This window comes from Mycobacterium gastri (assembly GCF_002102175.1).
In the GTDB taxonomy this organism is placed as follows: domain Bacteria; phylum Actinomycetota; class Actinomycetes; order Mycobacteriales; family Mycobacteriaceae; genus Mycobacterium; species Mycobacterium gastri.
The window spans coordinates 1-56,709 of the sequence record NZ_LQOX01000152.1; the positions used below are offsets into that span (position 1 = coordinate 1).

General features: G+C 65.9%; 55 protein-coding genes and 3 pseudogenes (1 of these 58 only partly in view). 25 read left to right on the forward strand and 33 right to left on the reverse strand.

What is annotated here, in order from left to right; all coding sequences use genetic code 11:
- Window positions 1–1,284 (forward strand): annotated as a pseudogene (locus AWC07_RS27855) (PE family protein); the annotation flags it as partial.
- Between the two features lie 164 nt (window positions 1,285–1,448).
- Here AWC07_RS27855 and purM read toward each other — a convergent pair.
- The 3 genes from purM to AWC07_RS25370 form a co-directional block, all read right to left on the reverse strand.
- A complete protein-coding gene (gene purM / locus AWC07_RS25360; protein ID WP_036412833.1) occupies window positions 1,449–2,552 on the reverse strand; it encodes a phosphoribosylformylglycinamidine cyclo-ligase in 1,104 nt (367 codons plus the stop codon).
- Between the two features lie 97 nt (window positions 2,553–2,649).
- Window positions 2,650–4,179: an amidophosphoribosyltransferase gene (purF, locus tag AWC07_RS25365; RefSeq protein ID WP_036412835.1), complete on the reverse strand. Its 1,530-nt coding sequence runs from the start codon at window positions 4,177–4,179 to the stop codon at window positions 2,650–2,652.
- A gap of 142 nt (window positions 4,180–4,321) precedes the next feature.
- A complete protein-coding gene (locus AWC07_RS25370; RefSeq protein ID WP_036412837.1) occupies window positions 4,322–4,714 on the reverse strand; it encodes a sterol carrier family protein in 393 nt (130 codons plus the stop codon).
- Between the two features lie 19 nt (window positions 4,715–4,733).
- Here AWC07_RS25370 and AWC07_RS25375 point away from each other — a divergent pair, with 19 nt between their 5' ends.
- The 3 genes from AWC07_RS25375 (at window position 4,734) to AWC07_RS25385 (ending at window position 9,034) form a co-directional block, all read left to right on the forward strand.
- The gene (locus tag AWC07_RS25375) at window positions 4,734–5,936 is read left to right on the forward strand and encodes an MCE family protein (protein ID WP_036412840.1); all 1,203 of its coding nucleotides are present in this window, start codon (window positions 4,734–4,736) and stop codon (window positions 5,934–5,936) included.
- 25 nt (window positions 5,937–5,961) lie between these two features.
- A complete protein-coding gene (locus AWC07_RS25380; protein ID WP_244187703.1) occupies window positions 5,962–7,224 on the forward strand; it encodes an HAD family hydrolase in 1,263 nt (420 codons plus the stop codon).
- 211 nt (window positions 7,225–7,435) lie between these two features.
- On the forward strand, window positions 7,436–9,034 hold the full coding sequence (locus AWC07_RS25385) for a stealth family protein (protein ID WP_036412844.1): 1,599 nt from the start codon (window positions 7,436–7,438) through the stop codon (window positions 9,032–9,034).
- Here AWC07_RS25385 and cpdA read toward each other — a convergent pair.
- The 6 genes from cpdA to AWC07_RS29450 form a co-directional block, all read right to left on the reverse strand.
- The gene (cpdA, locus tag AWC07_RS25390) at window positions 8,979–9,935 is read right to left on the reverse strand and encodes a 3',5'-cyclic adenosine monophosphate phosphodiesterase CpdA (RefSeq protein ID WP_036412847.1); all 957 of its coding nucleotides are present in this window, start codon (window positions 9,933–9,935) and stop codon (window positions 8,979–8,981) included. The two genes, AWC07_RS25385 and cpdA, sit on opposite strands and share 56 nt — an antisense overlap.
- Before the next feature lie 50 nt (window positions 9,936–9,985).
- Entirely contained in the window at window positions 9,986–10,645 is a 660-nt protein-coding gene (locus tag AWC07_RS25395; protein ID WP_139829883.1) for an Rv0804 family intramembrane glutamic endopeptidase, read from the reverse strand.
- Window positions 10,633–12,909, reverse strand: a complete 2,277-nt coding sequence (gene purL / locus AWC07_RS25400) for a phosphoribosylformylglycinamidine synthase subunit PurL (RefSeq protein ID WP_139829882.1) — start codon at window positions 12,907–12,909, stop codon at window positions 10,633–10,635. The genes AWC07_RS25395 and purL overlap by 13 nt, the downstream gene beginning before the upstream one ends.
- 125 nt (window positions 12,910–13,034) lie before the next feature.
- Window positions 13,035–13,382 (reverse strand): VOC family protein, encoded by a 348-nt coding sequence (locus AWC07_RS25405; protein ID WP_036412852.1) that lies wholly within the window; start codon window positions 13,380–13,382, stop codon window positions 13,035–13,037.
- Window positions 13,383–13,393: 11 nt separating this feature from the next.
- A complete protein-coding gene (locus AWC07_RS25410; protein WP_036412874.1) occupies window positions 13,394–14,671 on the reverse strand; it encodes a M18 family aminopeptidase in 1,278 nt (425 codons plus the stop codon).
- A 351-nt stretch (window positions 14,672–15,022) separates the two neighbouring features.
- Window positions 15,023–15,148: a hypothetical protein gene (locus tag AWC07_RS29450; protein WP_279628915.1), complete on the reverse strand. Its 126-nt coding sequence runs from the start codon at window positions 15,146–15,148 to the stop codon at window positions 15,023–15,025.
- A 189-nt stretch (window positions 15,149–15,337) separates the two neighbouring features.
- Here AWC07_RS29450 and AWC07_RS25415 point away from each other — a divergent pair, with 189 nt between their 5' ends.
- Entirely contained in the window at window positions 15,338–15,841 is a 504-nt protein-coding gene (locus tag AWC07_RS25415; protein ID WP_244187704.1) for a MarR family winged helix-turn-helix transcriptional regulator, read from the forward strand.
- A 48-nt stretch (window positions 15,842–15,889) separates the two neighbouring features.
- On the opposite strand, the gene AWC07_RS25420 is transcribed toward AWC07_RS25415, so the two are convergent.
- On the reverse strand, window positions 15,890–17,761 hold the full coding sequence (locus AWC07_RS25420; RefSeq protein WP_051507966.1) for a PPE family protein: 1,872 nt from the start codon (window positions 17,759–17,761) through the stop codon (window positions 15,890–15,892).
- Between the two features lie 169 nt (window positions 17,762–17,930).
- Between AWC07_RS25420 and AWC07_RS29190 the strand changes: the two genes are divergently transcribed.
- Complete coding sequence (locus AWC07_RS29190; RefSeq protein ID WP_425271275.1) at window positions 17,931–18,065, forward strand: hypothetical protein; 135 nt, start codon at window positions 17,931–17,933, stop codon at window positions 18,063–18,065.
- The gene (locus tag AWC07_RS25430; protein ID WP_036412854.1) at window positions 18,059–18,520 is read left to right on the forward strand and encodes a cupin domain-containing protein; all 462 of its coding nucleotides are present in this window, start codon (window positions 18,059–18,061) and stop codon (window positions 18,518–18,520) included. Before AWC07_RS29190 ends, AWC07_RS25430 begins: the two co-directional genes overlap by 7 nt.
- On the opposite strand, the gene AWC07_RS25435 is transcribed toward AWC07_RS25430, so the two are convergent.
- Window positions 18,497–18,823 carry a putative quinol monooxygenase gene (locus AWC07_RS25435; protein WP_036412856.1) on the reverse strand — a complete coding sequence of 109 codons (327 nt, stop codon included), beginning with the start codon at window positions 18,821–18,823 and terminating at the stop codon, window positions 18,497–18,499. The two genes, AWC07_RS25430 and AWC07_RS25435, sit on opposite strands and share 24 nt — an antisense overlap.
- A gap of 72 nt (window positions 18,824–18,895) precedes the next feature.
- On the opposite strand from AWC07_RS25435, the gene AWC07_RS25440 reads away from it, so the two are divergent.
- Genes AWC07_RS25440 through AWC07_RS25455 form a run of 4 tightly spaced genes read left to right on the forward strand, consistent with a single transcriptional unit; the run spans window position 18,896 to window position 22,018 of the window.
- Window positions 18,896–19,705 carry an Rv0792c family HTH-type transcriptional regulator gene (locus AWC07_RS25440; protein ID WP_036412858.1) on the forward strand — a complete coding sequence of 270 codons (810 nt, stop codon included), beginning with the start codon at window positions 18,896–18,898 and terminating at the stop codon, window positions 19,703–19,705.
- Window positions 19,702–20,727: a TIGR03619 family F420-dependent LLM class oxidoreductase gene (locus AWC07_RS25445; RefSeq protein ID WP_036412860.1), complete on the forward strand. Its 1,026-nt coding sequence runs from the start codon at window positions 19,702–19,704 to the stop codon at window positions 20,725–20,727. The genes AWC07_RS25440 and AWC07_RS25445 overlap by 4 nt, the downstream gene beginning before the upstream one ends.
- Window positions 20,724–21,539: a transglutaminase-like domain-containing protein gene (locus AWC07_RS25450; protein WP_084293499.1), complete on the forward strand. Its 816-nt coding sequence runs from the start codon at window positions 20,724–20,726 to the stop codon at window positions 21,537–21,539. The genes AWC07_RS25445 and AWC07_RS25450 overlap by 4 nt, the downstream gene beginning before the upstream one ends.
- Entirely contained in the window at window positions 21,536–22,018 is a 483-nt protein-coding gene (locus tag AWC07_RS25455; protein ID WP_036412862.1) for a hypothetical protein, read from the forward strand. The genes AWC07_RS25450 and AWC07_RS25455 overlap by 4 nt, the downstream gene beginning before the upstream one ends.
- A gap of 23 nt (window positions 22,019–22,041) precedes the next feature.
- On the opposite strand, the gene AWC07_RS25460 is transcribed toward AWC07_RS25455, so the two are convergent.
- Entirely contained in the window at window positions 22,042–23,628 is a 1,587-nt protein-coding gene (locus AWC07_RS25460; protein ID WP_084293500.1) for an adenylate/guanylate cyclase domain-containing protein, read from the reverse strand.
- A gap of 722 nt (window positions 23,629–24,350) precedes the next feature.
- On the opposite strand from AWC07_RS25460, the gene AWC07_RS25465 reads away from it, so the two are divergent.
- Window positions 24,351–25,112 (forward strand): ABC transporter substrate-binding protein, encoded by a 762-nt coding sequence (locus AWC07_RS25465; protein ID WP_279628917.1) that lies wholly within the window; start codon window positions 24,351–24,353, stop codon window positions 25,110–25,112.
- Window positions 25,113–25,574: 462 nt separating this feature from the next.
- Here the strand turns inward: AWC07_RS25465 and purQ are convergent, their stop codons facing one another.
- From purQ to AWC07_RS25500, 8 genes are all read right to left on the reverse strand, one after another.
- Complete coding sequence (gene purQ, locus AWC07_RS25470; protein WP_036412864.1) at window positions 25,575–26,249, reverse strand: phosphoribosylformylglycinamidine synthase subunit PurQ; 675 nt, start codon at window positions 26,247–26,249, stop codon at window positions 25,575–25,577.
- Window positions 26,246–26,485, reverse strand: a complete 240-nt coding sequence (gene purS, locus AWC07_RS25475; protein ID WP_036411054.1) for a phosphoribosylformylglycinamidine synthase subunit PurS — start codon at window positions 26,483–26,485, stop codon at window positions 26,246–26,248. Before purS ends, purQ begins: the two co-directional genes overlap by 4 nt.
- An 81-nt stretch (window positions 26,486–26,566) precedes the next feature.
- The gene (locus AWC07_RS25480; RefSeq protein ID WP_036411052.1) at window positions 26,567–27,058 is read right to left on the reverse strand and encodes a 6-pyruvoyl trahydropterin synthase family protein; all 492 of its coding nucleotides are present in this window, start codon (window positions 27,056–27,058) and stop codon (window positions 26,567–26,569) included.
- A gap of 36 nt (window positions 27,059–27,094) precedes the next feature.
- The gene (locus tag AWC07_RS25485; protein ID WP_036411051.1) at window positions 27,095–27,535 is read right to left on the reverse strand and encodes a 6-pyruvoyl trahydropterin synthase family protein; all 441 of its coding nucleotides are present in this window, start codon (window positions 27,533–27,535) and stop codon (window positions 27,095–27,097) included.
- Window positions 27,536–27,900: 365 nt separating this feature from the next.
- On the reverse strand, window positions 27,901–28,050 hold the full coding sequence (locus tag AWC07_RS27860) for a hypothetical protein (protein ID WP_167380137.1): 150 nt from the start codon (window positions 28,048–28,050) through the stop codon (window positions 27,901–27,903).
- Between the two features lie 3 nt (window positions 28,051–28,053).
- On the reverse strand, window positions 28,054–28,197 hold the full coding sequence (locus tag AWC07_RS29940) for a hypothetical protein (protein ID WP_425271276.1): 144 nt from the start codon (window positions 28,195–28,197) through the stop codon (window positions 28,054–28,056).
- Between the two features lie 659 nt (window positions 28,198–28,856).
- Window positions 28,857–29,348 carry a 6-pyruvoyl trahydropterin synthase family protein gene (locus AWC07_RS25495; RefSeq protein ID WP_085105281.1) on the reverse strand — a complete coding sequence of 164 codons (492 nt, stop codon included), beginning with the start codon at window positions 29,346–29,348 and terminating at the stop codon, window positions 28,857–28,859.
- A 291-nt stretch (window positions 29,349–29,639) separates the two neighbouring features.
- Complete coding sequence (locus AWC07_RS25500; protein ID WP_036411049.1) at window positions 29,640–30,392, reverse strand: LLM class flavin-dependent oxidoreductase; 753 nt, start codon at window positions 30,390–30,392, stop codon at window positions 29,640–29,642.
- A gap of 264 nt (window positions 30,393–30,656) precedes the next feature.
- On the opposite strand from AWC07_RS25500, the gene AWC07_RS25505 reads away from it, so the two are divergent.
- Window positions 30,657–31,295: an MBL fold metallo-hydrolase gene (locus tag AWC07_RS25505; RefSeq protein WP_036411068.1), complete on the forward strand. Its 639-nt coding sequence runs from the start codon at window positions 30,657–30,659 to the stop codon at window positions 31,293–31,295.
- A gap of 61 nt (window positions 31,296–31,356) precedes the next feature.
- On the opposite strand, the gene AWC07_RS25510 is transcribed toward AWC07_RS25505, so the two are convergent.
- Together AWC07_RS25510 and AWC07_RS25515 are read right to left on the reverse strand one after the other, a co-directional pair.
- Window positions 31,357–33,063, reverse strand: a complete 1,707-nt coding sequence (locus AWC07_RS25510) for an FAD-binding dehydrogenase (protein WP_139829880.1) — start codon at window positions 33,061–33,063, stop codon at window positions 31,357–31,359.
- A gap of 35 nt (window positions 33,064–33,098) precedes the next feature.
- Window positions 33,099–33,803, reverse strand: coding sequence for a DUF2334 domain-containing protein (locus AWC07_RS25515; protein WP_036411047.1), 705 nt, complete (start codon window positions 33,801–33,803; stop codon window positions 33,099–33,101).
- 158 nt (window positions 33,804–33,961) lie between these two features.
- Between AWC07_RS25515 and AWC07_RS25520 the strand changes: the two genes are divergently transcribed.
- The gene (locus tag AWC07_RS25520; protein WP_139829884.1) at window positions 33,962–35,587 is read left to right on the forward strand and encodes a DHA2 family efflux MFS transporter permease subunit; all 1,626 of its coding nucleotides are present in this window, start codon (window positions 33,962–33,964) and stop codon (window positions 35,585–35,587) included.
- 38 nt (window positions 35,588–35,625) lie between these two features.
- Here the strand turns inward: AWC07_RS25520 and AWC07_RS25525 are convergent, their stop codons facing one another.
- Together AWC07_RS25525 and AWC07_RS25530 are read right to left on the reverse strand one after the other, a co-directional pair.
- Window positions 35,626–37,758, reverse strand: a complete 2,133-nt coding sequence (locus tag AWC07_RS25525; RefSeq protein WP_036411046.1) for a S9 family peptidase — start codon at window positions 37,756–37,758, stop codon at window positions 35,626–35,628.
- Window positions 37,755–38,648 (reverse strand): phosphoribosylaminoimidazolesuccinocarboxamide synthase, encoded by an 894-nt coding sequence (locus AWC07_RS25530; RefSeq protein WP_036411064.1) that lies wholly within the window; start codon window positions 38,646–38,648, stop codon window positions 37,755–37,757. The genes AWC07_RS25525 and AWC07_RS25530 overlap by 4 nt, the downstream gene beginning before the upstream one ends.
- 55 nt (window positions 38,649–38,703) lie before the next feature.
- On the opposite strand from AWC07_RS25530, the gene AWC07_RS25535 reads away from it, so the two are divergent.
- Genes AWC07_RS25535 through AWC07_RS25545 form a run of 3 tightly spaced genes read left to right on the forward strand, consistent with a single transcriptional unit; the run spans window position 38,704 to window position 40,016 of the window.
- Entirely contained in the window at window positions 38,704–39,339 is a 636-nt protein-coding gene (locus AWC07_RS25535) for a hypothetical protein (protein WP_036411045.1), read from the forward strand.
- Between the two features lie 12 nt (window positions 39,340–39,351).
- Window positions 39,352–39,588 carry a type II toxin-antitoxin system Phd/YefM family antitoxin gene (locus AWC07_RS25540; RefSeq protein WP_084293401.1) on the forward strand — a complete coding sequence of 79 codons (237 nt, stop codon included), beginning with the start codon at window positions 39,352–39,354 and terminating at the stop codon, window positions 39,586–39,588.
- The gene (locus tag AWC07_RS25545) at window positions 39,585–40,016 is read left to right on the forward strand and encodes a type II toxin-antitoxin system VapC family toxin (protein WP_341865283.1); all 432 of its coding nucleotides are present in this window, start codon (window positions 39,585–39,587) and stop codon (window positions 40,014–40,016) included. Before AWC07_RS25540 ends, AWC07_RS25545 begins: the two co-directional genes overlap by 4 nt.
- Before the next feature lie 6 nt (window positions 40,017–40,022).
- Here the strand turns inward: AWC07_RS25545 and AWC07_RS29455 are convergent, their stop codons facing one another.
- The 3 genes from AWC07_RS29455 to purB all read right to left on the reverse strand — a co-directional run bounded on the left by AWC07_RS29455 (window position 40,023) and on the right by purB (window position 43,009).
- Window positions 40,023–40,148: a hypothetical protein gene (locus AWC07_RS29455; protein ID WP_279628916.1), complete on the reverse strand. Its 126-nt coding sequence runs from the start codon at window positions 40,146–40,148 to the stop codon at window positions 40,023–40,025.
- A 162-nt stretch (window positions 40,149–40,310) separates the two neighbouring features.
- Window positions 40,311–41,576, reverse strand: coding sequence for a cytochrome P450 (locus tag AWC07_RS25550; RefSeq protein ID WP_036411044.1), 1,266 nt, complete (start codon window positions 41,574–41,576; stop codon window positions 40,311–40,313).
- Entirely contained in the window at window positions 41,573–43,009 is a 1,437-nt protein-coding gene (gene purB, locus AWC07_RS25555) for an adenylosuccinate lyase (RefSeq protein ID WP_036411043.1), read from the reverse strand. Before purB ends, AWC07_RS25550 begins: the two co-directional genes overlap by 4 nt.
- Before the next feature lie 66 nt (window positions 43,010–43,075).
- Between purB and AWC07_RS25560 the strand changes: the two are divergent.
- Window positions 43,076–43,810, forward strand: a pseudogene (locus AWC07_RS25560) (DUF429 domain-containing protein); the annotation flags it as partial.
- On the opposite strand, the gene AWC07_RS25565 reads toward AWC07_RS25560, so the two are convergent.
- A complete protein-coding gene (locus AWC07_RS25565) occupies window positions 43,808–44,431 on the reverse strand; it encodes a TetR/AcrR family transcriptional regulator (protein WP_139829885.1) in 624 nt (207 codons plus the stop codon). The pseudogene AWC07_RS25560 and the gene AWC07_RS25565 sit on opposite strands and share 3 nt — an antisense overlap.
- 55 nt (window positions 44,432–44,486) lie before the next feature.
- On the opposite strand from AWC07_RS25565, the gene AWC07_RS25570 reads away from it, so the two are divergent.
- The 3 genes from AWC07_RS25570 to AWC07_RS25580 all read left to right on the forward strand — a co-directional run bounded on the left by AWC07_RS25570 (window position 44,487) and on the right by AWC07_RS25580 (window position 48,710).
- Window positions 44,487–45,398 carry an alpha/beta hydrolase-fold protein gene (locus AWC07_RS25570; RefSeq protein WP_036411042.1) on the forward strand — a complete coding sequence of 304 codons (912 nt, stop codon included), beginning with the start codon at window positions 44,487–44,489 and terminating at the stop codon, window positions 45,396–45,398.
- A gap of 67 nt (window positions 45,399–45,465) precedes the next feature.
- Window positions 45,466–47,013 carry a gamma-glutamyltransferase family protein gene (locus tag AWC07_RS25575; RefSeq protein ID WP_084293404.1) on the forward strand — a complete coding sequence of 516 codons (1,548 nt, stop codon included), beginning with the start codon at window positions 45,466–45,468 and terminating at the stop codon, window positions 47,011–47,013.
- 170 nt (window positions 47,014–47,183) lie between these two features.
- Window positions 47,184–48,710 carry a serine/threonine-protein kinase gene (locus AWC07_RS25580; RefSeq protein WP_036411059.1) on the forward strand — a complete coding sequence of 509 codons (1,527 nt, stop codon included), beginning with the start codon at window positions 47,184–47,186 and terminating at the stop codon, window positions 48,708–48,710.
- A gap of 43 nt (window positions 48,711–48,753) precedes the next feature.
- On the opposite strand, the gene purD is transcribed toward AWC07_RS25580, so the two are convergent.
- Window positions 48,754–50,022 (reverse strand): phosphoribosylamine--glycine ligase, encoded by a 1,269-nt coding sequence (purD, locus tag AWC07_RS25585; RefSeq protein WP_036411040.1) that lies wholly within the window; start codon window positions 50,020–50,022, stop codon window positions 48,754–48,756.
- A 147-nt stretch (window positions 50,023–50,169) separates the two neighbouring features.
- Here purD and AWC07_RS29945 point away from each other — a divergent pair, with 147 nt between their 5' ends.
- The 3 genes from AWC07_RS29945 (at window position 50,170) to AWC07_RS25600 (ending at window position 52,798) form a co-directional block, all read left to right on the forward strand.
- Window positions 50,170–50,313, forward strand: a complete 144-nt coding sequence (locus AWC07_RS29945; protein ID WP_425271277.1) for a helix-turn-helix domain-containing protein — start codon at window positions 50,170–50,172, stop codon at window positions 50,311–50,313.
- A gap of 63 nt (window positions 50,314–50,376) precedes the next feature.
- On the forward strand, window positions 50,377–52,068 hold the full coding sequence (locus tag AWC07_RS25595) for an HsdM family class I SAM-dependent methyltransferase (RefSeq protein WP_279628918.1): 1,692 nt from the start codon (window positions 50,377–50,379) through the stop codon (window positions 52,066–52,068).
- Window positions 52,055–52,798, forward strand: coding sequence for a hypothetical protein (locus AWC07_RS25600; protein WP_208622471.1), 744 nt, complete (start codon window positions 52,055–52,057; stop codon window positions 52,796–52,798). The genes AWC07_RS25595 and AWC07_RS25600 overlap by 14 nt, the downstream gene beginning before the upstream one ends.
- Window positions 52,799–53,210: 412 nt before the next feature.
- Here the strand turns inward: AWC07_RS25600 and AWC07_RS25605 are convergent, their stop codons facing one another.
- Window positions 53,211–53,648: a carboxymuconolactone decarboxylase family protein gene (locus tag AWC07_RS25605; RefSeq protein WP_036411039.1), complete on the reverse strand. Its 438-nt coding sequence runs from the start codon at window positions 53,646–53,648 to the stop codon at window positions 53,211–53,213.
- A 165-nt stretch (window positions 53,649–53,813) separates the two neighbouring features.
- On the opposite strand from AWC07_RS25605, the pseudogene AWC07_RS29950 reads away from it, so the two are divergent.
- Window positions 53,814–54,258, forward strand: a pseudogene (locus AWC07_RS29950) (hypothetical protein).
- Between the two features lie 70 nt (window positions 54,259–54,328).
- Here the strand turns inward: AWC07_RS29950 and AWC07_RS25615 are convergent.
- The 3 genes in view from AWC07_RS25615 to AWC07_RS25625 are tightly spaced (at most 8 nt apart) and all read right to left on the reverse strand, a layout consistent with a single transcriptional unit that may run on beyond the window.
- Window positions 54,329–55,195: an NAD(P)-dependent oxidoreductase gene (locus AWC07_RS25615; RefSeq protein ID WP_036409098.1), complete on the reverse strand. Its 867-nt coding sequence runs from the start codon at window positions 55,193–55,195 to the stop codon at window positions 54,329–54,331.
- On the reverse strand, window positions 55,192–55,584 hold the full coding sequence (locus tag AWC07_RS25620) for an SDR family oxidoreductase (protein WP_036409095.1): 393 nt from the start codon (window positions 55,582–55,584) through the stop codon (window positions 55,192–55,194). Before AWC07_RS25620 ends, AWC07_RS25615 begins: the two co-directional genes overlap by 4 nt.
- Before the next feature lie 8 nt (window positions 55,585–55,592).
- Window positions 55,593–56,709, reverse strand: partial view of an aldehyde dehydrogenase gene (locus tag AWC07_RS25625; protein ID WP_036409091.1) — the 3' portion only. It continues 353 nt past the right edge of the window; 1,117 of the gene's 1,470 nt are visible here — the last part of the coding sequence; the start codon falls outside the window, past its right edge — the gene reads right to left on this strand; it ends in the stop codon at window positions 55,593–55,595.

Genomic DNA, 56,709 nt, shown 5'->3' on the forward strand with positions numbered 1-56,709 from the left:
GCGGGAGGCTGGCTGTATGGCAATGGTGGTGCCGGTGGGCCCGGCGGGGCCGCGGCCGTGGCGGGGGGCTTCGGTGGCAGCGGCGGAGCCGGCGGTGATGCCGGGTTGTTCGGTGTCGGCGGAGCCGGCGGGCGCGGTGGAGCTGGGGCACTCGGCGCAGACGGAGTCAATCCCGGCCTCGCCACACCAACCACGCCTGCGGCTAACGGCAACGACGGCGGCGCCCATGCCGGAGGTGGGCCCGGCTCCGATGGCACGGTCACCGGGCAAGCTGGGGGAAGCGGCGGCACCGGCGGCACCGACAGCACCGCCCCGGGTGCTAATGGTGGTGGTGGCGGGGGTGCAGGTGGAGCGGGCGGTCCCGGGGCACCCGGCGGCGCCGGCGGCGCCGGCGGCACCGGCGACTCCGGCTCCGGTGTTGGTGCTGGTGGCGGAGGGGGCGGGGGAATCGGCGGTAGCGGCGGTAGCGGCGGTTCCGCCGCTTCCGGCAATCCCGGTGGCGGCGTAGGCGGTGGTGCCGGCGGCCCACGCGGTTCCGGCGGCAACGGCGGTGGCGTCGGCGGCGGTGCGGGCGGGTCTGGATCGGGAACCAGCGCCGGTGGTGGTGGCGGCGGGGGGGTCGGTGGTGCTGGTGGTGCCGGCGCGCCCGGCGGCCACGGCGGCGACGGCGGCAACGGCGACGGAGGCGGCGGTGGCGGCGGCGGTGCTGGCGGTGCTGGCGGTATCGGCGCGGCGGGCGGCCACGGCGGAAACGGCGGAAACGGTGTTACTACCGGTAATGGTGGCGGCGGTGGTGCTGGCGGTACCGGTGGTGCCGGAGTGGCCGGCCATGGTGGTGGCGGCGGCGGACAAGGGGGTGCCGGCGGCCGGGGCGGCCTCTTATTCGGTGTCGGCGGTGACGGCGGCGCCGGCGGCGGCGGCGCTAACGCCGGCAACGGTGCGCCCGGTGCCGTCGGCGGCACCGGCGGCAACGGTGGATCCGGGGTTACCGGCGGCGCCGGCGGTGACGGCGGGGCAGGCGGCGACGGCGGCGACGGCGGTGGCGGCGGCAATGGCGGTGCCGGCGGAGCCGCTGGCGCGGGCGGGCTGTTCGGCCGTTCAGGCAGCCCCGGCGCAGGCGGCACCGGCGGCGCAGGCGGCGCAGGCGGCGCCGGCGGCGCAGGCGGCGCCGGCGGGACGGGTGGCGCGAGTGGGGCAGGCGGATCGGCTGTGGCCGGCGATGCGGGCGCACCCGGACACAGCGGCGACCCAGGCGCTGCCGGGCTCAACGGGGCCCCCGGCTAGCCCCCGGCTAGCCCGCGGCTAGCCCGGTCGCCCGCGCCAAGCGCAGTCGGCGGATCTTTCCGCCGTATAGCGCTGGGCAGACCGGCGCAATCACAGCAGGGACTTTCATGCTGTCCGCGGCCGAGTTCGAGGCGGGATCAGCGCAAACAGAATGGGGCCGGTGTCTAAAACCTAGGATGCCGGCCGACTAATGTGGCGCGTGGACCGTCTTTCCCGCCTTTGCGCACGGTTCCCAAAACCCAGCAGCTCAGGTGCCGTGCGGTCAGTATGGCCAACGCACGATCGGTGTCTTCGGGCGCGACGATGGCGACCATACCGACGCCCATGTTGAACGTCTTTTCCATCTCTTCCCGCACTACCCGGCCACGCTGGGCGATCATGGCGAACACCGGTGCGGGTGTCCAGGTGCCGCGGTCGACTTCGGCGACCAGACCGTGTGGAATGACCCGTTCCAGGTTGCCCGCCAGCCCGCCACCGGTGACGTGGCAGAACGTGCGGACGTGCGTTTCGGCGGCGAGCGCCAGACAGTCCTTGGCGTAGATCAGGGTGGGCTCCAGCAATTCTTCGCCCAGGGTCCGACCGAACTCCTCCACGTAACCGGCCAGCTTCATCCGGTCTATCTCCAGCAGGACAGCGCGGGCCAGCGAGTATCCGTTGGAATGCAGACCGGACGACCCCATCGCGATGATGACGTCGCCAGGTTTCACACGCTCGGGGCCCAGCACATTGTCGGCCTCCACCACGCCGACGCCGGTGGCCGAGATGTCGTAGTGATCGGGTTCCATCAAGCCGGGATGTTCAGCGGTCTCGCCACCCAGCAGCGCGCAGCCAGCGCGCACACAGCCCTCCGCGATGCCGCTGACGATCGCGCTCACCCGTTCCGGCACCGTGCGACCAACCGCGATGTAGTCCTGCAGAAACAGCGGCTCGGCACCGCAGACCACCAGGTCATCGACCACCATCGCGACCAGGTCGAGGCCGACGGTGTCGTGCTTGTCCATCGCCTGCGCAACCGCCAGTTTGGTGCCGACACCGTCGGTGGAGGCGGCCAGCACCGGTTCCCGGTAGCCGCCTCGTAGCGCGAACAATCCGGCGAAACCGCCCAGTCCGCCGCGCACCTCGGGTCTGGTGGCTTTGCTTGCCAGCGGCTTGAACAACTCGACGGCGCGGTCACCGGCGTCAATGTCCACCCCCGCCGAGGCGTAGGTGATGCCCTGGTTAGTAAGGCCTGTTAGCGAGCTTTCTGGACTTTGTGGCGGTTCCGTCATCGCGATAAAGGCTACCGGGCGGCACGCATCATCGGTATCGGCGACCGACGCTCTCAGGCCGACCGCCTATCGGAATCGGTTGCGGGGGCGGGCTTGGTCAGCGACCGATCGAAACTTCATCGGCAGCGAGGTCACCCAGGCCGGCTCCGCGTGCCGCGTTGGCAAGCATCTGCTCGATGACGTTCTTGCCCAGCGCGGTCTCGCTGGGCAGTTCGATGGGGTAGACACCATCGAAACAGGCGGTGCACAACCGCGAGGCGGGTTGCTCGGTAGCGGCGACCAGCCCGCGCAGCGAAATGTATCCGAGCGTGTCGGCGTTGATGGCATGCCGGACCGCTTCGAGCATCTCGGCCTCGGCCTCCACGGCGTTGGCGATCAGCTCAGCCGGCGAGGGGAAGTCGATTCCGTAGAAGCACGGCCACTTCACCGGCGGCGACGCGATGCGTACGTGGACTTCCACCGCGCCGGCCTCCCGCAGCATGCGCACCAGCGCGCGCTGGGTGTTGCCTCGCACGATCGAGTCGTCGACGACAATGAGCCGCTTGCCGCGGATCACCTCTTTGAGCGGGTTCAGCTTCAGCCGGATGCCGAGCTGGCGGATGGTCTGTGACGGCTGGATGAATGTGCGCCCAACGTAGGCGTTCTTCATCAACCCCTGCCCATAGGGGATGCCGGACCCCTGCGCGTATCCCACGGCCGCGGGTGTGCCCGATTCCGGCACCCCGATGACCAGGTCGGCGTCAACGGGGCATTCGCGGGCCAGCCGACGACCGATCTCCAGTCGGGTGGCGTGCACGGACCGGCCGGCCAGCGTGCTGTCCGGCCGAGCCAAGTAGACGTATTCGAAGATGCAGCCCTTGGGCGTGGGGTTGGCGAAACGGGTCGATCGCACGCCGTCGGCGTCGATCGCCAGTAATTCGCCCGGTTCGATGTCGCGCACGAAGGACGCGCCGACGATGTCGAGCGCAGCGGTTTCCGAGGCCACCACCCAGCCGCGATCCAGCCGCCCGAGCGACAGCGGCCGCACACCGTGCGGGTCGCGGCAGGCATACAGCGTGTTCTCGTCCATGAACGTCAGACAGAACGCGCCGCGCACGGTCGGCAGCAGTTCCAGTGCCGCCTGCTCCAGGGTGGAATCGGCCGACCCGTGGGCCAGCAGCGCGCCCAAGATGTCGGAGTCGGTTGTCGCCGGAGCGGGGCAGCAGCGGCCGCCGATCAATCCCGCTTCGCGGGCGCGGGCGGCAAGGGCGGCGGTATTGACCAGGTTCCCGTTGTGTCCCAGGGCGACCCCGGTGCCAGCAGCGGTATTACGGAACACCGGTTGCGCATTTTCCCAGGTCGTGTCGCCCGTGGTGGAGTAGCGGCAGTGCCCGATGGCGACGTGGCCCGGCATGGCCGCCAAAGTCTGCTCGTCGAATACCTGGCTGACCAGGCCGAGGTCCTTGAACACCAGCACTTGCGAGCCATCGGCTACCGCAATCCCCGCGGCCTCCTGGCCGCGATGCTGCAATGCGTACAGGCCGTAGTAGGTCAGTTTCGCGACATCTTCCCCCGGGGCCCACACCCCGAATACACCACACTCTTCACGGGGCGAGTTCAGGTCTTGCTCGGGCTGCTGGACGGTCACGGTTAGGCGACTCCCTGGGGCGCGAATGGTGACGTATAGGAAGTCTACGGGTAACCCGGGCATGTCGCCGAATCGACGTGGCGTGTCCAAGTACCGCAAGTCGTGCCGGCACACCGCAGGAGCGGCTTGCTTCCGCCGATGTTCAGATCGCCAGATCCAGCAGCGGCAGCCACGACGAGATCTCACGCGCCCGCGGACCTGACAGGATCAGCCCTCCAGTGGCCGCTGCGTCCTCGACCGTCAATAGCCCGGTGACCAGCAGCAGCCAGGTGCGCGGAGCTGTTTCCACGACATTGGGCGGGGTGCCGCGGGTGTGCCTGGGCCCGGAAACACACTGCACCGCCGCGAACGGCGGGATCCGGACCTCGACGCTGGCGCCGGGAGCCAGTGCGGACAGGGTGCGCGCGGTGAGCCGAACCGCCGTCCCTAGGGCATCCCGGTCGGGTGCCGGACGCGTCTCGTCGCGCAGCCAGTCCGCAACGGCCAACACAGCCTGCCGAGTCTTAATCGGATCGGCTTTACCGCGGGTGGCCATGCTCTAGGGTCTCAGAATCATGGATCCGCGAACGCGGCCACCGTACAAGATCATCGGTCTGCTGGGGCTGATGGTGTTGGCGCTCGTCGGCGCCGGGCTCTACGCCCAGTTTCGCGGGACTTTCATCCCGAAGACCAAGTTGACGATGCTTGCTCCGCGCGCGGGTCTGGTGACCGACCCGGGCGCCAAGGTCACCTACAACGGTGTGCAGATCGGCCGGGTGGCCAGCATATCGGAGGTCACGCGGGACGGCGTTCCGGCGGCCAAGCTGGTATTGGATGTAGATCCGAAGTACATTGACGCGATTCCGGCCAATGTGACCGGCGAGATCAAGGCGACGACGGTCTTCGGCAACAAGTACGTGTCGCTGATGTCACCGAAAAACGCTGATCCACAGCACATCACCCCATCCATGGTGATCGACGCGACGGCGGTGACGACGGAGTTCAACACGCTGTTCCAGACGCTGACGGCCATTGCCGAAAAGGTCGATCCGGTCAAGCTCAACCTGACGCTGGGCGCGGCCGCCCAGGCCCTGAGCGGTCTCGGGGACAAGTTCGGCGCCGCACTGGTCAACGGCAGCGCCATCCTCCACGACGTGAACCCGCGGCTGCCCCGGGTCCGGGCCGACATACAGGGCCTGGCGGCTCTGGGCGACGTCTACGCCAACGCGGCGCCGGACTTGTGGACCGCGCTGGACCAGGCGGTCACCACCGCACGAACCATGAACCACGAGCAAGCCGGCCTTGATGCGGCATTGCTGGCGGCGGTTGGGTTGGGCAACAACGGTTCTGACGTGTTCGGTCGCGGCGGGCCATACCTGGCGCGGGGGGCCGCCGATCTGGTCATCCCCAGCCAACTGCTCGACGAGTACAGCCCCGAAATCTTCTGTACCATCCGCAACTACAACGAAGTCGGGCCCAAAATCCGCGCCGCCCTCGGCTTCACCGGCTACTCGCTGGGGGCCGCTTCCGGCAGCATTACCGGTGCCCCCAGCCCCTACATCTATCCGGAGAACCTGCCGCGGGTCAACGCCCGGGGAGGACCCGGCGGGAAACCGGGGTGCTGGCAACCGATCACTCACGACTTGTGGCCCGCCCCGTTTCTGGTGATGGACGTCGGCGCCAGCGTGGCGCCGTACAACCATGTCGAACTCGGCCAGCCGATGTTCACCGAATATGTCTGGGGACGTCAGTTCGGCGAGTACACCATCAATCCATGACGGACGCCGGAGACGGGAAGAATCGATGAGGCTGTGGCCTTTGCGGCTGCTCGCAGCTGCGCTGGCGCCGCTGCTGGCGCTCATCGGTTGTAGCTACGCCGGCCGGCATTCGGATGTGGGCGCGCACAACTGCCGAACCTTGGCCGCCGACCCGGGTTGGCATGGCGACAACCGCCAACGCATCCACGCGATGATCAACCGGCTGAGCACTTGTGGGAAGGCCGAATCGGTCACCGCCGGTGCTCCTTTGGTGTTGTTCGACTGGGACAACACCATGGTCCGAAACGACGTCGGCAGCGCGACGTTCTATTGGATGATCAACAACTCCAAAATTCGTCAGCCCACCGGTGGCAACTGGTCCACCACCAGCGCGTACCTCACCACTGAAGCGGCAGCGGCGTTGGCCGCCGCGTGCGGCGGCCTCGCGGATCCCGGGCAACCGCTGCCCACCGGCTCCAACATCAGCTGCGCCGACGAGCTGGTGGCCGTTTATACCAGGCACGAAACCCGTTCGGGGGCAGCGGCGTTCACCGGTTACAACCGCCGCCGCATACAACCCGGCGACGCCTGGGCGGCCCAGCTGCTCGCCGGCTGGACCGATGCCGAGATCACCGAATTCGCTGCCGCGGCCAGGAAGCAGAACCTCGACGCCGCCGAGGGATCCGAGCAGACCGTGGGCAGTAGCCGACAGACCGGCTGGGTGCGCTACTACACACAGATGCGAGACCTCGTCGGCACGCTGCAAGCCAACGGGTTCGACGTGCGGATCATCTCCGCGACGGCTGAGCCGGTGGTCCGGGTGTGGGCGGGTGACGTCGGCTTCCCGGGGGACCACGTGATGGGCGTGCGCACCGACCATGACGGTGACGTCCTGACGCCACGGCTGGCGCTGTGCGGCGGCGAACCGTCAATCCCCTTCAACGAGGGCAAGCGGTGCCGGGTCAACGAGCAACTGTTCGGTGTTAAGGGCGTATCTGCTTTCCAGCAGTTGCCGGAGCAGCGTCGGCAGGTGTTCGCCGCCGGCGACTCCGACGGAGACGTGACGTTCATCACCGACGCAACCACCCTGCGCCTTGCCCTCAATCGCAACCAGATCGAGTTGATGTGTCGGGCGTACGCCAATGCCGACGGCAAATGGATGGTCAACCCGACCTTTATCAATCCCCTGCCGATGAGCCCGCCCTACCCGTGCGCAACCCAGGGATTCGACGAGCCCGACGGCGGCCAGGCACCGCTTCGTCAAGCCGACGGCACCGTCGTGCCCGACCAGCAGGACCGGGTCCACTGAAGATCGAACTCAGTGTGACGCAGCCGGAACAGGCAGGTTGCCGGCGCGTATCCGGGCAACGCTAAATCGGCTGTCGCACAAGCGTTGTAGACTTGGATCACCTCGCATTCAATGCGCTTCGCCGGCGGAGACCACGCTCACCCTGCACCGGCGCACAAAGTGTGAGATCCTCTCCGTGCCCCCAACCACTTGTACCTAAGGCGGTGTTCCGATGCCCGAATTCACTTCACGCGATGGCAGCCGATCCGCCAAGTCGGTCCTGGAGCCCATCATCGTTACCCGGCGCGGCAAGATCGCCCGCCTGGAATCTAGCCTCACTCCGCAGGAAGCACAGATCGAGGATCTGGTATTTGTGCGAAAGACGTTGAGCCGGGCTGGTATTCCCTTTCTATTCGTCCGCGACCACAAGAGCAGGCCGATTCTGGCCGTCGACATCCAACTCCGGCCTGCTGTCGGGCAGGCACTTGCTGCGGCGTGTGTTACTGAACCGATGTACGCCAAAACAATGGACGAAAAGGGAATCCCGCCGGTGTTGCTGGCCAATGGCCGGCTCTCCGCAATGGGTGATCCGCGAATTCTCCGGCTGTATCGGCGACGGATTGCGCCGGGCGGATTTCGGTATGGCCCGGCATTCGGCGTCGAGCTTCAATTCTGGGTTTTCGACGAGACGCTGATCCGCTGTCCGGTGGAGAACTCACTCACCCGCAAAGTGTTGCCCCGCAATGAGCTGACCCCGGCGACTGTCAAATTGTACGGGTACAAGTGGCCGACGCTGGAGGGGATGTTCACACCCCATGCCAGCGACGTGACATTCGATATTGATCTGGTGTTCTCCTGGGTCGACGGCAGTGACCCCGACTTCCGGGCTCGGCGCGCAGCGCAAATGTCGGCTTGCGTGGTCGGCGAGGGCGACGACGCCGAAGCGCGCATCCGCCAGATCGACGAATTGAAATACGCGCTGCGATCGGTGAACATGTTCGCCCCGTGGATCCGTCGCATCTTCATTGCGACCGATTCAGCCCCGCCGCGGTGGTTAGCCGAGCATCCCAAGATCACCATTGTCCGTGCCGAGGAGCACTTCACCGATCCTGCCGCGCTGCCGACCTATAACTCGCATGCGGTGGAAAGCCAGCTACACCACATCCCCGGGCTGAGCGAGCATTTCCTGTACTCCAACGACGACATGTTCTTCGGTCGGCCGCTGAAAGCCACCATGTTTTTCTCTCCGGGCGGCGTCACGAGGTTCGTCGAAGCCACCACCCGGATAGGTCTGGGGGCAAACGACCCCACCCGCAGCGGCTTCGAGAACGCAGCCCGGGTGAACCGTCAGCTGCTGTTCGAGCGATTCGGGCAGCTGATTACCCGTCACCTCGAACACACGGCTGTTCCGCTGCGCAAAAGCGTGCTGATCGAGATGGAACGGGAATTTCCCGACGAGTTCGCCCGCACCCAGGCCAGCGCGTTTCGGTCCGGCACCGACATTTCAGTGACCAACTCGCTGTATCACTACTATGCGCTGATGACCGGCCGTGCCGTCCAACAGGAAAAGGCCAAGGTGTTGTACGTCGACACCACCAGCTACGCGGGTCTTGACCTGCTGCCGGAATTGCGGAGGCAACGCAACTACGACTTCTTCTGCCTCAATGACGGCAGTTTTCCCGAGGTCGGGGCGGCCGAGCGGGCGGAACGGGTCGTCGACTTCCTGGAGCGGTACTTCCCGATACCCGCGCCGTGGGAGAACGTGGCGTCGGAAGTCAATCAGCCCGACTTCGCCGCGCCGACGGCGTCAGCACCATTGGAGGGTGGCTGAACAGCAAATCCCGCCGTGACGGCTCGATGAACATCCCGCTTTCGGCGATTTGACGTTTTGCCTGGGCAGGAGAGACAAAGGCGCCCACCGTTTTTCCGCTACCGAGCGGGATCACCGAGTGCACCACGGTGTCTTGGTAGACGTGCACCAGGTTGCATCCCTGCGCGCCGTCCCTGCCGCGGGTTCCCCCCGCGGCAACGGTGAGGTCTTGGGTGTAGCAGGTGGCCGATGCCACCGACACCGGGATCCCGACGAAGGTGGCGTTCGTCGAGTAGTGCAGGTGCCCCGCCAGAATGGACCGCACATCGCTGCCGTCGAGTACTCGGCCCAGGGCAGCCTGGTCCCGGAGTTCCACCGTGACCGCGAGGTCCAGGACACTGGGGATCGGCGGATGGTGCAGTGCCAGGATGGTGCCGTGCGGGGCCGGCGTCGCCAATTGCGTGGCCAGCCAGCTCAATTGGGAGCGTCGCAGTTCGCCGTGATGATATCCGGGTACCGAGGTGTCCAGGGTGATGATCCGCAGGCCGTCGATCATGTGCACCCGGTCCAGCGGTGCCATCGACGGCGCCTCGTCGAGCAGGAAGCTGCGCAGCGCTGCCCGGTCGTCGTGGTTGCCCATCACCCAGATGAGTTCGGCGTCAAGCTCGGCCGCGAACGGTTCGACCACGGCTCGCAGCTTGCGGTACGCCTGCGGCTCACCGGTGTCGGCCAGGTCGCCGGTGAAGACGATGGCATCCGGACACATTCCGGAGTGGGTCAGCTGGTCGAGCAGCTCACCCAGCCGTCCATCGGCGTCTACGTCGCCGTAGAGAGGGTCATCCCCTCCAACCAGATGTGTGTCGCTGATATGCAGGAGAACGTGTTCCGGCCGCGGATGTTCCGCGGCCCTAAGTCTGTGCACCTGAGGTGCCAACCCTCTCGGTCTGGTGATCGCTGGAAAAGCACAGCCCGTCAAGTATAACGGCGTGCCAGCGTGCTCGCAGCGCTCGCTCGCCGGCGCCGCTGCACGGTCAGCGCCGCGACCGCGCCGGCCTCGTTGATCGCCAGGTGCGTCAGGAGCGGCGCCGCCAGGCTGCCGCAACGATCGGCGAGCCATCCGAACACCCACCCCGCCAGGCCGGTGACCAGCACCGTGGGCACCAGCGGCGCACCCGTCGCGCGCGCGTCGGCAATGTGGGAAAGACCGAAGGCACCGGCCTGCAACAGCCGCCCACCCGCCGGGCCGAATGCCTGGGTGCCGGCGGTGGCCAGCGCCGCCCGAAACGCGGCCTCCTCGGCCCACACCGTGCCGACGGGTATGTGCAGTACCAGCCAGCCCGGCGCCGATGCCGGCAACGGCCGCGCCGACATCGACAATCGCACCGCGGGCACCGGTGTCGTTGCCGCAATCGCCGTCGTCGCCGCCGCCGCGGCGGCCGAGCCCAGCCGCAACCCGGCCCACAGCCGCGGCGGACGAAGACCCAGTTGCGCCCGGGTCAGCCACACCAGCAACCACCCCATCCCGGCCTGCAGCGGTAGCCGCCACGCAGTGGACAGCCGTGGAGCCACAAAGCTCCAGCCGACCAGGCCGGCGGCCAAAGACACTGCGCGAAAACGGCTTACCCGAAGAATCGCGGCAGCACCGCCTCGGACGTCTGGCGCAGTTCGGCCAGCGACACCGTGAACAATCCGTGGAACTCGATGACATCCGAGGCCTGATCGACGACACCGATTCGAACCGCGGGCAGGCCGCGCGCCTCGCACATCGCCCGGAACCGGCTCTCTTCGGTGCGCGGCACCGCGACCAACGCCCGGCCCGCCGACTCGGAGAACAGCATCACGAAAGGATCGGCACCTTCGGGAAGTACTATCCGGCAACCGGTTTCACCTGCTAGTGCTGCTTCGACCACGGCCTGGGCAAGCCCGCCTTCGGACAGGTCGTGTGCGGCGGACACCAGGTCGTCACGCGAGGCCGAGCTCAGCACCTCGGCCAGCAGCTTCTCGCGGGCCAGGTCGACACTGGGCGGCAGGCCGCCCAGATGGTCCGCGGTCACCTGGGCCCAGACCGATCCGTCGAACTCGTCGCGGGTGTCGCCCAGCAGCATCAGCGTTTCACCGGGCTCACGACCCAGCGCGGCGGGAAGACGTCGACTCACATCGTCCAAGACACCGAGCACCCCGACCACCGGGGTGGGCATGATCGCCGTGGACCCGGTTTGGTTGTAGAAGCTGACATTGCCGCCGGTCACCGGAATACCCAGGGCCGCACAGCCATCGGCGAGTCCACGGACCGCCTGGGCGAACTGCCACATCACGCCGGGATCTTCGGGCGAACCGAAGTTGAGGCAGTCGGTCACCGCGACCGGCGTGGCGCCGGTGACGGCGACGTTGCGGTACGCCTCGGCCAGCGCGAGTTGGGCGCCGGCGTAGGGGTCGAGCGTGGTGTAGCGCCCCGACGCGTCGGTCGAGACCGCGATGCCGCGGCCGGTCGACTCGTCAATGCGCAGCACGCCACCGTCGGCGTGCTCGGCCAGCACGGTGTTGCCGCGCACGTACCGATCGTACTGCTCGGTGATGAACGCCCGGCTGCACAGGTGCGGACTGCCCAGCAGCGCAAGCAAAGTCGCGTGCAGCTCGGCACCGGTGACCGGGCGCGGCAACTTGGCCGAGGTGTCGGCGTTGAGGGCGTCCTGCGATTCGGGACGGACGACCGGGCGGTGGTAGACCGGCCCCTCGTGGGCCACCGTGTGCGGCGGCACATCGACGACGGTCTCGCCGTGCCAGCTGATCCGCAACCGGTCACCGTCGCTGACTTCGCCGATCACGGTGGCCAGCACCTCCCACTTGCGGCACACCGCCATGAAGGCGTCCACGTTCTCCGGGGCGACCACCGCGCACATGCGTTCCTGCGACTCGCTGCAGAGCACCTCCGCGGACGTCATGTCCTTGGCGCGCAGCGGGACGGCATCGAGACGGATCGCCATACCACCGTCCCCGGCAGAAGCCAATTCCGAAGTGGCACAAGCTAGCCCGGCTCCGCCAAGATCCTGGATGCCGATCACCAGGCCACCCGCGTACAGCTCGAGGCAGCACTCGATGAGCACCTTCTCCATGAAAGGGTCGCCCACCTGAACCGAGGGCAACTTCTTGCGCGCGGCGCCGTCGGTGCCATCAGCACTGAACGTGTCCGACGCCAGCACCGACACCCCGCCGATTCCGTCGAGCCCGGTGCGCGCGCCGAACAGGATGATCTTGTTGCCGGCCCCGGAGGCGAACGCGAGATGCAGGTCCTCCTGGCGTAATACGCCGACGCACAACGCGTTCACCAACGGATTTCCGGCATAACACGGGTCGAAGACGGTCTCGCCACCGATGTTCGGCAGGCCCAGCGAGTTGCCGTAGCCGCCGATACCGCGGACCACGCCGTCGACGACGCGGCGGGTATCGGGGGCATCGACCGCACCGAACCGCAACTGGTCCATCACCGCGACCGGGCGCGCGCCCATGGCCATAATGTCGCGCACGATGCCGCCGACACCGGTGGCCGCGCCCTGGTAGGGCTCGACGTAGGACGGGTGGTTGTGCGATTCCACTTTGAACGTGACGGCCCAGCCGTCGCCAATGTCGACCACGCCGGCGTTCTCACCGATGCCGGCCAGCATCCCGGCGCGCATCTCGTCGGTGGTGGTCTCGCCGAAGTAGCGCAGGTGCACCTTGGAGGACTTGTACGAGCAGTGTTCGCTCCACATCACCGAGTACATGGCCAGCTCGGTGTCGGTGGGCCGACGACCGAGGATCTCGCGGATCCGCTGGTACTCGTCGTCTTTGAGACCCAGCTCGTGGAAGGGTTGCGGTTGGTCGGGGGTGGTGGCGGCATGTTCGACGGTGTCAATCACGTGGATCTGCGCGCTCGTCACGCCAGACAGTCTAGGGCGGGCGATTCTTGTCGCCGAGCGTGACGTCAGCCCGCGATTTGCGGCCAAATTCTCGCAGCCACGTCACGCTGGGCGAGACGCTCGAGTTACCGTCCCGCCACGCAGAACAGGTTTCCCTCAGGGTCGGCCAATACCACCCAGCGGAAGTTCTCGCCGAACTGGTGCCGCTCCACCTCGGCGGCACCGCCGGCCGTCAACCGCGCCACTTCGGCGTCCACATCCTCGGCAGTGAAATCCAGATGCACCCGGTTCTTCCCGGGTGTGGGATCGGGCACCTTCTGAAACCCCAGCCGCGGCCCTTGGTCGCGGGTCACCACGATGAATTCGCTCGGCAGCAACTCGCGGGTGGTACCGCCGAAGTGCTCGGCCCACCAGCCGGCCAGCCGCACCGGGTCGTCACAGTCGAAAGTGACCATCTCCACGCTGAGCGCCATTGCCCAAAACCCTATGCCCCGGGCGACAGAAACGCTTGCAAGGCTGCGGAATAGGCCGCCACGTCGGCAGCGCCCATCAGCTCCCGTGCCGAATGCATCGCAAGCTGGGCAGCACCCACGTCGACGGCGGGGATGCCGGTCCGGGCCGACGCCAGCGGCCCGATGGTCGACCCGCACGGCAGGTCGGCCCGGTGCTCGTACCGCTGCAGCGGCACACCGGCCTGCCGGCAGGCCATGGCGAACGCCGCGGCGGTACGTCCGTCGGTGGCGTATCGCAGATTCGGATGCACCTTGAGCACCGGCCCGGCGTTGACTTCGATGAGGTGGGCCGGCTCGTGCCGGTCGGGGTAATTGGGGTGAGTGGCATGGGCCATGTCGGCGGACGCCAGCAGCGACGCCGGCAGCAGCCGCAGGAAGTCCTCCCGGGTACCGCCGGCGGCCAATACGATCCGTTCCAGCACGATGCCCAGCAGGTTGGACTGCGCGCCGCGGTCCGAGGACGAGCCGACCTCCTCGTGGTCGAAGATCACCAAAACCGGCAGCACATCGCGCGGTTGGGCGGCCAGCAATGCTTCCAGCCCGGCATAGCAACTGGCTTGGTTGTCCAGCCGCGGCGCGCTCAACAGGCCGCTGCCGGCTCCGAGCAGCGCCGCAGGGGTCAGGTCATGGGTCATCAGGTCGGCGGCCAGCACGTCGGATGCGGACACTCCGGCGCGGTCAGCGACGTATTCGACAAAAGCACCGGGCGTCGCACCAACCCCCCAGACCGCGTTGACATGCCGTTGGGGATCCAGCGTCAGCGACTTGCGGTCCTCGGCCAAATGGATGGCCAGCTGTGGCACCCGGAGAATCGGCTCGTCGATGCGGACCAGCCGGTGGCGCACCGCGGAGCCGTCTCGCACCGACAGCCGCCCGCTGATGCCCAGGTCGCGGTCCAACCAGGAATTGAGCCACGCTCCCCCGTACGGCTCCAGCGCCACCACCCGCCAGCCGGCGACCAGCCGGTCCGGGTGCTGCTTGACCCGCAAATTAGGACTGTCGGTGTGCGCGCCGACGATCCGGAACGGCGTCAAGGCGTGATCGCTGTTCCAGGCGACCAGCGAACCGGCCCGGACCGTGAAGTAACCGCCCGGCTGCTGCGGCCAGCGGTCGGTTTCGCCGAGTTCGGTGTATCCGGCGGCCAGCAACCGCCGGGCCGCGGTGGCGCACACGTGAAACGGCGACGGCGAGGCGTCGATGAACTCGCAGAGGCCTCGCGCACTAGCTGTGGGTGTGGGCCCGCCGGACATGCTCACCATCATGGCTGTCGGGCGCTGCCTGGCTCACGCTAGGGTCGGCAGAGTGCCTCGCCTACCCCGAGGCCCGCCCTGCTGACCCGGAGGATCCGCCTGTTCACCTGGAGGCCCGCCCCCCGGCCCGGGCCCGACGTCCTGCGTCGGGGCGGAAGCGGCGGTCCGGGGCCGGCGGAGGCTACCGCGCTACCCAGCGGGCCTGTCGCCAGCGACACGCCAACGGCGCAGAGGACACCGGCCGACATGATGCGTATCTTCGACATTCCGAACACCTTTCGAGGTTGGCCGAAACGAGCCCACTACGATCTTGCGATCGTCGACGCTGAAACGTCCGTGACACACTGCGATTCACAGTGGCGGCGACGACGGCTCCGCGCCCGGCGGCATCGTCGCCCCGACCTGCTCGCCGTTTCCGGCGGCAGCTGCATGCACGCGGTTCAATTCCACCCACAATTTGTCGTCAGCAGTTGACAATAAGAGATGCTAGGTCCACGCTTCTCATGTTGTCAAACATGATTGACATAATCGTTACCGTGAGATCGCCGAGAAGTCGCGGGTGCGGTTGGCCGCCGTCGCGTCGGCCGGCCACATCCGGGCCGCCGCAGTGGCTCCACCGCGTGTGACGACGGCCGTCGGCAAAGCCCATCGCCTATGCTGTCGAACGTGGCGGCCAGACCCAGCACCCGAGCACCGCAGACAGAACTCGGCCTAGCGCTGCGGATTGCCTGGTGGAGCTATTCCCGGCGAATTGATGTCGAGATGGAGGCCGCGGGTTTTCCGGATCTGCAGTTCCCGATGATCTACGTCTTCGCCCTGTATTCCCAGCCGGAGCCCATGACGATCTCCCAGATGGGCCGGCAGTTCAGCGTCAGTCGCCAGGCAGCCAGCAAGGTCGTCGCCGACTTGCGCCGCCGCGGCTACGTGCACGTCACGCCGTCAACCACCGACCAGCGCGAGAAGGTAGTCGAGCTGGCGCCGAAGGCCATCGAGTACGTCACGGCGCGGCTGCGCAAAGCGGCTGCCCTGGACCGGGCGATCCGCAAACGCCTCGGTGACGACGGCCGCGACGAACTGATCAGGCTGCTGGGCGAACTTGGTGCAGTCGCCAGATCGAAGCTGGATTTCGACCCCGGCATGTTCCCGGTCAAAGAGCCGGGCTGGTATTAGCTCCTGCTCGCCCCGGACAAGATCCGCGCCGCCGATGACCCGGCCGGCTCAGCGGTGGAAGAAGCCCGAGTGCCCACTATCGGTGCCGGGGAATTCACTGATGTTTCCGACGCCCGAGTTGCGGATACCGATGTTGAAGAAGCCCGAGTTCTGGAATCCCACGCCATTGTTGACGCCATTGAAGAAGCCCGAACCTCTATCGCTTGAGTTATAGAAGCCCGAGCCGCCGAAGCCGAAGTTGTTGAAGCCCGAACCCAACGGCCCCAAGTTACGCCCACCAGACGACTGCTCCGCGGCGTTGGTGAAGCCTGAGGTATCGTCGCCCTGGTTGAAAAAGCCCGAGGTGCCGGTGCCCAGATTTCCGAAGCCGGAACTCTGGCCGGGCCCGTCGCCCACCTGCCCGATGGCCGTGTTCAGATTGCCGGAATTGAAACCACCGGTGTTGATATTGCCCGAATTACCGAACCCGGTGTTTGTGGCGCCGGCATTGAAGAAGCCGGTGTTGCGCTCACCCGAGTTGAAAAAGCCGGTGTTCCCCAGGCCCGAGTTGAACATGCCCGTATTCTCGTTCGCCGAGTTGAAGAAGCCCGTGGCGTACCGGCCGGAGTTGAACGCACCCGTGGCCTCCCCGGCGGTGTTGCCGAAGCCGGTATCTTGCAGCCCGGTATTCCAGAAACCGGTGACGGTGCCGCCCGTGGTTTGAAAGCCGGTATTGTTTGTCCCCGATATTTCAAAGCCGACGTTGGCAAAGCCCGAATTGAAGAAGCCGACGTTGTTGGTGCCGGAGTTGAAGAAGCCGATGTTTCCGGTGCCCGAATTGCCGAACCCGATGTTGCCGCTGCCCGTGTTGAGCCCACCAATTCCGACCTGATTGTCGCCGGTGAGCCCGAAGCCGATGTTGCCGTTCCCGGTGTTGCCGAAGCCGATATTGCCATTTCCGGTGTTGCCGAAGCCCCAGTTGGAATCCCCGGTATTGCCCGAACCCCGGTTGAAGCTGCCCGTGTTTCCACTACCGATGTTGTTGTGCGCGGGAGTGTTGGTCGGACCCACATTGCCGAAGCCCACGTTCCCATCGCCCTTGTTGCCCCCGCCGACATTGCCTTTGCCGTCATTGCCGAAGCCGACGTTCTGGCTGCCGTTATTGCCCCCGCCGACATTCCCGGTGCCCGAGTTGCCGCCGCCCACGTTGCTGTCACCGCGATTGCCAGCACCCAGGTTGGAACTGCCGGTATTGCCGCTGCCCAGGTTGGAGCTACCGGTGTTGCCGCTGCCCACATTGGAATTGCCGATGTTTCCATTGCCCACGTTGTCGTCACCGTGGTTTCCATTGCCCACGTTGCCGCTCCCGTTGTTGCCGACGCCGATGTTCTGCGGCAAGGAGATGCCCAGTGCGCTGGACAGCGACTGCTGCCAGGACGTCAGCTGCGCCGCCGCCGCCGAGGCACCGGCGTGGTAGCCGGCCATCACGCCCACATCCTGGGCCCACATCTCCTCATAGACGCCTTCGAAGGCCGCAATCGCCGGGAAATTCTGCCCGAACAGGTTCGACAACACCAGCGACACCACCCGAGAGCGATTGGCCGCCACCGCCGCGGGGTGGACGACGGCGGCCTGCGCCGCCTCGAACACCCCGGCGACCGCCCGGGCTCCACCTGCCACCCCGGCGGCCTGCGCCGCTGTTGCGTCAAGCCACGCCGCATACGGGGCCGCCGCGGCCGCCATCGCCGCCGCCGCCGGACCCTGCCACGATCCGGCGGTCAGGCCCGCCGTCACCGCAGAAAACGAGGCCGCCGACAGACTCAGCTCCTCGGCCAGCGCATCCCAGGCACCCGCCGCCGTCAGCAACGGCGCCGGGCCCGCGCCGGCGAACATCAGCGCCGAATTGACTTCCGGCGGCAACAACGCAAAATTTGGCGACATCATGACTCCTCTACTCGCCAGGAGCGGATCCACCAAACTTAGTCTCGTCGCGCGGCGATAATCAGCAAATCTGCAAACCTGTTGCCCGCGTGCCGATCTGGCGTCAACTCGCGACCAGTGCGGCTGCTGGAGGCGTAGCGTCGACAAGAACCGGCGAAAGGACTGGGAGATGCCTGACGATTCCCACGGCGATGTGGTGCTCGGCGCCGGCCCGGCCGGGCAGAATGCCGCGGACCGCTGCAGGTTGTCGGGTCGGCGCGCCGCGGTGGTCGAGAATGAACTGGGAGGGGAGTGCTCATGGTGACCTCGGACGCATTTCACCCGGAATTCCCCAGCGGCGCAACGCCGAGCGTGGCCGCACGCAACCGGGTGCACCACGTCAGATCGTCCGAAATCAGTTCCGACACAGCACAATCGGAGGGGATGCGGCGATTTGCCGCGCTCAGCGGGCGTTCCGTCGGCGCCGAGAAGCTGTGGATGGGCGAGACGCACGTCTCGCCCGAGACGGCGTCGGTCAACCATCATCACGGTGACTCCGAAACCGCAATCTATGTACGAAGTGGCCACCCCGAGTTCGTGTTTCACGATGGCGTCCAGGAAGTGCGCATCTCGGCCCAACCCGGTGATTACATCTTCATCCCGCCGTATCTGCCGCACCGGGAAGAGAACCCGGACCCGACCACGCCCGCGGAGGTGGTCATCGCGCGCAGCACCCAGGAGCCGATCGTGGTCAACCTACCGGGGCTGTATCCGCTCTGAACCGGCCGCCTCGTCGAGTGGGCTGAGCACGGTGACCGCGATCGGCTCACTCAGCAGGGCTGGCAGCTGTTCGCGGTAACTCCGGTAATGCGCGGAGCCCCGGTGCTCGTCGAGCGCGCTGCGGTCGCGATAACGCTCGAACAGCACCAGCTCGGCGCCGTCGGCGCTCTCGTAGAGGTCATAGGCTCGGCACCCGTCTTCAGCGCGGGTGGGCCCGGTCATCCCGGCCAGCAGGGCACGCAGCGCGTCCCTCGATTCCGGGCGGGGGGTGAACCGGGCGATGACCGCGATTGACGACGACATGTGACGACCTTCCGGACAGGGTGTGCCGTCAGCCCTTGACGGCCGACGTAATAAGACGTTTTAATACGTCCTATGACGAGTGTCAAGCTGGACCTGGATGCCGCCGAGTTCCGGATATCGCGCGGCAGTGTGCCGGCGAGCGCTCAGCTTGCCGAGGCACTCAAGACGCAGATCATCAAACAGCGGCTGCCCAGCGGTGGGCGGCTGCCCAGCGAACGGGAGCTGATCGATAAGTCGGGGCTGAGCCGGGTGACGGTGCGGTCCGCGGTGGGGATCCTCGAACGTCAGGGGTGGCTGGTGCGTCGGCAGGGACTGGGCACCTTCGTCTCCGATCCGGTCAGGCAAGAACTCGGTTCGGGGGTGCGCACGATCACCGAGGTGCTGCTGAGCTCCGGTGTCACCCCGCGGGTGGAGGTGTTGTCCCAAAGCGTGTGCCCGCCACCGCAACCGATGGCCGCGGCACTGGCATTGCCGGAGGTCTTGTGTATTCGCCGGCGCTTCAGTGCGGGCGACGAACCCCTGGCGCTGGTCACCGCCTACCTACCGCCGAGTGTGGGCGATGCTGTGGAACCACTGCTATCCGGTGCCCTCGATACCGAAACCACGTACACGATGTGGGAACGACGACTGGGCATCCGGATTGCCAAGGCCACCCACGACATATCGGCGGCCGCCGCATCCGCCGAAGTGGCCGCGGCGTTGGAGCTGCCGGTGGGCGCACCGGTGCTAGTGCTCGACCGCACCAGCTACGGCGAAGACGGCAAAGCGCTCGAGGTGGTGGTGTTCCACTACCGCCCCGATCGGTACCAGTTTTCCGTCACACTGCCGCGAACGCTGCCCGAGCCAGGCGCCGGAATCATCGAAAGGTCGGAATTCACATGAACATTGCCGGATCGCGGGATCCTCACCTGGGGCTCGTTTTAGCGTTGACCGTCAACGGGCTGGCGGTCAGCAGGTACCCCGATATGGTCACCGTCTCGCACGCCGCAGAGCGTTACGGATTCGATTCCATTTGGCTCTGCGATCATTTCCTGACCGTCAGCCCGGACGACTACGTCAAGGACGCCGGCATCGGCGGCCAATCCGGTGAAGCCGGCCGGGACGCACGGCCAACAACGCTGCCCCTGCTGGAAGGCTGGACGGCGTTGACCGCGCTGGCGCGCGACACCACCCGGCTGCGCCTGGGCACCAGTGTGCTGTGCAACTCGTATCGCCATCCCTCGGTGCTGGCCAAAATGGCCGCCACCCTCGACGTGATCTCCGAGGGACGCCTCGATCTGGGGTTGGGCGCAGGCTGGTTTCAGCGCGAGTTCGAGGCCTACGGCATTCCGTTTCCGCCCGTGGGTGACCGAGTCTCGGCACTGGCCGAAGCCCTGGAGGTGATCCGGACGGTCTGGACCGAGCCGAACCCCACCTTTGCCGGCCGGTTCTACACGTTGAACGGCGCGATCTGCGATCCGCCTCCCATCCAGCGGCCCCACCCGCCGTTGTGGATCGGGGGTGAAGGGGACCGCGTGCACCGCATCGCGGCGAAGCTGGCGCAAGGTCTGAACGTGCGGTGGTGGTCACCGCAGCAGGTGGCCCAACGCCGGGGTTTCCTGACCCGGGCCTGCGAGTCGGCCGGCCGTGACCCGGCCAGTCTGCAGCTATCGGTGACGGTGCTGCTGGCGCCGACCGATTCCGCTGCGGGCGAGGCGCGAATTCGCTTGGAGTTCGCCTCTATTCCGGAGTCCGGCCTCATCGTCGGGCACCCGGATCACTGCGCGGAGCGCATCCGCGAGTACCTGGACGGCGGGGTCACCCACTTCCTGTTCACGGTTCCGCGGGTGGTCGAGTCCGACTACCTGCACCTCATCGGTTGCGACATCATCCCGCTGCTCAAATCGGGGGTCACGGCTTCATGACTGTTGCCCGCGATATGGGGCGGTTCCTGGTGTCGACCGACTACATCGATGCCGACCATCCGCTGGTCCGGGCGACGGCAACTGCGCTGGTGCCCGGCGCCGCATCCGATATCGAGCGCGTTGGACGCATCTATCGCTACGTGCGTGATCTGCCCTACGACATCCTTGCCGCATTCCGCTACCTCGCCCGGGGCGAACATCGGGCCAGCGACGTGCTCCGGCATGGCGTCGCGTTTTGCATGGGAAAGGCGAGCGCGTTCGTCGCCCTGTGCCGAGCGGCGGGCGTGCCGGCCCGCATCGCTTTCCAGACGGTGGGCTCGCCGGACAAGGAGTTTCTCTCCCCGGAGGTCCGTGCCCTGTGGGGAGGCAAATCCGGCAGGCCGTTGCCGTGGCACTCCCTCGGCGAAGCCTATCTCGGCAACCGATGGGTCAAGCTGGACGCCACCATCGACGCGACGACGGCGGCGCGGCTGGGCAAACCCTACCGGCGCGATTTCGACGGCATCACCGACATTACGACGGTGGAGGGTCCCATCCTGCGGGAAAACGGCAGCTATGCGGATTACCCCGCCGACGTCGCCCAATGGTACGTACAGGTCGCACGAGTAGTGTTGAATGCCTTGGAGTCCACTGACTTTCACGCTCGAGTCGCCGATGACGATGAACTGTGGGCCGGCCCTCGGTGGGAAGCGGTGGCGCGTCGGTCGCCGGGTTCGAGATGTTCACTCAGCGAATTCTCAACAGATTCTTCGTATCCGGCTACCTCGTCTCCCAGCAGCAACCAAGGTACCGCCGCCAGCATGAGTCCATGACGACTTCGCCACTGGGTGAGCCACTGTCCACGAACCTGGTCGAACACTACTTACGCACCCGCGGAAAGCGGTACTTCCGCGGCCGGCACGACGGTGAGTTCTTCTTCGTTGCAAACGCTTACCCGCGGAGATTGCACGTCCATCTGGAGATCTCGCTCCCGCATCCGGACGTGTTCACCATTCGGGTCGCTCCCGCATACTTTTTCCCCGCCGCCGACCACGCTCGGCTGGCCCGGTTCGCAGACCGGTGGAACACCCGGAATCATGCAGTGACCGCAATCGTGCACGGGTCTTCAGATCCGCAACGCGTCGGTGTGACCGCCTGCAATTCCCAACGCATTCCAGGTCTCGTCCGGTTCAACGAGTTCGCAGATGCCATCGACCGCGCCCTCGACGCCGCGGTGGATCTGTTCGGCGAGTTGACCCCGGTTTCCGGGTCGCCGCAACCCACAGCGCCGTTGCTGCTCAATGCCGGGTGAGGCTCGTAGGTCGCTGAAACTTGTTAATTATTACGGTGATTCGTCTGTTTTCGGTTGGCTCGCGTACAAAGTGCTGTCATCCGCACACGCGGCGCTTGTCTTGGCTTGGCCAGTCGAGTCCGCTTGCCGTGTCCGCGCAGCACTACTTGTCTGCCCAGCTCCCACATCGTCTGTTCACCGGCGTCACTGGCCTGCACAATCTCGGCTGAAGCAAGGATGCCGTGCGGCTCCGATTTGGCCAACTCACACAGCCGAGCAGCGATGTTCACTGGCTCGCCGATGACGGTGTATTCGAATCGTTCGTAAGCACCCACGTTGCCCGCCAAGACTATTCCGGCGGCGACGCCGATACCGGCCTGGCATTCGGGAACCTCGGCGGCGAGCCGGTGTGCAATGGCCCGTGCGGTGGCCAGAGCGTCGGTTTCTGGTGAACAGACACGTGCCGGTGCGCCAAAGACCACCAAAGTACCGTCGCCCTGGAACTTGTTTATCAGTCCGTGGCGGCGGTCGACTTCCTCCACAATGACGGCGAAGAAACAGTTGAGCAGTCGGACAACCTCGGCCGCAGGCCGGGCGGTCACCAAGCGGGTGGAGCCGATAATGTCGACGAAAAGTACCGCCACATGGCGTTCTTCGCCACCGAGTTCGATTTGTTGTCCTTCGGCGGCGGCCGCGACGTCGCGTCCGACATGGCGGCCGAACAGATCGCGGATGCGCTCGCGTTGCCGCAGTCCCTCGACCATTGCATTGAACCCGCGCTGCAGCTCGCCGAGTTCGGTGCCGTCGAACACCTCCAGCTGGCATTCGAGGTCGCCGGCTTCCACGCGTTGCAATGCGGAATGCACATCTCGCACCGACGTTGCGGTGAGCCACGCGGCGATAAGGTTCGACGCCAACCCGAAGACGAAGGCTGCCATCGTCAGCAATAGCACCACCGCGCCGAGTTCGGTGACGTTCATGTTTCTTTCCAACAGCGCGAATGCCACCGCCAGGATGATGGCGATCAACGGGACACCCGAGCCGAACAGCCACGATGCTGTGGCACGGCCCATCACGCCGGGGGAAAGCCGCCGCGCCGGTGGCCCCGCTTCCAGGGCGACGGCAGCCGCGGGCCGAAGCATCAACTCGGCGAAGAAGTAGCAGCTCACCGACAACAAGATGCCGCTGAAGCTAAAGCCGAACACGAGCTTCGGGATGTAGCCGGAGCTCACGCTTCCGTAGAGCAGCGCGAACAAGACGGCGCCGATCGTCCACAGCACTGTCGGAACCAACGCCAGCCGCCATGGTGCCAGGAAGGCGTTGCGTTGATCCGCGGCCGTCAGCGGCCGATCGTCGCTTTTCCAACGCAATTGGTCAAGGATGCGTTTAGTGATCCAAATCCACCCCAGCCCAACGGAAGCGGCGACATAGAGTGGGACGGCCTCTTCCGAAATCCACACGACGTGCGGATCGAACACATCGGGTGCTGGGATCGCCACGGTCACCAGCAGCAACACCACACCGATACCCATCAGATTGGCCATCGTCACGACACCGAGCAACACCGGACGGGTGATGGGCTTGTTGTCGTGCGGCACGATGATGTTGTGGAGCCATGTTCTGGCGGTCATGATGCGCGCTCGTTCCGTTGATGCCGCCGAGGGCCGCAGGTTCGAATCTCCGTGCACCGCAGGCTGAGTCCACGCCCGGCAGCAGGACCGTAGGTGCGGTGCGTGACCCACGTGTCACCAGTGCCGTCTGTCACCGCCTGACGGAATGCCCGGTTCGAACGTCGCAGGGCCGTCATCATCGTTGCTCCAATCATCACCGCCCCATCGGGTTTTTCACCTATCTCGCAGTTGCGTGACAAGCGAGTAAGAGACCTCGCTTCCGATGTGCCCGGGCGAGATACGGGTGGCCAACACAGCACTACGTCCAGCCACTGTGCTGGCACCGTGCCTCGACCTCTCATATACCCCTATCGGGTATATACTATACATGAGCGGCGTCGACCGAAACGCGGTCGCCGAACGCGCTGGGGTGAACGTTCCTGTCATGTCAATGTCAGACTCGCGAAGTTGCCAATCGGTCCTGACGTCGCGCGGTGGAACGTGTGGTTGACGCCACCAACGAACCTCAGCGATGACGTCGACCACGCGGTCAGCAGCATGGCGATCCGCGTAGAGCCACAGAGATCTGGATCAGGCATGAACACGACGTATCCTGCTAGCCAAGGTTGTCGACCGATACGGAGCTGCCGGTGCAGCCGACGGTCGCGAGTCAAAGTCGTTACGGGTATGGAGATACGTTGGTGTCGATTCGGAGGCGACAGCTTGTGGTTGCCGGCGTGGCCGTGGCGGCTGCCGCCGGATTAGCGGCATGCGACGTCGCGGGCGGGCCGGTCGACGACGGGCGAACGCTACGTGTTGGAGCAGCGTTTCCTGATCCGCCCTTCAACGGCATGCCTGCGGGGGGCGGTTTCGACGTCGACCTGATGACCGAGATTGCCAGAACCCTCGGCTCTGAGGTCAGCTTCATTCGGTACCACGGCGCCGACTTCAACGGCATCTTCGGTGGGCTCAATAGCGGTGACTACGACTGCGTCGCAGCCGGAACCACTGTGACACCCGAACGTGAGAAGCAAGCGGCATTCGTTGCACCATACCTGATCTCGGGGCAATCACTGGCCGTCGACACCGTCCGGCTGCCCAACGTGCACTCCATTGACGACCTGTCTGGACTGACAATCGGCGTCCAGCAGGGTAACACCAGTCAGCCAATCGCGGCTCGCCTTGTCGCCGAAGGCCGAGCCGCCGCCGTGCGGGTCTACGACTATGGCGCTGTCCGTTCGGCGGTAACCGACTTGACCACCGGCGGCTGCGATGCCTTCATGAAGCTGGCGCCGGTGCTGACCGAGCTGGTCAAGCCGGTGCAAGGCGTCGAGGTCGTCCAGCGTACGGGCATATCGGTAGAAAGGATCGCGATTGCGGTGCCCAAGGCAGACCACGAGCTTCTTCAGCGGATCACCGCCGCGCAGGCTGCGCTGGAGGCAAACGGAACACTGTCACGAATTCGGCAGCGATGGCTCGGCAATCCCAATGCATACCAAGCTTAGCGGTTGCCAGCGCACCGCGACGGCCAGGGCAAGTACCAGGGTCGGCTATTTGAACGCAACGTGTATAGCAGCGGCCGAAGGCGCCAATTCCAGAGCGCACCGGCGACACGAGGCGTGGGCAGTGACGGGCCGGTTGGCCGGGACGCAGTTCCGGATGTGTTCTCGACGGCATCAGTCATCACATGAGCCACGTCAGTACCGCAGACTAGCCATCAGGCGATTCGTCTGTCGCGCAATGCCTTCCGTTCACGACCGGATGCACGTATCCGAGCCATGCCCGGGGATCCGTGCGCACCGCGCGTCGCACTCATCGCCGCCGACCCCAAATCGACGACCTCGCCCTAGTCATCGCCACAATCCACGAACTACCACCAGGCCATTGTGACCGGATAAGCTTGCACACCAACAGGTTCCGGTGTCATGTGCAGCGCCGTCGTAACTTCGGGCTAACGAGCGCCGGCCTCAGGCCACCAGCACCGCGTCCAGCACCGAATGAAACAGGCCGAGACCGTCGTCAGACGGACCGGTCAATGCCTCGATCGCGTGTTCAGGGTGAGGCATCAACCCGACCACCCGACCGTTGGCCGAGCTGATGCCGGCAATGTCCCGCAGTGAGCCGTTGACGTTGTCGTGGTACCGAAACACCACCCGCCCCTCACCTTCCAATTCGTCCAGCACCGCCTCGGGTGCCACATAACGGCCCTCACCAGACTTCAGCGGCACCAGCACGTCGGCGTCCGGTTCGAAACGCGATGTCCAGGCCGTCGACGTCGACGCGACCCGCAGCCACATGTCACGGCAGACGAAGTGCAACCCCACATTGCGGGTGAGCGCGCCGGGCAGCAGCCCGGCCTCACAGAGCACCTGAAATCCGTTGCAAATACCCAAAACCGGCATGCCGCCTGCGGCAGCGGCCACCACCTCGCCCATCACCGGTGCGAAACTGGCGATCGCACCCGCCCGCAGATAATCGCCGTAGGAGAAGCCGCCGGGCACCACGACCGCGTCGACTCCCTTGAGGTCGGCGTCCGCGTGCCAGAGGATCACCGCCTCGGCGCCCACCTGCCGTACCGCGCGCGCGGCGTCCACGTCGTCGAGCGTGCCGGGAAACGTGATGACCCCGATCCGAGCTGTCACCGTGGGTCCCGGCTGATCGTCCAGTCCTCGATGACCGTGTTCGCCAGCAGCGATTCGGCGATTTCGGCCAGCGTGGAGTCGTCGACGGAATCGTCGACCTCGAGCTCAAACCTTTTGCCCTGCCGCACATCCGAGATTCCGACATGACCGAGCCGGCCCAACGCGCCGACGATTGCCTGACCCTGCGGATCGAGAATCTCCGCCTTGGGCATGACATGCACGACCACCCGCGCCACCGGCGCTCCTCCTCAGATCCGATTGCTCGGCCCAACTCTACCGGCGGCAGCTGCCGCGCCGCTTCTCAGACGCGCTGAGGCTTACTCTCCGCAGTAAGTGGCCTCGACCGTCTGCTCGCCGAGAACCTTCATTTCTTTGATTCGGAGCTGGTCGGCCAAGCCCTTTTCCTGAATGACCGATTGCAGTCGGTCGTAGAAGTGCCGTACCAGCGCTTCGAAGGTGGGCGAAAAGTCCACCGTGCACAATTTGAGCCCGCCCTTGCGGGCCACCGCGGCGATGTCCTCATACAGAGGGTCCTTCCTGTCCACCACGAACGCGTGGTCGACCTCGTCGAGGATCGGCCGGAATGCATTCTCGAGCAGATCGGTGTCCAAGAGGAAGTATTGCTCGTCGAGACTGTCTCCGGTGAGAGTCACCGAGACAAAGATCGTATGTCCGTGCAGGTTGGCACATTTGTTGGCCACTAATTCGGGAGTGTAAAGTTCACTGCCGCCTCTGCTGGTGCGCATGTCGTGGGTCCAGGTGCGGTGACCCATTTCCAGACGGATCGTTTGTTTGATCGTATACGGCATGGCCTACTCCCTGGCTGTGATGGACGCACGACTTGGCTAATTGACTCCGTAGCTGGCTTTGAGTGTCGACGCGCATTGGAGTTCCACCCGCCTCAAGACGCAGCCCGAAAGCCTGAGCTGGCTGTTCACCCTTTCAAAGATGTGCTCGACGAGCCCCTCGATCGTGGGGTTGAAGTCGACCGTATACACCTTGTCCGCAACGTCTGCCAGCTCACAGACCTTGAGGAAGTCGTCGTATATCGGGTCTTGGTCCCAGATAATGAAGGAATGGTCTAGATCGCTTATTATCGGCTCGACTATGACGGCCAGCTCATTGGTATCGAAAACGGTCTTCATATCATCCAACTGGTCCCCATATTCGAGGATGAGTCTTAGCTCCCAGGTATGGCCGTGGATGGTTTCTTCTTTTTTGTAGTTGAAGCCCAGAGAACGATGGCCCGCATCGAACCGAAAAGTCTTCTCGATCGTATGGCCCATGGTTCGACACCTCCGGAGGGCAAGCTAAGACGTAGCTAGGATTGTCGAGCTGTGAGACGACCTCCCGTCAGCGTCACGGAGTGAATATTAGATCCACTTCCAGGCAAGGCCAAGCCTTTCGGCCAAATCCACCGACATGGTGTAGGAGGCCATCGACTTCGTGGTTTAGCTGAATCCACCGATGGGCTCGCGTGGTGTGTACCGGTTAAATTTTGATCTTGATTTGGGTTTTGCCTCGATCCGCCGATAGACCGTGCGGCGCTGACCCGTTGAATATTTGATCTTGATATTGGCGGGTCCGGGGCACAACTATGCCGCTGGCCTGCCCCAGCGGCAATGCGGGCGCCGGTGGTCGCGGCTCAATCTCACGCGATGCCGACGGCAACGTTCTTGCCGGATCGGTCGGCAGTGCCGGCAGTGCCGGCGTTGCCGCCACCGATCAACGTCGGCGCCGTTGCTGGCGGGGACACCTCCAGTGCGACCAATGTCACCGGCACCGCCAACGCCGCCGCCACCGATCAACGTCGGCGCCGTTGCCGCCCGGCGTGGTGGCTGTTAGCGCCGTTGCCGACAAGCGGGCGAGACAGCAGCGTCTGCAGCGGCGACGCGTTGGCGGCCGCTGCGACGGCATACGAGCCGGTACCGGTGCTGAGGGCTTGCACAAACTCGTGATGAAACGCTGCGACCTATTTCGCCAATGTCTGATAGCCGCAGCTACCGCGTTTCCCGCGGGCAGGCAGGCGCCGATCCGCCCGACGTCGGCGGCCGCCGCCGCCACGATCTGCGGCATTACAAGTACGCGCGACATCCGGCACCTCGCAGCCGCGACCGGCATCATCGATGCAGTCCGTATCAGTAGGCGGCATCGTAGCCGGAACTGCGCAGTTCGTTTGATGTTTCGCGGCTAACTTGCGATTTGCGTCCAGGGAACATTGGTCGCTAATGCTTCGGGAGTCGTCTTGAGTCTTTAGACGGCCCCGACAAGCTGTGGGCAGCATCCGGGCGGCGTCGATGCGTTATGGAATGGGCGTGACGATGAATAGGTTGGACTCATTCCCCGGGACACCCCGTCTGGAACAAAGCTCCGTAGAACTGGTGGACACGCCTTCGCTTGCCCTGAACTGTCAAGAAGCGGTCTTGTCCAGTCGTGTGGCCTTGTGCTGTCGCACATTACCGCGGCGCCGCGGATCCGCGCGCCAGGATCTGCACGCGGGATCCCTGGCAACAATCTTGTTGCACATCTTTGGTGAAAACCCTTGTCCGACAGAAGCTCTCCTGCCCACAACAACCGGGCGCCGGTTGCCGCCCCGGATGCGCAGACCTATTCGCCGCTGTAGGTGGCCTCCACCGTCAGTTCGCCGAGCACCTTCATTTCCTTGATTCGGAGCTGGTCGGCCAACCCCTTTTCCGCGATGACCGCCTGCAGGCGGTCATAAAAGTGCCGCACCAGACCTTCGAATGTGGGCGAAAAATCCACTGTGCATAGCTTGAGCCCACCCTTGTGCACCACCGCGGCGATGTCCTCATAGAGCGGGTCGTGCCGGTCGACCACGAAAGCGAAGTCGAACTCGTCCAGGATCGGCCGGAATGCCTGTTCCAGCAGGTCCGTATCCAGGAGGAAATACTGCTCGTCAAGACTGTCCCCGACCAGAGTCACGGAAACAAAGATCGTGTGGCCGTGAAGGTTTGCACATTTATTGGCTATCAAATCCGGTGTGTAAAACTCGCTGCCACCTCTACTGGTGGGCATGTGATGGCTCCAGGTGCGATGGCCTATTTCAACCCGGAATGTTTGTTTGATGGTATACGGCATAACCTGCTCACTGATTCCTTTCCATGTGATGCGCAGGGGCGCAAGTTGTTGATTCAATCGAGGGGGCCGGTACGTCGATGCAGATAACGTCCGACCTGCCTTGACGTAGAGTCACCGAATTAAAACGCCAGTTACCTCCGATCATCGATACGCGGAGACGATTTTTTCGATAGCGTGGCCGAAATCAACGCAGTGATACTAGATGCACATCGATACGTGACCAAGGCCCGCCCTAATCCGGCCAGCGTCGCGAGGCACGGCAGCGCCTCGATCAGTAAGCGCCAATTCCGTTCAGGAAACCAGGATGAGCCGGTGGCCACCCAGCTCTGCCAGCCGGCGTTGGGCCTGCCCGTCCGGATCGAGGGCGGCTTCGCTCATTGGCGTAGTGGCGCTGATATCGAAGGGCGCACCGGCATTGGCTGATGCGGCCCGGGCCCGACGCGCCGCGTCGAAGAAATGACCGATCCGCGGGTGATCAAGGCGCACATTTACACCATCGCATCGGGCGCCGGCTATCGCGGCCAGGGCGACGCTATTGACCCCGAGCAGCACCGGCGGCCGGGGCGACGGCAACGGAAAGCCTGCCCATTTTTCCGCTCGATGCGGGTCCCACAGAACGTCGCAAAGATCCAGCACGTCGCACATGCGATCGTGGCGCTCCCGCATCGAATGGTGCAGCGGGAAGTCGAGCAGCTCATGCTCTTTCGCCCAGGGACTGCCTGGGGCGGCGCCGGCGCCAAGGCCGAAGATGAAGCGTCCGCCGCTGATCTCTTGCAGTGAGGCTGCCGCAGCGACCGTAACCCCCGCGGGCCGGTTGGCGGCATTCACCACCAGGGTGCCGATGCCTATCGCGGAAGTGACTGCCGCCAAGGCGCCGGCCAGCGAGAAGCATTCCAACATTCGGGGACTCGATAGCACCGCGCCCGACATGTGGTCATAAACCCAGGCGGTGCCATACCCTTCCGCTTCGGCCCGCAGCACGTTGTCTCGCAGCTCTGGCCAGGTGTGCGTCGCCGCACTGTAGACAACGTCGAGTCTTGGCATGAACCGACCCTACCGTGTGCCGGATTCGTATGCAGCAAACCAATTGCGCCAGGCCGAATTCCGGCACCAGGCCCCTCGGCGAGTCCGCGGCTACCCGGCAGTCGCCATCTTGGCGAACCTCGACGACCACCAGCCGCCGCTCGTCACGTGGCCACCAAGGCGAGTGTGGACAGGGCACCTCTGGCCGTGCCCGTCCGGCTGCGATGGGGAGCGTGCCCGGGGACACGCGTCGGTGCGGATCGCTTCGGGGGCACAATCGTGGACATGCAACTGACGCATTTCGGGCATTCCTGCCTGCTCGCCGAGTTCGGCCGCACCAGCCTGCTTTTTGATCCCGGTACCTTCGCGCACGGCTTCGAGGGGATCACCGGCCTGGCGGCAATCCTGATCACCCACCAACATCCCGATCACGTCGACGCCGCGCGACTGCCGGCGCTGCTCGAGGGCAACCCGGATGCGGCGCTGTATGCCGATCCGCAAACCGCCGCGCAGCTGGGAGCGCCGTGCCGGGCGGTGCACGTCGGCGACGAGCTGTCGGTCGGCGCGCTGACCATCCGGGCCATGGGCGGTCGCCATGCGGTGATCCACCCGGACATTCCTGTGGTGGAGAACATTTCATATCTGGTTGATGACCGTGACCGCCGCGCCAGGCTGATGCACCCCGGCGACGCGCTGTTCGTGCCCGACGAGCCGGTGGATGTATTGGCGACTCCGGCCGCCGCGCCGTGGATGAAGATCTCCGAGGCTGTGGACTATCTGCGTGCGGTCGCACCGGCTCGGGCGGTGCCGATCCACCAAGGGATCATCGCTCCCGACGCGCGCAGCATCTACTACGGCCGGCTCACCGAGTTGACCGACACCGATTTCCAGGTGTTGCCGGAGGAAATCGCGGTCGCCTTCTAGCTACGACGCAAAATCGCCCGAGCGTGTGGGCGATTTGACTAGGGCCTGTTGAAGGTCGCCGCTATGTGATGTCCGCGGCGACTCCGCGGCCGGCGGCCCGGCCGGAGAAGATACAACCACCTAGGAAAGTGCCCTCCAGCGCCCGGTAACCGTGTACGCCGCCCCCGCCGAATCCGGCGGCCTCGCCGGCCGCATACAGCCCGGTCAGGTGGGTGCCGTCGGATTTGAGGACCCGCGCGTCCAAGTCGGTTTCTATGCCGCCCAACGTCTTTCGGGTCAGAATGTGCAACTTGACCGCAATCAGCGGGCCCGCCTTGGGATCGGTCAACCGGTGCGGCGCCACCACCCGCCCCAACCGGTCGCCCCAGTAGCTGCGGGCTGCGCGAATCGCGGTGATCTGACCGTCTTTGGTGAACTTGTTGGCCACCTCACGATCGCGTGCCGTGACCGCGGCTTCCACCGTCTCGTAATCCAGGGGATCCACCTCGGGCAACTCGTTCATCGCGGCCACCAACTCACGCAACGACTCGGCGCTGACGAAATCCACGCCCCGGTCGATGAAGGCCTGCACCGGTCCCGGCGGTCCGGACCGGACCCGCGACCGCAGTAGCTGACGCACGCTTTGCCCGGTCAGGTCGGGGTTCTGCTCCTGACCGGACAGGGCGAATTCCTTCTCGATGATCTTGGCGTTCAACACAAACCAGGTGTAGTCGTAACCGGACTGGGTGATGTGCTCGAGGGTGCCGAGCGTGTCGAAACCGGGATACAACGGCACCGGCAACCGGTTGCCCGCCGCGTCCAGCCACAGCGAGGACGGGCCGGGAATGATCCGGATGCCATGATCGGGCCAAATCGGGTCGTAGTTGGTGATGCCCTCGGTGTAGTGCCACATACGGTCGGGGTTGATCACGCGCGCTCCCGCTTTTTGCGCGATGCCGATCATCCGGCCGTCGACGTGCGCCGGCACCCCACTGAGCAGCTGCTTGGGGACGCGGCCCATCCGCTTCGGCCAGTTCTTGCGCACCAGATCGTGATTGCCGCCGATGCCGCCGCTGGCCACGATCACCGCCGACGCGCGGAATTCGAACTTGCCCAGCGCTTTTCGTGACGACGGCGCGCCGCGCGGTTCGTCCGACGGCTCCAATACGGTGCCCCGAACGCCCGTCACCGCGTCAGCTTCGACGATCAGCCGGTCAACCTGATGTCGGTGTGCGAATCGCACGTTCGGCCGGTCCCGCAGTTGACGCGCGAAGATGTCGACCAGGGCCGGTCCGGTTCCCCAGGTGATGTGAAACCTCGGGACCGAGTTGCCGTGGCCCTGCGCGTCGTAACCCCCACGCTCGGCCCAGCCCACCAGCGGGAAGATCTTCAGCCCACGGGCCCGCAGCCAGCTGCGCTTCTCACCCGCCGCGAAATCGACATAGGCATGGGCCCATTGCTGCGGCCAATGGTCCTCAGGCCGATCGAAAGCGGCCGTCCCCAGCCAATCCTGCAATGCGAGCTCATGGCTGTCGCGGATGCCCAGCCGGCGCTGCTCCGGGCTGTCGACGAAAAACAGGCCGCCGAACGACCAGTACGCCTGCCCGCCCAGGTTGGCGCTGTTCTCCTGATCGACGATCAGCACGTGCAAGCCGCGGTCCGCCAACTCGCAGGCGGCTACCAGGCCGGCCAGGCCCGCTCCGACGATGATCGCGTCAGCCGTAAACCCGTCCGACACGGGCCCCGAACCTACTGAAGCATCACTCATGTCGGTACAGGGTAGTGCCACCGCTCATGGCGGCTGACCATGCGGCTGGGCGAGAGCTAGGCGGCGTCGAGCACAGCCCTATTGGGCCGCCATTGATACACCGTCGGTGTGCAGCCGTGCATCATCGACAGGTCGATGGCATCCAGCATCGCCTGGCGCGGACCGGACTTGGACAATTGCCGGGCCGAAACGGCGACGCGCACCACGCCGCCGCGCCGCGCGATTCGTTCGGCCGACAGCACCACCATCCGGCACCACCACGGCTCGGTCAGGAAGCTCTCACCGATGCCCAGTATTCGCGCCCGCACGGTTGTCTTGCGGGCCAGGTCGGTGATCCCGTGGTAGTCCGCAAGCAGCCGAAAACCGTTTTCCGGCAACGCCTTGACGACACCTGGGGACACCACCCAGCCCGGCGCTGCGAACAGCCGGGTACGTAGGCCCAGGTGTTCGAGCACCCGGTCGGCGGCCATCAGCCGCAGGTTGGCCTCGTGAGCAAGCAGCGTCGCAAATTCGCCGCGCCTTTTCTTGGTTGCCGCTTCGTCGTAGCCGTGCAATACCAGGGCGTCGCCGCCGGCACGCCGGGCGACCAGCCACTCGACGGTTCGGGGGTCCCGGTCGAGCCGATAGTCACCCTTGAGCCGCGGAGCAACCAGCAGCGACACCGGCACCGACCGGGCGTCCATCTCCGCGCAGAATGCCTCGACGCCGGACAGGGTGCGCTCACCTATCCCCGAGACCGAGACGATCAGTTTTCCAGCCACCCGTTCAGTTTGCCGATGCCAGGTTTCCGGACGGTGAAGTACACGCAGCCAACAGGCGTCTATCCAGTGCCTCTGACGTGCGGATATCCGGCCCGCCACGCGGCCGGCCGGCGGCGGTCTAGCTGGTCCCGCCGGCGGTAGCGGTGACGCGTGTCGCTATGCTCAGCAACGCCATGGACAAGGCGCGTTCCGCACCGGCCGACGCCGCGCTGCCCACAACTGCCACGGGGCAGCACAGCCCCGGCGAACACGTCTACCCCGACCGGCTCGATACGCGGCTTTTCCGGATCGCCGGGGTCTGCGTGCTGGCCTCGGTGATGACGATCCTCGACGCCACCATCGTCAGTGTCGCGCAACGCACCTTCATCATCGAGTTCGACTCCACCCAGGCCGTGGTCGGATGGACCATGACCGGCTACACGCTGGCCCTGGCGACTGTGATCCCGGTAACGGGCTGGGCGGCCGACCGATTCGGCACCAAACGACTCTGGATGGGTTCCATCCTGGCGTTCACACTCGGCTCACTGCTGTGTGCGTTAGCGCCAAACATTCTGGCGCTCATCGCTTTCCGGGTGATTCAGGGTATCGGCGGTGGCATGTTGATGCCACTGGGGTTCACCATCCTGACCCGCGTGGCCGGCCCCAAGCGGCTGGGACGCATGATGGCGGTGCTGGGCATCCCGATGCTGCTCGGCCCGATCTGCGGGCCGATCCTGGGCGGCTGGCTCATCGGCGCCTTCAGCTGGCCATGGATCTTCCTGGTCAACCTGCCCATCGGGCTGATCGCGTTCACCCTCGCGGCACTCGTATTCCCCAAAGACCAACCCGCGCCGGCGGAGAGTTTCGACCTCGTCGGGGTGGTGCTGCTGTCGCCCGGCCTGGCCACGTTCCTGTTCGGGATTTCCTCCATCCCGGGACGCGGCAGTGTGACCGACCGCTACGTGGCAGTGCCGGTGATGGTCGGCCTGACGCTGGTTGGCCTGTTCGGGTGGCATGCCTGGCACCGTGCGGATCACCCGCTGCTGGATCTGCGGTTGTTCAAGAACCCGGTGTTCGCTCGAGCCAATCTGACTCTGGTGACATTCGCCGCCGCCTATCTCGGTGCGTCGCTGCTGCTGCCGAGCTATCTCCAGCAGGTTCTGCGGCAAACCCCGATGCAGTCGGGGGTGCACCTGATTCCCAACGGCCTCGGAGCCATGCTGACCATGCCGTTCGCCGGCGCCTTCATGGACAGGCGGGGACCGGGCAAGAGCGTGCTCGTGGGCCTCACGCTGATCGCCGCCGGACTGGGCATCTTCGTTTTCGGCGCGTCCAGGCAGGCGGACTACCTGCCGACGCTGCTGGTCGGCCTGTTGGTGTTGGGCATGGGGACCGGTTGCACGATGATGCCGCTTTCGGGCGCCGCGATCCAGACACTGGCACCGCGGGAGATTGCCCGTGGGTCGGCGGTGATCAGCGTCATCCAGCAGGTCGGCGGCTCAATAGGGACCGCGCTGATGTCGATGATTCTCACCACCCAATTCAATCGCAGCGAAAACATCGGTACGGCAACCAAAATCGCGGCCCTGCACCAGGAGGCGGACAGGCATGGCGTTGCGGTTGACCCGTCGGCGATACCGCCGCAGGCCCTCGCCCCCGACTTCACAAGCCGGGTGTTGCACGACCTTTCGCACGCCTACACGGTGGTGTTCGTGATCGCGGTCGTGCTGGTGGTGTCGACACTGATCCCCGCGGCGTTCCTGCCCAGGACACCCGCGGGTATTGACTCAGGGTTCGCAACGTGACGCTGCGGTCACCTTCGGGTCCGAAGGTGACCGCAGCGTCACGCTCGCGGCCCGTGTTCTCCGACTTCGGTGTCGCATCCGGCGGCGGCTAACAGCCAGGCGTACTGGAAAGCAGTTTCCTTCCAGCGTTCGTATCGTCCGCTTATCCCGGCGTGCCCGGCATTCATCTGCGTCTTCAACAGGACCGGGTTACCGTCGGTGTTGGCGTGCCGAAGCGCTGCAACCCATTTGGCCGGCTCCACGTAGTAGACCCGGGTGTCGTTGAGCGACGTCATCGCCAGAATGGCCGGATAGGGTTTGGCTGCCACGTTTTCATACGGCGAGTACGACTTCATATACGCATAGACATCGCTGTTGTCGAGCGGATTTCCCCACTCGTCCCACTCGGTGACAGTGAGCGGCAACGACGGATCGAGGATGGTGGTGAGCGGATCGACGAAGGGCACCTGCGCCAGGATCCCGGCGAAGAGCTCAGGCGCCATATTGGCCACCGCGCCCACCAACAAACCGCCCGCACTGCCGCCCAGGGCCACCAGCCGCTCCGGGCGGGTCAACCCCGAATCCACCAGATGCTGTGCCGCCGCGACGAAATCGGTAAAGGTGTTCTTCTTGTGCAATGTCTTGCCGTGCTCGTACCACAACCGGCCCATCTCACCGCCGCCGCGAACATGCGCGATGACGAACACCATTCCCCGGTCCAGCAGTGACAGCCGGGCAATGGAAAACCGGGGGTCTTCGCACATCTCGTAGGCGCCGTAGCCGTAGATGACTGCGGGCGCGGGGAATTCGATGTCGGCCCGGTACACGACCGAAATCGGGATGCGGGTGCCGTCGTCCCCGTGAGCCCAGTCGCGGCGCTCCACGTAGTCCTCGCGACGGTAGCCGCCCAGTACCGGCTGCTCTTTGAGCAAGGTGCGCTCGCCGGTGACCAGATCGATGTCGTAGATCCGCACCGGAGTGATGAAAGATCCCGCGCCGACACGCAGCCTGGGCGAATCCCAGTTGGGATTGGGCCCCAGCCCGGCCGCCATCAGCTCGGAGTCGAAGGCGATCTCCTGCGGTTCGCCGTATTCCCCCTCGGGGCCGAACGGCCACAACTGGATCCGGGGCAACGCTTCGCGCCGGTAGCTGACCACCACATGGGCGGCGAAGGCGTCGACGCCGTCGAGCCGGACGTCCTCGCGGTGCACAACTAGCGTGCGTTGCCGGGCCGGATCCTCGACCGGGGCTTCTACCAGGGTGAAGTTCACCGCGCCGTCGTTGTGCAGGATGAGAAAGCGGTCTTGTCCGCCGATGATCGCGTGCTCAACGGAGTACTCGACGCCGTCCCGGCGCGGCAGCACGATGGCGAACTGTGCGGCCGGGTCGGCCGAGTCCGCGTAGCGGATCTCGGAGGTGACCGACGAGCCCGCCGCGATGACGATATAGGCGTTGCTGCGGGTGCGCCCCACCGCGAGCCAAAACCGTTCGTCGGACTCGTGATAGACCTGCTCGGACGCGGCACCCGGTCCGAGCCGGTAGCGCCATACCGTGTCCGGGCGCCATGCGTCGTCCACGGTGGTGTAGTAGACGGTGCGGTGGTCAGCAGCCCAAGTCGCTCCGGGGCCGATGCCGGCGATCTCGTCGGGATATCTTTCTCCAGTGCGTAAATCCTTGAACCGCAACGTGTACCGCTCGTCGCCGACAACGTCGACGGAGTAGACAAGGATGTTGTCGTCCAGGCTGACGCTCAACGCGCCCAGCGCGAAGAAGTCGTGCCCGCCCGCCTCCTGGTTTTCGTCGAGCAGCACCTGCTCACCGGGTATCTCGGTGTTCTCGTCCAATCGTGGCGGGTCCCAGTCGTCGGGATCGGCAACCGGACAACGACAGTGGACGCCGTATTGCTTGCCCTCGAAGGTACGGGCGTAGTACCACCAGTTGCCGCGCCGGGTAGGCACCGACAAGTCGGTTTCCTTGGTGCGCGCCTTGATCTCGTCGAAGATCTTCTGCCGCAATGGTTCCAGATGGGCGGTCGCTTGGTCGGTATAGGCGTTCTCCGCCTCCAGGTAGGCGATCACTTCGGGATCGTCCTTGTCACGCAGCCATTCATAGGGATCGACGAAGACGTCACGGTGGTGCTCCCGCCGCGTCTCCATCCGTTTGGCCACCGGGGGCACGGCGTGGTCCGTCATGCGCCCGGTCCGATCCAGTCGCCGAACCGCAGACCCGAAATGCGTTCGTAGGCTTCGATGTAGCGTTCGCGCGTGGCTTCGATGATGGCGGTGGGCAGCGGCGGCGGTGGCTGGTCGCCGCCGCGGTCCCAGCCGGACTCCGGGCTGGTCAGCCAGTTGCGGACGAACTGCTTGTCGAAGCTGTTCTGCACCACGCCGGGCCGGTATTCGTCGGCCGGCCAGTACCTAGACGAGTCGGGGGTGAATATCTCGTCGGCCAGCAGCAGGTTTCCGTCGCGGTCGATGCCGAACTCGAACTTGGTGTCGGCGATGATGATCCCCCTCCTCAGGGCGTGGTCGGCGGCCTGAACGTAGATCTGCAGCGTACGGTCGCGCAGCTGGTTGGCGCGCACGCCACCGACCATCTCGATCACCCGAGCAAACGAGATGTTCTCATCGTGGTCGCCCAGGGCGGCTTTGGTCGCCGGGGTGAACAGCGGCGCGGCGAACTTGCTGGCCTCGACCAAACCCGGCGGCAGGGCGATCCCGCAGACCTTTCCGGTTGCCTGGTAGTCGAGCAGACCGGAGCCGGTCAGATAGCCGCGGGCCACGCATTCCACCGGAAGCATCTCCAGTCGGCGCACCACCAGCGCCCGGCCCAGCACCTCGTCGGGAATGCGCCGATCATCGGGCGGCCCGGCCAAATGGTTGGCGGAATCGACCAGGCCGAAGAAGAACAGGCTCATCGCCGTCAGGATGCGGCCCTTGTCCGGGATGGTGCTGTCCAGGACGTAGTCGTACGCCGAGATCCGGTCGGTGGCGACCAGCAGCAGGTGGCCGTCGTCGACGCGGTAGATCTCCCTGACCTTGCCGCTGGCCAGATGCTGGTAGTCGGACAATGCGGGACGCAACACCGGGCCAGCCTATCGGTGGGGTCGGGGCGCGCACTGTGCTGGTATCAGTGCCATGCGATCACGGTTCCTGCCCTACTCGACCAGACCCGTTCGACTGTTCGTCCAGCTGATGAGCGACATCACCGTTGTCGTGTGGACGACGGTCTGGGTGCTGGTCGGTCTGGCCGTCCACAGCGCCATCTCGACCATCGCCGAGGCCGGCCGCCAAATCGAGAACGGCTCTCAGGGCATTGCCGGCAACTTGGCGTCGGCGGGTCATGGAGCCCAGCACATCCCGTTGGTGGGTGATGCGGTCAGCAAGCCCATCACCGCCGCCAGCGAGGCCGCGCTCGACATCGCCGGCGCCGGCCACAGCCTGGACACCACCGCGAGCTGGCTGGCCGTGTTGCTGGCCCTGGCGGTCGCCGCGACGCCGATCCTCGCCGTGGCCATGCCGTGGCTGTTCTTGCGACTGCGGTTCTTCCGCCGCAAGCTGGCGGTGACCGCGTTGGCCGCCACGGCGGCCGGTCAGCAGCTACTGGCGCTGCGGGCACTGGCGAACCGCTCGCCGGCGAAACTGGCCGCCGTCAGCGCGGATCCGGTCGGCGGTTGGCGCCGTGAGGATCCCGCCACCATCCGGGGCCTGGCCGCACTCGAGCTGCGAGCGGCCGGAATCAGGCTGCGAACGCCCAGCACGTATCACCGGTGATACACTTCCCCCATGGACTCGGTGACGGTGCGGGATTTGCGGAACCGCGGGGGCGAAGTACTTCGCCGCGTGGAGCGCGGTGAGCGCATCGTCGTCACCCGTGACGGCATCCCCGTGGCCGAACTGCGCCCCCTTCCCCGTCCCAGCCTCGGCCCAGCCGAACTCATTCGCCGGCGCAAGCACCTCCCGAGGGTGGATCCCGACGGGTTTCGCCGGGACGTTGACGCCTTGATCGATCCGTCGCTGTGAGGGACGACGACGCTGCTGCGCGCGGCATGCTGGACACTTCCACCGTGATTCTGCTGGGCGAAATCGGGGACCCGGCAAGCCTTCCCGACGAATCGGTCATCAGTGCGATCACCCTGGCGGAGTTATCCGTCGGTCCACACGTTGCCCGCAACGACGATGAACGCGCGGCGCGCCAGCAACATCTACAGCAGGCTGAGGCCGACTTCGAAGTGCTGCCGTTCGATGCCGAGTGCGCCCGGGCCTTCGGCGGGGTTGCCGCAGCGCTTCGCGCATCCGGTCGAAAACCGGCAGCACGCGCCTATGATGCCTTGATTGCTGCCAGCGCGATCGCTCATGATGTCGCGCTGTACACGTGCAACCCGGACGACCTCACCGGAATCCCACGACTGCGGTTGCGCGCCGTCGCTCACCCGAACCCACCGCGTTGAGCCGAGCTACTCGGAACTTTCACGGGTGCCGAACGCACGGAGCACACCGGCGACGGCCACGATCAGCCGCGCCGCCACGGCGACCCAAAAGAACACCAACGACGACAACAGCGCCACCAAATGCCAGAACACCCAATGTGTTTCTGATCCGGCCGTATTGGTGCTTACCCGCCGCGATCGACAGGATGCCGGTGGCCATCACCGCGGCGAACGAATCGGGTGACGGCTCCAGGTCGCCGCGCCGGATTCTCACCGCAGCCGGCCAACACCTGCAACGGTCCTCATCTATTGTCCTCAGTCAGTCGATAATTCGACGACCAAATGCCGGATGCCGGTGTGCCGGTTGCTGCGAGTCCATTCGACCGGCCGCACCACGCGCACGTCGGCGAACCGCGAGAGCAGCTCCTCGAACAGCACCCGCAGTTCCAGCCGAGCCAGATTGGCTCCCAGGCAGTAGTGCACACCTTGGCCGAACCCCAAGTGCGGATTGGGCTTTCGGGTGATGTCGAACTCGTCGGCGTGGTGGAACACGGCGGCGTCGCGGTTGGCCGAGCCCTCCCAGATCTGTACCTTCTGCCCCGCCCGGATCGAGTGTCCGCCCAGAGTGACATCGCGGGTGGCGGTGCGCCGCTTGGACGGCGACGGCGACGTCCAGCGAACCATCTCCTCGACCGCCGTCGGCAACATATCGAGATCGTTACGCAGCGCCCGCAATTGCTCGGGATGTTCGGCCAGTGCCAGCAACCCGCCGCCCACCGCGTTGCGGGTCGTCTCCGCGCCGGCGCTGAACAACAGGCTGAAGAACAGATACAGCTCCAGATCCGAGAGGGCCGGCGCGTTTTGGTCGTCGAGCATCGCGTTCGCGACGACGGACAGCATGTCGTCGGTGGGGTCGGCGCGCTTCGACGCGATCAATTGCTGACCGTAGGCGTACATCCGCGACCCCGCCTGCGCGGCTTCTTCGGAAACCGACACCGGCGACAGCGGGGACAGGGACGCCTTGCGCGAGCCGCCGAAGTCGAACTGCGGCTCGATCGCCTCGAACAGCCAATGTCGTTCGGATTCGGGCACTCCCAGCAGAATGCAGATCATCTGCATCGGCAGTTCGGCGGCGATGTCGACCAGGAAATCGACCGGCTCGCCCGGCTGCACCGCGTCCAGCAGCCGGCGCGCCCGGGCCCGCAGGTCGTCCTCGACGCGGCGGATCATCCGCGGCGTCAGCCCGGAGCTGACCAGCCGGCGAATCTGGGCGTGCCGCGGGTCGTCCATCATGTTGAGCACCTGGCCGGCGATGGCCAAGTCCTGCAGCAGCGTGCCGCCGAACGGTCGTCCGCCACCGGTCACCGACGAGTAAGTTACCGGATCCTTCAGTACCGCAAGGGTTTCCGGGTACGTGGCGACGGACCAGAAGCCCTCGCCGTCCGGGGTGTTGTCGGTCGGCTGGTGCCAGTACACCGGCGCTTCCCGACGATGGACGGCGAAGAGGTCGTGCGGGAATCCGTTGGCGAAGTTGTCCAGGTCGGTGAAGTCGATGCTCGAGAGCGCGCCCGCGAGAGTCATAGGATTGCTCCTGGTGTGTACTTAGCGGCTTCCGGGTAGCGGCCTATCAGCGTGTCCACCATCGCGACCACCTCGTCGACCTGGTCGGCGGCGGCTCCGGTGAACGCCTTGCGGTCGGCCAGGGCGGCGTCCAGCGCCGCGCGGTCCAGGGGCAGCCGCGGGTCGGCGGCCAACCGGTCCAGCAGGTCGGGCTCGGCGCCCTCGCGCATGGCCAGCGCGGTGGCCACCGCGTGCTCGCGAATCACGTGGTGCGCACTCTCGCGGCCCATACCCGCACGCACCGCCGCGATCAACACCTTGGTGGTGGCCAAAAACGGTAGGTAGCGATCCAGCTCCCGCTGGATCACCCGCGGGTAGGCGCCGAATTCGTCGAGCACCGTCAGAAATGTCTCCAGTTGTCCGTCGATGGCAAAGAAGCTGTCCGGCAAGGCGACTCGGCGCACCACCGAGCAGAAGACGTCGCCCTCGTTCCACTGCGCTCCGGCCAGTTCGGCAGCCATCGAGGCGTACCCGCGCAGCACCACCTGCAAGCCGTTGACCCGTTCGCAACTGCGGGTGTTCATCTTGTGCGGCATCGCCGACGAGCCGACTTGCCCCGGTGCAAAGCCTTCGGTGACCAGCTCGTGCCCGGCCATCAGCCGGATGGTGTGGGCCAGCGACGACGGTCCCGCGCCGAGCTGCACCAGCGCGGACACCACGTCGTGGTCCAACGAACGCGGATACACCTGCCCGACGCTGGTCAAAACCGTTGAGAAGCCCAGGAAGTCAGCGACGAGGCGTTCCAGTCGGGCCAGTTTGGCCCGGCCTTCTTTCCCGCCTTCTTTCCCGCCGCCGAGCAGGTCGAGCATGTCCTGCGCGGTGCCCATCGGGCCTTTGATGCCCCGCAGTGGGTAGCGGTCGATCAGCTCTCGCAGCCTGGCCAAGGCGATGAGCGTTTCCTGTGCCGCCGAGGCGAAACGCTTGCCCAAGGTGGTGGCCTGGGCGGCGACATTGTGGCTGCGCCCGGTCATCACCAGCTCGCGATAGGCCACCGCCCGTTCGGCCAGCCGGGCCACCACCGCCACGCCGTGGGAGAAAACCAGCTCCAGCGACTGCCGGATCTGCAGCTGCTCGACGTTCTCGGTCAGATCCCGGCTGGTCATGCCCTTGTGCACGTGCTGGTGACCGGCGCGGCCATTGAATTCCTCGATGCGGGCCTTGACGTCGTGGCGCAGCACCCGCTCCCGGGCCGCGATCGAGTCCAGGTCTACGTCGTCGAGCACCCGCTCATAGTCGGCGATCGCCTCCTGCGGAACCGCCACCCCCAGTTCGGCTTGTGCCCGCAGCACCGCCAGCCATAGCCGCCGCTCGGCGACCACCTTGGCTTGCGGCGACCAGATCGCGACCATCTCGGCGCTGGCGTACCGGGAGGCCAGCACGTTCGGAATGCCCACGAAGACACAGCTTACGGTCGGACGCGGTCAGATCGCGCGGACTCCCGTCGGCCGTACCCTTGGCGAATGTACTTCGCCGGCGTCGATCTGGCCTGGGCCACTCGCAACCCGACCGGTGTGGCAGTACTCGACGCCGACGGTGTTCTGGTGCACGTCTGCGCTGCCCGTGACGACGCATCGGTGCTGGCGGCGTTGCGGCCGTACACGGCCGGCCCCTGCCGGGTCGCGTTCGACGCGCCGCTGGTGGTGACCAACCCGTCCGGTCAGCGGCCGGCCGAGACCGCACTCAACCGCGACTTCCGCGCGTTCGAGGCTGGTGCGTATCCGGCGAATACCGGAAAACCCGAGTTCGCCGACGGCCCGCGCGCGGCACGGCTAGCCGGTGCGCTGGGCCTGGATATGGATCCGTTCTCGGCGGGTCCACGGCGGGCCATCGAGGTCTACCCGCATGCGGCGACGGTGGCGCTGTTCCGGCTGTCCCGCACGCTGAAGTACAAGGCCAAGCCCGGCCGCGGTGTCGAAGGGCTCAAATCGGAGTTGCTGCGATTGATGGACGGCATCGAGGGACTCGAAAACACGCACCCGCCGCTGCGAGTGACCGGTCATGGCGACTGGCTCTGGTTGCGCCGGCAGGTGCACGCCGCCCGGCGCAAGTGCGAACTGCGCCGCGCCGAAGACCCGATCGACGCCGTCGTCTGCGCCTACGTCGCGCTGTACGCCGAGCGCCGCCCCTCCGACATCACGATCTACGGAGATTTCGCAACCGGGTACATCGTCACGCCGACGTTGCCCGCGGAACTACACCCGGATCGGCCGTTGGTCGACGGGCGCAAGCACCTCGATGAGGTCGACCACGGTTGTCAGGGCGGCGTTGCGTGCATCCCGCCCCTCGACCAGCGCGGAGACCACCGAACCGTCGACCGCGCAGATCAGGGTGCACACCAGTTCGATGCGCACGGACCGGCCGGATCGCTCGATGGCCTCCGCGACCGCCTCAGCGCGCTGGCGTAGGTTGCGGCGCATGCTTTCCCGCAACGCGGGCAGGCGGGTGCAGGCGATATGTCGCTCGTATCGCGATATCAGCTGTTCGGCGAGCCCCGAGCCGTCGACGTCCCCCACAAGGAGGTCGACCAGCACTTCACCGGTGGTCTCGGGTCCCCGGCGCCGCCGCGGCAGCGCGTTGACCCGGGCCCGTAACTGCGCCACCTCGATCATCCCGATGTGTTCGACCGCACGGGCGATCAAATCGTCAAGGGACGAAAAGTAGTAGGTGGTAGAGGCCAACGGCAGGCCGGCGCGCCGGGCAACGGCCCGGTGGCGCACTGCTTCGAATCCACCCTCGCCAAGCAGCTCGGCGGCGGCGCTTACCAACGCATACCGCCGACGTTCTCCTTTTGGAGTAACTGCTGCCGTCACGCCCACCCATGCTGCCAGTGAAATTGGTACTGCATTGCTATTTTCGCTAAACGGCCATGGCATGATGACCCGCATGCCGGACTTAAGTCGCCGCGCCGTCCTCGGTCTTGGCGCCAGTGCGACGCTTGGCGCGGGCGGCGTATTCGCACTCGACATGCTGTTGCAGCCACGGACTTCGCATGCCACACCGGCGCCGGCGATTGGCACAAACGTTCCGTTGGCGCCGATACGGCCGCTCGATCCACCGCCGCCGGCTCAGGCCGCGCCGACGATGACGACCGGCTCGTTCGTGTCGGCGGCCCGCGGGGGCATATCGACGAACTGGGCGATCGCCCGTCCGCCGGGCCAAACCAAGCCGCTGCGGCCGGTGATCGCACTGCACGGCAAGGGCAGCGACACCGCTACCGTGATGGCCGGCGGCGTCGAACAGGGCCTGGCGCAGGCGGTCAACGCCGGGCTACCGCCGTTTGCTGTGGTCGCGATCGACGGCGGCGGCAGTTACTGGCACAAGCGGGCTTCTGGCGAGGATTCCGGGGCCATGGTGCTGGGCGAGCTCCTCCCGCTGCTGGACACCCAGAACCTGGACACCTCGCGGGTGGTGTTTCTGGGCTGGTCGATGGGCGGTTACGGGGCGTTGCTGCTCGGCGGCCGGCTCGGGCCGGCCCGGACAGCGGCGATCTGCGCGGTGAGCCCGGCGCTGTGGTTGTCGGCCGGCGCGGCTGCACCGGGCGCGTTCGACGGAGCCGACGACTTTGCGGCGAACTCGGTGTTCGGCATGCCCGCGCTGGGTTCCATTCCGATCCGGGTGGATTGCGGCGATAGCGATCCCTTTTATGCGGTGACCAAACAGTTCATCGCTCAACTGCCGAATCCACCGGCGGGCGGCTTCTCTCCAGGCGGGCACAACGGCGGGTTTTGGAGCTCGCAGCTGCCCGCCGAGCTGACCTGGATGGCGCCGTTGCTGACGGCGTGACCGCCGGGCATGCGAGGATCGCCCGGTGAATCCGTTCGGTTGGAGCTTCCCCTACGCCTGGCCGCGAATGCCGATCCTGGGCCGAAACGTCGTCGCCACTTCACAGCCGCTCGCCGCCCAGGCCGGCCTGCGGATGCTCGCCGAAGGGGGCAACGCGGTCGACGCGGCTATCGCCACCGCCATCACCCTGACACTGGTGGAACCGGTGTCCAACGGCATCGGCTCCGATGCGTTCGCCGTCGTGTGGGACGGCGCGCGGTTGCACGGGCTGAACGCCTCCGGCCGGTCACCCGCGGCGTGGACACCGGAATACTTCGGCGGCAACGGCGTTCCCGCGCTCGGCTGGAATTCGGTGACGGTGCCGGGCGCCGTGTCGGCCTGGACCGAACTGCACGCCGAGTTCGGCAACCTGCCGTTCGAAAGAGTTTTTGAGCCGGCTATCTCTTACGGCCGCAAGGGGTTTCCGGTGTCACCGACCGTTGCCGCGCAATGGGAGGCCCAGGTACCCCTGTTCGCGTCACAGCCCGGGTTCGCCGAGGCGTACCTGCCGGGCGGCCGCGCGCCGAAACCCGGCGAGCTGTTCAGGTTTCCAGCCCATGCGGACACCCTGGAGAAGATCGCCGCCAGCCATGGTGAGGCGTTCTACCGGGGAGAGCTGGCCGAAAAGCTCGAAGCGCACGCCAAAGCCAACGGCGCTGCGATGCGAGTCAGCGACCTGGCCGCCCATCGCAGCGACTGGGTGGACACCATCACCGGAACATACCGCGGCTACACCATTCACGAGTTGCCGCCCAACGGCCAGGGCGTCGTCGCCCTGATCGCGCTCGGAATCCTCGAGCAGTTCGATATGGCTTCGCTGCCAGTCGATTCCGCGGACAGCGTGCATCTGCAGATCGAGGCGCTCAAGCTCGCATTCGCCGATGCGCAGGCGTATGTCGCCGACATCGACCACATGCCGCTGCTTCCGGAGCACCTGCTCGACGAACAGTACTTGCGGGGGCGCGCCGCGCTGATCGATCTCGAACACGCCAAGCCGGCGTCGGCTGGAAGCCCAAGGGGCGGCACCGTTTATCTCACCGCCGCAGATGCCTCCGGGATGATGGTGTCGATGATCCAGTCGAACTACCTGGGCTTCGGGTCCGGAGTGGTGGTGCCGGGAACCGGAATCTCACTGCAGAATCGCGGCTCGGGTTTTGTTGCGACGCAAGGTCATCCGAACCAGGTCGGGCCGGGCAAGCGGCCTTTCCACACCATCATTCCGGGGTTCGTGACCAAGGACGGCGCTCCGGTGCTGAGTTTCGGCGTGATGGGTGGCCAGATGCAACCACAGGGCCACGTGCAGGTGCTGGTCCGCATCGCCGACTACGGTCAGAACCCCCAGACGGCGTGCGACGGCCCTCGATTCCGGTTTGTGCAGGGACTGCAGGTCTGCTGCGAAAACGGTTTTCCGCCGGCAACACTCGACGACTTGCGTGGGCGCGGGCACGATCTGGTCACGGTGGACGACTACAACCAGTTCGGCAGCTGCCAGGCGATCTGGCGTCTCCAGAACGGATACGACGGATATGTCGCGGCCAGTGACCCGCGCCGCGACGGTCAAGCTGTGGCTTTCTGACCCGTGGCCTGCACCGAAGTGCCCGGTATTCTCTTAGACCGAAGATGAACGAGAGGTAAACTCATAGAAAACCTAGGGTGGCCTCACGGTAAAGCACTGGGTAATATCAGTCCCAGCTAATCGCAAACTGCGCTGAGAATGTACTCAGCATTCCGGTAATGGACGGTGCGATGAATGGGTTAAGTCATCAAGGCCCGGACATCGGGTTGAAAGCCGGTGAGATTTTTGCCGGATACACGATTGTCCGTTTGCTGGGCTCCGGGGGAATGGGCGAGGTCTACCTTGCCCAGCACCCACGGCTGCCACGCCGCGAAGCGCTCAAGATACTGGGCAACGACGTATCCGCTGACGACGACTATCGCCGGCGATTCATCAGAGAGGCGGACCTGGCTTCCGCCCTGTGGCATCCGAACATCGTGCGGGTCAATGACCGAGGCGAGTTCAACGAGAAGCTCTGGATCTCGATGGACTTCGTCGACGGAACCGACGCAGCGAGCCTGTTGCGGCACCGCTTTCCGGCCGGAATGCCAGCAGATCAGGTCGCCACGATAATCGCGGCAATTGCGCGCGCACTGGACTACGCGCACCAGCACCACAATGTCATGCACCGCGATGTCGGCCCCGCGAATATCCTGATCGCCGAGCCAGACGGCGGCGATCGGCGGATTCTTTTGGGCGACTTCGGAATAGCTCGGAACATCGGCGAGACCAGTGGTCTGACCGCGACGAACATGACCATCGGCACGTTTCCCTACGCGGCGCCGGAACAGCTAACGGGCGAACCGATTGACGGACGCGCCGATCAGTATGCGCTAGCGGCTACCGCCTACCATCTGCTGACCGGGTCAACACTGTTCCCGCACACCAACCCGGCGGTTGTGATCAGCCGCCACCTGACCACCCCGCCTCCGGCACTCGCGCAGACCCGCCCGCCGCTCGCTGCCTTCGACCCGGTGCTTGCGGTAGCACTCGCAAAGAAGCCCGCCGATCGCTTCGCCTGCTGCACTGATTTCGCCGACGCGTTCGCACACGCAGCCCGTCGCGTCGAACACCCGATGGCGTCGGCTTCGACCATGCCGAGACCCTTGGCGGGCAGGCCACTCAACAGCGCAGCGGTGCCCTGCGCCGTGGCTGAGGCCGGCACACGGCAACGACGTACTCGGTGGCGGCTCTTCGCCGCAGCATCAACGGTTATCGCGGTCACCGCCGTCGGCGCCAGTGGCTATCCGTTCGACACTGACTCGACACCGGGCCCGCCTGCCGCCTCGCCGACTGCGGCGTCGGCTCGCCAGCCGGCGGAGTACCCACCGCCACCCGCGGTGGCACCGCCTCGGCAGGTGGCGGAGTATGTGCCGCCACCCACTGTGGCGCAGCCGCCCACCCGCAGGGACACTCCGCCCGCGGCATCCGTTGCCGCCGCACCGGCGCCCCGAGGGCCGGCGCCGGTCCCGCAGCAACGGACGCCCGACGCCGAACAGACCTTTCTCGGTCTGGTGTTACAGATTCCGGGTGTCATCGTCACCGACCCGGCGACTGCCGCCGCCACCGGCCGTGGCGTGTGCACCGACCTGCAAAACGGGGCAAGCCCCGATGATGCCGCCGCCGCGACCGTGAACAACACCGGAATCACGCCCGCACAGGCTGCCGCCGGCGTCAACGCGGCGATCACCGCCTTCTGTCCCCAACATCTGAGATAGGAAACACGTCCACGACCGCGGCAGCATTGCGCGGTCCCGGTAACTAAACGCTGATCTTTTGCTCTGCGGCCCGCAACCCGATATCGTTCCGGAAATGGCTGCCGGCCAACCGAATTGAACCGAGGATGTCGTATGCGTGCGCCCGCGCCGCTGACAGGTCCGCGCCGGTGCCCACCACCGACAGCACCCGGCCGCCGGATGACACGACGGTGCCGTCCTCGCGCCGGACCGTCCCGGCGTGCAGTACCCCTTCGGCTTCGGAGCCGAGGACGACATCGCCCACCCGGGGCCGCCCGGGATAGTTTTCGGCCGCCAGGACCACCGCCACAGCGGCGCCGTCTCGCCAGCGCAGTTCGCCGAACTCCGCCAATTTCCCGGTGCCCGCCGCGTACAGCAGCTGCCCGAGGGGCGACTCCAGCAGCGCCAGCACCGCCTGAGTCTCGGGATCGCCGAAACGACAGTTGAATTCGACCACCGCGGGACCCTTCGTGGTGATCGCCAGACCGGCATACAACAAGCCGCAGAACGGGCTGCCGCGCCGAACGAGTTCAGCCGCAACGGGTTCTACGATCTGACCGACTATCTCCCGGTAGACCTCGTCGGGCAGCCACGGCAGCGGCGCGTAAGCGCCCATACCACCGGTGTTGGGCCCGGTGTCACCCTCACCGACCCGCTTGAAGTCCTGCGCCGGCAGCAGCGGCACCACCGTGTCGCCGTCGACCACACAGAACAGCGACACCTCCGGACCGTCGAGATAAGACTCCAGCAGCACCGGATGCCCGGCCTCGAGCAGTCCCGCCGCATGGGCGCGGGCGACATCGCGGTCCGCCGTGACCACCACACCCTTGCCCGCGGCCAGATGGTCGTCTTTGACCACCCAGGCCGGGTCGCCCGCGGGCGGCCCGAACCGATCCAGCGCGACGTCCAAATGGGCCGGGTTGTCGACGATTTGACTGGCGGCCGTGCGCACGCCGGCCGCGGCCATCACGTCCTTGGCGAATGCCTTGGAACCTTCGATGCGGGCGGCGTCCTTCCCGGGACCGAAGCAGACGATGCCGGCGGCGCGCACGGCGTCGGCCACCCCGAGCACCAGCGGCAACTCGGGACCGATGACCACCATGTCGGCTTGGACCCGCCGCGCCAGGGCGACGACGTCCTCACCGGAAGTGACGTCGACATTGTGCTGCTCCGCCAGACGGGCGGTACCGGCGTTGCCAGGAGCCACGATGAGGTGCGTGACCTGCGGATCTCTAGCCAGCGCCAACAGCAGGGCATGTTCACGGGCCCCGGAGCCGATTACCAGAACGCGCACGAGACGTCAGAGTAGCCGGGGTCGGGTTAGGCCCAGGCCACCGACCCGTCGGCTCTTCTCCGGCCGGCCGGGATGTGGAACCGGTGCGGCCTAGCGTGCTAACACGGGTGAGATCGCCGACCCCTGTGGGGTGCCGCGATCTCGATACTGCAAGGTTCCTTCGGCACTCGCCGCCGCGACAAGGCCGCGCTCGTCCGCCGGATACGCGACAGCGGAGAGCCGGTGCTGGTCATCGCCGCCACCCTTGGCATCAGCCGGGCCACGCTGTATCGCTATCCGGCTGACAGCTGACCGTCCGACCGCGCCTACCACTCGCCCGACACTTGCCCTCCCTTGTCGGGCATCTCCGCTGGATTGTCGGTCCGGCAAGGCAAGATTTTCGGCATGGTGCTCGGGGCTGATACGGCAGCGCTACGAAAAGCTCGGGGCGCATTCTTCACCCCCGAGGCTGTCGCCCGCTACATCACCGAGTGGGCCGTTCGCGGCACCAGCGAACGCATCCTCGAACCATCATGCGGGGAAGCGTCATTCCTCATGGCGGCGGTCGATCGGCTCGCGGCGCTCCGCAACCCCGGCGACGGTAACCCGTTCGCCGCCCTCGATGGCGTCGAGCTTCATGACGCCTCGGCCCGCGCGGCGCGCAAGCTGCTGAAGAACGCGGGAGTCCGGGCGCGGGTGACGGTCAAGGACTTCTTCTGCATCCAGCCGACCGGCTCCTATGACGTGGTGATCGGCAATCCGCCCTATATCCGCTATCAGGAGTTCTCCGGTACCGCCAGGGCGCGGTCACGCGAAGCGGCGCTGCGGGCGGGCGTGGGCCTGACCAACCTGGCGTCGAGTTGGGCGGCGTTCGCGGTGCACTCCGCGCTATTCCTGCGGCCCGGCGGGCGCATGGGCCTGGTTTTACCGGCTGAACTGCTCAGCGTGAACTATGCCGCCGAGGTCCGCCGGTTTCTGCTGGCATCGTTCTCCCGCGTCGATCTGGTGCTGTTCACCGAGCGGGTCTTCCCCGAAGCCCAAGAGGAGGTGCTGCTGCTGCTGGCCGACGGCTACCTAGAGGGTCCGACCGACCACGCCTCGATCTATCAAGCGCGCAATGCCGCCGAATTGGCCACCATTGCAGCCGGGCGGGCATGGACGCCCACCCGGCCAGAGGAGAAGTGGACGCCTTCGCTGCTGTCCGCCGAGGCGCTCACCGTCTACACGGGCCTACTGTCCACCGGCGGCTTCACCGTTCTAGAGAGCTGGGGGGACACGACGCTGGGAATGGTCACCGGCAACAACAAGTACTTCGCGCTGTCGCCCGCGCGCGTGGCCGACCTGGGCCTGGAACCCACCGACGTCTTGCGGTTGTCACCGCCTGGCAGCCGTCACCTGCGCGGGCTGGCGTTCGGCACCGCCGTGCTCAACGAACTTGGCCGCAGCGGCTCCGCCACATGGCTATTCCGCCCAGCGGGCGAGCCATCAGCGGCGGCGTGGGCCTACATTGCCGCCGGGGAAGCTGCTGGCGTCCATATCGCTTACAAATGCCGTGTGCGAAACCCGTGGTGGCGGGTGCCGAATCTGGCTCCGGCTGACCTACTGCTGACGTACATGAACGCCGACACACCGCGGCTGACAACCAACACCGCCAAGGCAGCGCACCTGAACTCAGTGCACGGCATCTATCTCGCTCCGAAGGTCCGCATGCTCGGTAAGGCCCTGCTCCCGCTGGCGTCGCTGACGTCGATGACACTGGTGGGCGCGGAAACCGTTGGCCGCGCCTACGGCGGCGGGATGCTCAAGCTGGAGCCCCGCGAAGCTGACCGGCTGCCCGTGCCTCCGGCGGCGCTGGTCGAAGCCGCCGCCGACCGCCTGACGAAGATCCGCCCGCAGGTTGCCGCGCTGCTGCGCGGCGGCAAGCTCCTCGCGGCCTCGAGGCTGGTCGATGACGTTCTGCTGGTCGAAGAGCTGGGCATGGCACGCACGCAGGTCAAAGTGCTGCGTGAAGCCCACGCCGAACTCACCGCGCGCCGGGTCGCCAGGGGTCGCCGTGGCGCGAATTGATGACCTTCTCATCGGCGCGATCAAGTCCGCTGGACCAAAACCGCCCGACGACGCTCCACAGGGGCAGAAGAACCCTTGGGGCAACAAGATCAGCGCCGCCCTTGCGCTGGCAATCGCCCAAGAGTTGCGGGCGCGCGGCATGGAGGGAGCCCGGCCCGCAGGACCGGGCGAGATCGGTCTGTCGGGCGCAGAGCGGCGGCTCGCTGGCGGCCTTGGAGCCAAGAAGGTAGATGTCACCTGGGCCACCGAAGAATCCGGCCTGATGCTGGCGTGCTCAGTCAAGACGATCATGTTCCGCGATAGCGTCGGCGGGCACTTCCAGAAGAACCTCACCAACCGGCGCGGCGACCTGCTGTTCGAGTCCACCACGTTGCACCGCCGATTCCCGTTCGCGGTTGTGGCCGGGTTTTTCTTCTTCGACATCGGCGCGGCCAGTGATCACACACCGCGCCGCAACAGCACGTTTGAGAATGTCTTTCCCCGGTTCCGGTTGTTCACCGGCCGAGCGGACCCTGCTGACCGCGACGAGCAATTCGAACGGCTCTACGTGCTGCTGGTAGATTCCAACCCTTTCGCGCCGTCGGTCATCTGCCACGAAGTAGACAGCCCACAGGCGCCGGTCGCTCTCGGGGTGGTCTTCGACGACCTCATCGAACTGACGGCCGAGCGCAACTTCGACATGTACGAGACGACGGGCGACGGCAACATCAGGAAGGCCCGCAGCAAGTAGCTCTGACGGCCGCGTTTAAACCGGCAACAACCGATCTACTTGGAGAAGTATCCACTGACGCCAACAGTGAAGGCTGGGCAGTTCGCGCCGTAGAGACTGGCCGTGAAGGTGAACCGTTCGTTTGCCGCAATCGGTCCGTTCTGCTCAGTGAAAGCGCCATGCACGCCGCAGCCCGCAGCTGCGCGTTGTTGCAAGCACCGCAGGTCGGTGCGCCGTCGGATCGGCGGGTAGGTCCTGGCTCTAGTGGAGTAGTCGACGGTAGCGGGTCTTTAGTTTTAGTTGGATGCAAAACAAGGAATTTGCTCAGCCTCGGAGCTGACCAAGTCGAGCCGGGCTGCGGCCAAGCACCTGGCGCCACCAGGCTTCGACGCACCGGATTAGCAGGGCCGCAACGTCATCGAGCGCGTACGTCCTAGTCGACGGCCTTACCCCTATGCATCTTCAACGCGGCGTTGACGTTGGCCTTCTTGTCCTCGTCGGCGCCCTTAGCCGCGGCCTTCTTACGCTTTGCCACAACGGTTTCCACCGCGCCATTGAGCGCGGAGCCCAGCGGAAAACCGAGATAGTGGGTAAGGAAGACGGCCATCTCCTTCAGTTCCGTCTCGTTGAGTTCGCCGTTGAGCAGCGCCGCATTGATCTGGATCTCGGCCAGGTCGCGATTTCCGATGGCGGTCACCGCCGTCAACGTCAGGATGCGCTTGTCACGCATCGACAATCCCGGCCGTGTCCAGATGGTGCCGAACAGGTGATCGACGGTGAGGTCGAAGTACGCGTCGCCCTCGATGTTGGGCATCTCCCACCCATAGACCTCGTTCATCTTGTCCAGGCCTTTGCGGCGCAACTCGTCCATCACGTCTCCTCAGCTAGATGAGTAATTCCCAACTGCTCACCGAGTGTGCACCGGCTGCGCCGAGTGTGCACTGGCGGCGGCGACACGCCGGGCGGCGCCGCCGTGGTTGCACTCTCGGCGTGTCGGCTTGTGAAGGATGTGGCTGAAGGGCACCGATGGACAGTTGTGAAGACAGACCTCGATGCCCTCCTGACCGACCTGTATGTGACGATCGATGACCACGTGGTGCGACCCGACCGGCGGCGCGCGCCGGACGGCCGAAGCAATTGACCGACGCCGAGCTGGTGTGCCTGGCCGTGGCTCAAGCGCTGCTCGGCGCCCGCAGCGAACACCATTGGCTGCGAATGTGTTACGGCCCGACAAGGGCCTGTCCGGCACCAAGTTGCAACGCTACTGCGCCGACCAGCTGAGCGTGCTGCTGGTGCGCCCCGACCGCAAGGACGAAAAACAACGCCGCTACGGCAACCTCGCCGGCATGCGCCCATGGATCGAAGCCGTCTACGACACCTGCAAGGATCAGCCCAATCTCGAACGACATGGCGGGCGCACACTGCACGGCGGCTACGTCCGCGTCGCCCAACGCCTGCTCGCACTTGCCGCTGTGATCTGACACAACTGGAAGATCAATAGCCCAGTCAAGAGGCCACTGATCGCCTACGACCACTAACCAAGGCTGGGAATTACTCAGCTAGGCCGGGATGCGGTACCCCGAGGCCGGCGGCCAACCTCTCCAACGCTAGCCTGGCCAACGGCAATTCGACCGATAGCGACTCCCCCAACGCCAATGCCAAACCCAGGTCCTTCTCCCCCAGCGCACGGGTGTGCTCCAGCAGCGGACGCAGCGGGTCGTCACGTTTCATCGGCGCCGTGGTCTCCCGGAACATGATCGCTCCGGGGCCACCGGTAAGCGCATCGCTGTGGCGCACCACCCTGGCAAGTGCCCGCAGGCTCAAACCGCTTGCCTCGGCCAACTTTTCCGCCTCTGCAGCCGCCGCGTAGGACACGAACGTCAGCATGTTGCGGGCCAGCTTCATCCGGGTTCCGGCGCCCGGCTCGCCGGCATGGATCACCAGCGACGCCCACCGCCGAAACGGCTCCTTGATCCGCTGGAACGTCTCATCGTCGGCGCCCACCATGGTGGCCAATTCGCCTTCGGCTGCTGCCCCCGCACCGCCGCTGACCGGAGCGTCCACAACGTAGACGCCCTGCGGCTCGAGCTGTCGCGCCAGCTCGACGGCGGTGGTGTCGCTGATGGTGGAGTGAATCGCAATGATGGTGCCCGGCTTGGCATGTGCGGCCAGCCCGTCATCGCCGACGATCACGCTGCGCACCTGAGCGTCGTCGAGCACCGTTACGCTGATGATGTCGGCGTCGGCAACCTCGGCGAGGCTCGCCGCCGCGGCGGCGCCGCCCTCGACGAACGGCGCCATGGCCTCGGTGCGAAGATCGAAAACCGTCAGGCCGCCCGGCCAGCCGAGGTAACGCTTAGCCATCGGCGCACCCTGGTTGCCCAGGCCGATGTACCCGAGGCGGGGTATCGCGGTCACGATCGGATGACCTGTCCGCCATCGACATTGAAGATCTGCCCGGTGATCCACGAGGCCTGGTCGCTGAGCAGGAACAGGCACATGCCCACCAGGTCCTCGGGTGTCCCCATTCTGGACAGCGGAATCTGTAGGTAGTCGATGCCGCCGAATTCGGCGACGGTGCGACCGGCCATGGTCTTGGCCGACTCCTCGTCGGAAACATCAACGGGCACAGGGATTGCCGTGCCACCGTCGGCGACGATCTGCTTGGCCACCCCCGCGGCCAGCTCGGCGTTGATGTCTGCCACGACCACGGAGGCGCCTTCGCGGGCCAGGGCCTGGGCGTAGGCCTGGCCGATACCCTGAGCAGCCCCGGTGACAATGGCCACCTTGCTTTCGAATGCAGCCACACCGTCTCCTAATTCGCTGCCGTGGCAATGAGTTTGGACTCCAAGTACTCCTCGAAACCGAGCAGCCCCATCTCGCGGCCATTGCCGGACTGCTTGTAGCCGCCGAACGGCGCGTCGGCGGAATACCACACGCCGCCGTTGACGTTGACGGTGCCGACCCGCAGCCGCGCGGCGATCCCGGCCGCCCGCTGGGGGTCGGCGCTGTACACCGTGCCCGACAAGCCGTATGGCGAGTCGTTGGCGATGCGGACGGCGTCGTCGTCCCCGTCGTGGGCGATCACCGTGAGCACCGGCCCGAAGATCTCCTCCCGGGCGGGCCGGGCCTCATTGGTCAGGCCCGCGATGACGGTCGGCTCGATGAAGTATCCGACGTCCCGGCCCGCCGGCCGTCCCCCGCCGCAGGCGAAGCTGCCGCCTTCGGCGATCGCCAGGTCCAGATAGCCCTGCACCCGATCCCGCTGGCGCGCTGAAATCAAGGGCCCGCAGACGGTTCCGGGCTCATTGGGGTCGCCCGGCCTGATCGACGACATGGTTTTCGCCGCGATGCCGACAGCCTCGTCGTAGCGGGACCGCGGCACCACCAGTCGGGTGGTGATCGCGCAGCCCTGGCCCGCGTGCACGGCGGCGGTGAACGCCGAAACCGAGCACGCGCCAGTCAAATCCGCGTCGTCGAGCACCACGAACGCCGACTTTCCGCCCAGCTCCAGGAACACCTTCTTGACGGTGGTGGCGGCGTCGGCCATCACGCTGCGGCCGGTCGCGGTGGAGCCGGTGAACGAAATCATGTCCACCCGAGGGTCTTTGGCCAGTAGCGCACCCAGGCCGTGGTCGCTGGAGGTGACGATGTTGACGACACCGGCCGGAAAGTCGGTGTGGTTGGCGATGATTTCGCCGAGCACGGCCGCGCACCACGGTGTGTCCGGTGCTGGCTTGAGCACGACGGTGTTCCCGGCGGCCAGCGCCGGCCCCAGCTTGGCCAGGTTGATCTGGTGCGGGAAGTTCCACGGGGTGATCGCACCGACGACCCCCACGGCTTCGCGCGCCAGGGTGCGCCGGGTTTGGATACCCATCGGTGCTGCCTGGCCGAGATCCTGTTTCCAGCAATAGGACTCGGCGGTGTCGGCC

Coding starts and splice junctions, on each gene's coding strand:
- purM (WP_036412833.1), bottom strand. CDS start 2,552: ATGACGGAACCGCCACAAAGTCCAGAAAGCTCGCTAACAGGCCTTACT.
- AWC07_RS25605 (WP_036411039.1), bottom strand. CDS start 53,648: ATGGACGAGTTGCGCCGCAAAGGCCTGGACAAGATGAACGAGGTCTAT.
- AWC07_RS25485 (WP_036411051.1), bottom strand. CDS start 27,535: ATGGGCCATACGATCGAGAAGACTTTTCGGTTCGATGCGGGCCATCGT.
- AWC07_RS25410 (WP_036412874.1), bottom strand. CDS start 14,671: ATGTCCGGCGGGCCCACACCCACAGCTAGTGCGCGAGGCCTCTGCGAG.
- AWC07_RS25570 (WP_036411042.1), top strand. CDS start 44,487: ATGATGACCCGCATGCCGGACTTAAGTCGCCGCGCCGTCCTCGGTCTT.
- AWC07_RS25380 (WP_244187703.1), top strand. CDS start 5,962: ATGAGGCTGTGGCCTTTGCGGCTGCTCGCAGCTGCGCTGGCGCCGCTG.
- AWC07_RS25370 (WP_036412837.1), bottom strand. CDS start 4,714: ATGGCCACCCGCGGTAAAGCCGATCCGATTAAGACTCGGCAGGCTGTG.
- AWC07_RS25455 (WP_036412862.1), top strand. CDS start 21,536: ATGACGACTTCGCCACTGGGTGAGCCACTGTCCACGAACCTGGTCGAA.
- AWC07_RS25505 (WP_036411068.1), top strand. CDS start 30,657: ATGCAACTGACGCATTTCGGGCATTCCTGCCTGCTCGCCGAGTTCGGC.
- AWC07_RS25500 (WP_036411049.1), bottom strand. CDS start 30,392: ATGCCAAGACTCGACGTTGTCTACAGTGCGGCGACGCACACCTGGCCA.
- AWC07_RS25420 (WP_051507966.1), bottom strand. CDS start 17,761: ATGTCGCCAAATTTTGCGTTGTTGCCGCCGGAAGTCAATTCGGCGCTG.
- AWC07_RS25435 (WP_036412856.1), bottom strand. CDS start 18,823: ATGTCGTCGTCAATCGCGGTCATCGCCCGGTTCACCCCCCGCCCGGAA.
- AWC07_RS25440 (WP_036412858.1), top strand. CDS start 18,896: ATGACGAGTGTCAAGCTGGACCTGGATGCCGCCGAGTTCCGGATATCG.
- AWC07_RS25450 (WP_084293499.1), top strand. CDS start 20,724: ATGACTGTTGCCCGCGATATGGGGCGGTTCCTGGTGTCGACCGACTAC.
- AWC07_RS25495 (WP_085105281.1), bottom strand. CDS start 29,348: ATGCCGTATACCATCAAACAAACATTCCGGGTTGAAATAGGCCATCGC.
- AWC07_RS25385 (WP_036412844.1), top strand. CDS start 7,436: ATGCCCGAATTCACTTCACGCGATGGCAGCCGATCCGCCAAGTCGGTC.
- AWC07_RS25405 (WP_036412852.1), bottom strand. CDS start 13,382: ATGGCGCTCAGCGTGGAGATGGTCACTTTCGACTGTGACGACCCGGTG.
- AWC07_RS25480 (WP_036411052.1), bottom strand. CDS start 27,058: ATGCCGTATACGATCAAACAAACGATCCGTCTGGAAATGGGTCACCGC.
- AWC07_RS25575 (WP_084293404.1), top strand. CDS start 45,466: ATGCCGATCCTGGGCCGAAACGTCGTCGCCACTTCACAGCCGCTCGCC.
- AWC07_RS25525 (WP_036411046.1), bottom strand. CDS start 37,758: ATGACGGACCACGCCGTGCCCCCGGTGGCCAAACGGATGGAGACGCGG.
- AWC07_RS25445 (WP_036412860.1), top strand. CDS start 19,702: ATGAACATTGCCGGATCGCGGGATCCTCACCTGGGGCTCGTTTTAGCG.
- AWC07_RS25430 (WP_036412854.1), top strand. CDS start 18,059: ATGGTGACCTCGGACGCATTTCACCCGGAATTCCCCAGCGGCGCAACG.
- AWC07_RS25520 (WP_139829884.1), top strand. CDS start 33,962: ATGCTCAGCAACGCCATGGACAAGGCGCGTTCCGCACCGGCCGACGCC.
- AWC07_RS25580 (WP_036411059.1), top strand. CDS start 47,184: ATGAATGGGTTAAGTCATCAAGGCCCGGACATCGGGTTGAAAGCCGGT.
- AWC07_RS25535 (WP_036411045.1), top strand. CDS start 38,704: ATGCGATCACGGTTCCTGCCCTACTCGACCAGACCCGTTCGACTGTTC.
- AWC07_RS25550 (WP_036411044.1), bottom strand. CDS start 41,576: ATGACTCTCGCGGGCGCGCTCTCGAGCATCGACTTCACCGACCTGGAC.
- AWC07_RS25540 (WP_084293401.1), top strand. CDS start 39,352: ATGGACTCGGTGACGGTGCGGGATTTGCGGAACCGCGGGGGCGAAGTA.
- AWC07_RS25460 (WP_084293500.1), bottom strand. CDS start 23,628: ATGACCGCCAGAACATGGCTCCACAACATCATCGTGCCGCACGACAAC.
- AWC07_RS25375 (WP_036412840.1), top strand. CDS start 4,734: ATGGATCCGCGAACGCGGCCACCGTACAAGATCATCGGTCTGCTGGGG.
- AWC07_RS29190 (WP_425271275.1), top strand. CDS start 17,931: ATGCCTGACGATTCCCACGGCGATGTGGTGCTCGGCGCCGGCCCGGCC.